Genomic DNA, 56294 nt, shown 5'->3' with positions numbered 1-56294 from the left:
GGCGGCGTTGTCCACATACATGTGATCGAGCTGCACATCGGGGTACTGTTTGCCCACTTCGGTCATCACGTCCTTCCACAGCTGGAAGGTTTCGAGCACGTTGGCCTTGTCCACGCTGGTCACGCGCTTGCCGCGTTTTTGGGCGGCCTGGAAGGCCACATGGCCGATGCGCTCGATTTCAGGGCGGGTGTAGCGCATGGTGTCGAAGGCTTCTTCGGCGCCGGGGAAGTGGCCATCGGGCGAGACGCGGCGGCCGCGTGGCTGGCCAAAGTAGATGTCACCGGTCAGCTCGCGGATGATGAGGATGTCCAGGCCCGCAACCAGCTCGGGCTTGAGGCTGGAGGCGTGGGTCAGTTCCTTGTAGCAGATGGCGGGGCGGAAGTTGGCGAACAGGCCCAGCGCCTTGCGCAGGCCCAGAATGGCCTGCTCGGGGCGCAGCGCACGCTCGAGCGTGTCGTACTTCCAGTCGCCCACGGCGCCAAACAGGATAGCGTCTGATTCCTGCGCCAGCTTCAGGGTGGACGGTGGCAGCGGGTGGCCTGCGGCCTCGTACGCGGCTCCACCCACGGGGGCGGATTCCATCTGCAGATCGAGCTTCAGCGCATCCAGCACCTTGACGGCTTCTGCAACGATTTCTGGGCCAATGCCGTCTCCGGGCAATACTGCAATTTTCATAATTGACTCACTTCTTGATAGCTGGTTGCGCTTGACGATCAAGCATCGGATGGGTTTTATCGACTAAAGGGCGCGGCCCTGCACTCAGGCTTTTGCCTGCATGAGGCTGTGCGCCAGCCAGGGCTTGGTGGCCAGGCGGTTGGCTTCAAAGGCCTGGATCTTGTCTTTCTGTCGCAGGGTGAGGCCGATGTCGTCAAACCCGTTGAGCAGGCAGTACTTGCGGAAGGCGATCACGTCGAACGGAATTTCCTCGCCCTGCGGGCGCACGATCACCTGGCGCTCCAGGTCGATGGTCAGTTCGTAGCCAGGAAAGGCCTGCACTTCGTGGAACAGCTGGTCGATGGTGGTCTCGGGCAGCACGATGGGCAGCAGGCCATTCTTGAAGCAGTTGTTGAAGAAGATGTCGGCAAAGCTGGGGGCCAGGATGGCGCGAAAGCCGAACTGATCAAGCGCCCAGGGCGCGTGCTCGCGGCTGGAGCCGCAGCCAAAGTTCTTGCGCGCGAGCAGCACGCTGGCGCCTTTGTAGCGTGGCTGGTTCAGCACGAAATCGGGGTTGGGCTTGCGGGCGCTTTCGGGCACACCGGGCTGGCCGGGCTGGTCCAGGTAGCGCCACTCGTCAAACGCGTTCACGCCAAAGCCGGTCTTCTTGATGGACTTGAGGAACTGCTTGGGGATGATGGCGTCGGTGTCGACGTTCTCGCGGTCCATGGGCGCCACGAGGCCTTTGTGGATGGTGAATTGTTGCATGTTCAAGCCTTTGGGACTGCCAGCGCTCATTTATCAAGCGCTGATAGCTATATATTTGATAGTGTTAGCGTGCTGCGCGCGAGATCGCGTTGCCCGCGCCCTGCACATCCTGGCCGATGCCGTGGACGGTGTTGCAGCCCGATAGCAGCGCGGCAAGCGCGATGGTGATGAATGCAAAACGGGTTTTCATCGCAATAGCTCCTTGGCGTGTTTCTGGGATCAGGCAAAACGGCGGATATCCACAAAGTGCCCGTGCACGGCAGCGGCAGCGGCCATGGCGGGGCTGACGAGGTGGGTACGGCCACCGGCGCCCTGGCGGCCTTCGAAGTTGCGGTTGCTGGTAGATGCGCAGCGCTCGCCGGGCTCCAGGCGGTCGGCGTTCATGGCCAGGCACATGCTGCAGCCGGGCTCGCGCCACTCAAAGCCTGCGGCGGTAAAGATTTTGTCCAGGCCTTCGGCCTCGGCCTGCGCCTTCACCAGGCCAGAGCCGGGCACCACCATGGCCAGCTTCACGTTCTTGGCCACTTTCTGGCCCAGTTTCTTGACCACTGCCGCCGCTTCGCGCATGTCTTCGATGCGGCTGTTGGTGCAGCTGCCGATGAACACCTTGTCGATAAAGATGTCGTTGATCGGCTTGCCGGGCTCCAGATTCATATAGGTGAGTGCGCGCTCAATGGCGCCGCGCTTGTTCGGGTCCTTTTCCTTGTCAGGGTCTGGCACGATGGCGTCCACGCCCAGCACCATCTCAGGGCTGGTACCCCAGGTGACCTGCGGCACGATGTCTTCGGCGCGCAGGGTGACGACGGTGTCGAATTTGGCATCGGTGTCGGAATGCAAGGTTTTCCAGTACGCCACAGCCTGGTCCCATTCCACACCAGTCGGGGCGAGCGGGCGGCCTTTGATGTACTCAATGGTCTTGTTGTCCACGGCTACCAGACCGGCGCGCGCGCCACCCTCGATGGCCATGTTGCACACCGTCATGCGGCCTTCGATGGACAGGTCACGGATGGCGGAGCCCGCGAACTCGATCGTGTAGCCCGTGCCGCCAGCGGTGCCGATCTTGCCGATGATGGCAAGCACGATGTCCTTGGCGGTGACGCCCGGTGCCACCTTGCCGTCCACCTTGATCAGCATGTTCTTGGCTTTCTTGGCCAGCAGGGTCTGCGTGGCCATCACGTGCTCGACTTCGCTGGTGCCGATACCGTGCGCCAGCGCACCGAATGCGCCGTGCGTGCTGGTGTGGCTGTCGCCGCAGACCACGGTCATGCCGGGCAGGGTGGCGCCTTGTTCGGGGCCCATCACGTGGACGATGCCCTGGCCCTTGTCCATGAAGGGGAAGAATGCGGCAGCGCCGAATTCGCCGATGTTGTCGTTCAGCGTGGTGATCTGTTCCTTGCTGATCGGGTCTTCAATGCCGTCATAGCCACGCTCCCAGCCTGTGGTGGGCGTGTTGTGGTCGGCGGTGGCTACTACGGAGCTCACGCGCCACAGCTTGCGGCCGGCCATGCGCAGGCCTTCGAAGGCCTGCGGGCTGGTCACTTCGTGCACCAGATGGCGGTCGATATAGAGGATGGTGGTTCCATCTTCCTCGGTATGGATGGCGTGCTCGTCAAAAATCTTGTCGTAGAGGGTGCGTCCGGTCATCGTGGTCTCTTTCGGTCAAGTGTTTGTAATGGTGGATTTCAGAACTTATATCGCACCAAGCCCAATGGATGAGTGCAGGGCGCGGATTGTAGGGTCGGCATCATCACCGGGCGCAGGCGCGTCGGCAACAGGCCGGGGGCTGAGGTGTTCGACCAGCAGCCTGGCGGTCACCGGCAGCGCGTCAAAATCGCGCGCCATCAGCCGCAGCTCGCGGTGCGCCCAGTCGTCGGTCAGTTGGATGCCGCGCAGGTTACCCACGCCGTGCATCAAGGTGAAGGCACGGTCCGGCACCAGTCCGACGCCCAGGCCGTTGTCGATCATGCGGCACATGGCGTCCAGGCTTGTTACCTGGATGCGCTGGCGCAGCGGGCGGCGCAGTTGGGCAGATGCCGAGCGCATGGCCTGGCTGATGCTGCTGCCCGATTGCAGGCCGACAATGTCCCATTCCAGCGCTTCTTCAAAGCTGATCGCGTCGCGTTTGGCCAGCGCGTGCGAGAGTGGCACTACCAGCATCAGGTGGTCAGACCGGTAGGGGCGCGACTGCAGTTCCATCTCGGCGGCGCCCGGCACGGCCTCGGGGTTGCAGATGCCAAGGTCTGCCGTGCCTTCGTGCACGGCCTGGATGACGTCTGCGCTCAGGTGTTCCTGCAGATCGATCTTGATCTGGCTGTGCTCGCGCGCAAAGCTGCCCAGGTCCTCGGGCAGGAACTGCACGATGGCCGAGATGTTGGCGTGCACCCGCACATGGCCGCGCACGCCATCCGCGTATTCCGACAGCTCGCCCTGCATGCGCTCCAGCCCGAACAGCACATTGCGGGCATGGTGCAGCAGGCTCTCGCCCGCAGGCGTCAAGGTCACGCCGCGGCTGTGGCGGTAGAGCAGCTGGGTGTCGACCGCGGTTTCCAGATCTGACAGGCGCTTGCTGACAGCCGATGCAGCAATGAACTCGCGCTCCGCCGCACGGCCGATGCTGCCTAGCTCGCACACGGCCACAAACAGCTGGAGCGAGGTCAGGTCAATACGGCGCGCAAAACTGCGCTCGGAGCTTTTCATGGTGGGGAGATATCGTGGTTTTAGAAAGCGAAGGCCATTTTACGCAATAAAAGGCATTTCGGCATCGCCATTTGCGATGGCTTACGTGTTTGAAATTTGACGGCGCGGTGACAGCACTGGGGGCGATGCATGCCCAGAGGTGGACGAAGTCGGGTTGCCGCTGTGTGCCGGTAATTTGTTTGCTTGTGTAACGGCTTCACCCCACAACGCCTCCGGCTCCGATTCAGTCGGTGTCTCAGATATTCACCGGAGAAAACTGCCATGTCCCACCACCCATTGCATTCAGATCGGCCAAGCCTGTCTGTGCTTCCTCAATCTGTCCGCCTGCTGGCTCTGGCGCTGGCTGCATCCACCCTGGTGGCCTGTTCACCGGATGCCTCCACCGCTGTCTCGGAGGCGAAGAGTGAGGGGGCGGACGCTGCGGCATTCACATCAGGCGCGGGCCAGGCCGATGGCGTGGCGCTGGAGAGGCGTGCTCGTCCGCGTACCATGCTGGAGGAGGCCTCGCCCGCGAAGGCTGTTGCTGCCAAGCTGATGTCTGCGCCCATGCCTGCACCAGCTCCCATGGCCCCCGTGGCTGCAGGCGCAGGCATGGATACTGCAGCCTCTGTCAGCACCGCGCCCAGCCAGCGCTTTCTGGCCGTCAGCCACCGCATGCAGATCGAAAGCCCGGCCGCCGAGCTGGCTGGCCTGTGGGAGACAGTCAAATCCACCTGCGAGCGGCTTGACTGCTATGTGGAGGGCTCTGCGCTGCAGCGGGAAACCGCGCAATCGGCCGCCAGTGCGTATCTGACCATGCGCATCAACCCGCGCGACTTCGCCATGCTGACGGCCACCCTGGGCGGCAACGCGAAAATCCTCAACCACCAGACTTCTACCGAAGACAAGACCAGCCAGGTGATTGACGTAGAGGCGCAGATCAAGAACCGCAGCGAGTACCGCGACAGCCTGCGCGAACTGCTGCGCGAGAAAAACGTGAAACGCACCTTGCAGGACCTGATCGAAATCCGCGACACCATGTCGCAGGTACAGGCAGAAATCGATGCAGCAGCCACCCAGCGTGCCCTGCTGGAGCGTGAAACGGCCAAGCAACTGGTGCAGATGCAGTTCCAACCCCAGCGGGTCATCGTCAGCGGTACCTACAGCCCCTGGCGGCAGACCTGGCAGCGCAGCTGGGATACCCTGGCCTTCAGTGCGCAAAACCTGGTCGTTACGGCTGCGGGGCTCATTCCCTGGCTCGTGGTGCTGGCGGTGGTTGGCGTGCCGCTGTGGCTGGGTGTGCGCAGGCGCCTTGGCAGTAGGTCGAAGGCTGCATCTCCAGCTGCAGCCAATGCGCCCGCTCACACCGAATGAGCATAGTGCCGATGTACTTGCAGGTTGCCGATGCTATTGGCGGGCCACGCGCTGGCGGGAGGGGCGCTCCGCCACGCTGATGGCGATGGTGAGTACCGCAATGCCGATCAGTTGCGCGGTGCTCAGGGTCTGGCGGAAGTAGAGCCAGTCGATCACGATGGCCACGGCCGGATAGACAAACTGGAAAATGGCGATGCGCGATGTAGGCAGGCGGAGTGTGCCGGCATAGATCAGGGTATAGGCCAGTGCGGTGTGCACGAGACCCAGGCCCGCCAGCCAGAGCCAGGCGCCTCCCCAGGCGGGCCATCCATACTGCGCGGGCCAGATCCACAGTGTCAGCGTACCAAGAAGGCATTGCCACCACGCCAGAGCGCTGGCGCTGGTTTGCGCCTTCTTGGCGCAGAGCGTGACACCGGCCATGCACACCGCACCCACCATGCACAGCGAAACGCCCAGCCAGTAGCCATTCTGGCTGGCATCCTCTGTGCCAAATACCGCCAGGTGCTGCAGCACGCCGGTGGCCAGAGCGAGGCCGAAAAGGGCTGCCAGCACGGCAGCCAGGCGTTGCCTGCCCACCCTCTCGCCCAGCCACAGCGCGCCAAACAGCAGCAGCCATAGCGGCTGCACATGGAAGAGCACAATCGCCATTCCCGCCGAGGTGTAGGTCATCGCCTGAAAGAAGAGGGCCCAGGAAGCGATCATGAGTACCCCCGATGCCAGCACCCATGGCGCGGTGCTGCGCGACAGGCGCAATTGTGGCCATTGCCGCTGCCAGGCCATCCATGCCGTCAACCCCAAAAGGCCGAATGCGCAGCGAAACCAGGTAGCGGTAATGGGGGCGGCATGCGCCTCTTGCACAAACACGCCGACCGTGCCAAGCAGCATGCAGCCCAGCAGGAACGGCAGGGCGCCATTGTTGACGGCATGGTGCCGGGGCGAGGGAGTGGATGCCGCCATGACGGCGCTGGATGGGGTATGCATGCACGCAGTGTGTCGTTGTCCATAAAAAACGAAAAGCGCATAATTTGGCATTCAATATTTCGATAATCGAATAGATGAGGGCCCATGGACAACCCGCGCGACATGCAGCTCGATTGGCTCAAATGCTTTGTGGCGGTAGTGGATACGGGAACGCTGTCGAGTGCGGCCAGTGAAGTGTTCCGCTCGCAATCGGCGGTCAGCATGCAGATCAAGAAGCTCGAAGACGCCATGGGCCATCGCCTGCTGGACCGCAGCAGCCGCAGGCTGCAGCTCACCCCTGAAGGCCAGACCCTGCTGGGCTATGCGCGCCGCATGCTCGATCTGCAGGCCGAGGCGCAGCAGGCGTTGCACAACCAGCCCCTGACCGGGCGCGTGCGCCTGGGGGTGCCGGATGACTATGCGCAAAAATACCTGACGCCCGTGCTGCGCCGCTTTGCGCTGCGCCACAGCAGCGTGGAGATCGAGCTCAATTGCGAGCAGTCGACGTCGCTGATTCCGCGTGTGGCGCAGGGCGATCTGGATCTGGCGCTCGTGTCGCGCGACCATGCCCGGCGCGGTATTCTGCTGTTTCACGAGCCGATGGTCTGGGTGGGCTCGCCGCAGTTTGAGCTGTGGCGACGCGATCCGCTGCCCATTGCTGTCTACGAGGAGGCCAGCCTCGCGCGGAGGGGGGCCATGCACGCGCTGGCCCAGCAGGGGCGGCGCTACAAGGTGGTCTACAACAGCTCCAGCCTGGCCGGGCAGATTGCTGCCGTGGAAAGCGGCCTGGCCGTTGCTGCGCTCACCCAGTGCAGTGCGCCCGCGCATTTGCAGCAGCTGGGCATCGAGCACGGCCTGGGGCCCCTGGCTCCCATGGAGGTTGCCGCCTACCGCAGCCGTGCATCGCGTGGCAATGCAGCGGTCGATGGGCTGCAGCAGCTCCTGGTGCAGACCTTGCGGCAGGCCAGTCGCCCGGCGGGTTAGCAGCGCGGCCAGCCCGCGCCATCTGCGTTTTTGTTGACCGGGTGCCGCAGCACGCCTCACCACCTGAGCGGGGCGTCCTTGTTGTGTGACATCGGCTTTGCACCAGAGGCTGCTGCTCTGCTGCTCCCTACCACATTTGTGTGATGGCGCAATACCTGTTTGCAGTAGGCGATCACTCTCTTGCTACAAGTGCCGGAAATTGGAAATAATGGGCGCGCAAAATATGTTTCTATTTGTGCTTTTATAGAGAAAATTGTTTTACCACGAGGCCCCCCATGAACAACGACCCTTCGCCCAAGACGCCAGCGCCGCCAATACGGATGATTTCTGGCGGGTGGCGAAGCCGTTCGATAGGCGCATTGGTGGTTGCGGGGGCATGGCTGATGGCCAGCACGGCTTACGCACAGAGCTGCCTGCAGGGCGAGACGCCGCTGTCATTTGCTTTCACCGGGGGGGAGCAGACCGCCACCGTGCCGCCGGGCGTTCATTCGTTGACCGTGTACCTCAGTGGCGCGCAGGGCGGGGCTGGCAGAAGCGGGGCGGGAACCATTGGCGGCAGCCCCAATTCGCCCGGAGGTGCGGGTGGCCTGGGCGGGCGGGTCAAGGGTACGCTGGCGGTAACCCCTGGTGCGCCATTGTCCATATGGGTAGGAGGGCAAGGTTCGCAAGCGGTCAACCCAGGGGGCATTGGGCAGGGCGTTGATGGCATCGGCGGGGGTGGTACGGACCTGCGCATCAATGGCAACGCCATCGGCAATCGCGTGGCGATCGCTGGCGGCGGCGGAGGAGGTGGAAACGCGGGGTGGAGCACTACCGTAGTCATCGCAGGCGGAGATGGTGGAGTGGGTGGCGGTGGCACGGGCACCGCAGGAGCCAATGTGCCGGGCGGCCCGGGGCCGTTTGGGGGCGGTGGCGGGGCTGTCGGAACTGGCGGGGCCGGTGGTGGGGGTTGCGGAACCTTTCCCGCCACGGCTGGCAATCCGGCCAATGGCGATGGCGGTGATACCTTCAATTTTTCGGGCTCGTTCAGCGGTGCTGGCTATGGCGGCGGCGGTGGCGGCGGCGCTACCGTGGGCGCCGGGGGTGGAGGGGCCGGCGTAGGAACCACGGCCTGCCAGCAGAACTGGAATGGCGGTGGTGGTGGCGGTGCTGGTGGAAGCTCTGCTGCTTCTGGACTGACGGCGGTGACTTTCTCCAATGGCGTGCAATCGGGCAATGGGGCGGCGCTGATCTGTTTCGCGCCGACCGAGTTTTCGGTGGGTGGAACGGTGTCGGGCCAGACGGGCCCCGTGAGCCTGGAGCTCTCTGCTACCAATCCGAGCAGTACTCAAAGTCTGGTGATTGGACAGGCAGCTTCCAGCTTCAATTTCTCCACGCTGCTGCCGCAGGGCGCGAACTGGGCCATCAATGTTTCTGGTGCGCCTGCGGGGCAGCTGTGCAGTGCCAGCCCGGCCAGTGGGTCGGCGATCAGCGCGAACGTGACGAATGTGGTGGTGAGCTGCACCACTGTGGCTGTTGATGTGACCCCCGTCTCTTTGCCTGGGGGCACGTTTGGCACCAGCTATTCGCAGAGCTTGGCGGCGTCGAGTTCCAATGGCGCGGTGGGGCCGTACAGTTTTGCAGTCTCGGCGGGCACCCTTCCAGCCGGTATTGCCTTGTCGCCCGCGGGCGCACTGTCTGGTGTGCTCGGCGCAGCCGGTACCTTTAATTTCACGATTGGGGCGACTTCGGCCAATGGGTTTACCGGGCAGAGGGCGTACATGCTGAGCGTGCTCCAGGCCGGCCAGGCGATCACCAATATGGCGGCTTCGCCTGCAAGCCCGGTTTTCAGCCAGGGTGGGTCGTTCACGGTATCCGCCAGTGGCGGGGGATCGAGTGCGCCGGTCACTTTTGGCGTGGCATCAGGCAGTACCAGCGTGTGCTCGGCGGGCGGCACCAACGGCTCTCTCATCAGCATGCTCTCGACAGGTACCTGTACGGTGCAGGCCAACCAGGCGGGTGATGCGAACTACCTGGCTGCGGCGCAGCAGGTGTTGGATGTCGTGATCGGCAAGGGGCCGCAGACGATTTCCATCAGCTCTGTGCCACCTGCCAATCCGCGTGTCGGTGGCAATTACGAGCTGGTGACTGTGGCTGGCCCATCGACCGAGCCGCTCACCTTGGCCGTCAGCGGCACATGCAGCCGGGCTGGCAACACTGTCAGCTTTGATACCGTGGGTACTTGCACCATCACGGCGAGCCAGAAGGGCGATGCCAATTATCTGGACGCAGCGGATGTGACGCAGACCATGGTAGTCGCCCAAGGCGGCTCGGGTGTCGATATCGGCTCCAGTTCGAATCCCTCGTTGTCGGGGCAGAGTGTGACGTTCACCGTGACGGTGGCCTTCGATGCCACCAAGAATGCAGCTTTGCAGGCCAAGGCCGCGCCGATTCCTTCGGGGACGGTCGAAATCACCGATGGCGCGACCGTGCTGGGCTCGGCCACGCTGAATGCTGGCGTGGCGACCATTACCACGCAGCAATTGGTTCTGATTGGCGATCACCAGATCGTGGCGAGCTACAGCGGCGATGCGAACTACCCAGCCACGCAAAGCAGTGCCTTTGTGCAGACGGTGACTGCCCGCGCTGTGGAGCAGGTGCCGGGTCTGCAGCCGCTGGCGATTGCATTGCTCGGCCTGGTGGCAGCGGGCATTGGCGCCCTGAGCTTGCACCGCAGGGGTGCCACACGTTCTTAAGCTCAGCCGCCTGACGGCCTGAAATGAAAATAGCTGCCAGTTCTTTACAGATAAGCACTAGCAGCTATGAATTCAATAGTGACTTGCCGCCAAGGCAAGCCCGTGGCGATCAGGTGAACAGATTCTTGAGGCGATCTGCCCACGACTGGTTGTTGGGCGTGTGCTTGGCGCCGCCTTTTTTCAGCGACTCGTCCAGCTCCTTGAGCAGCTTGCGCTGGTGTTCGGTCAGCTTGACGGGGGTTTCGACCACGATGTGCACATACAGATCGCCCGGATAGCTGGCGCGCACGCCCTTGATGCCTTTGCCGCGCAGGCGGAACTGCTTGCCCGTCTGCGTGCCCTCGGGAATGTCGATGGCTGCCTTGCCGCCCAGCGTAGGCACTTCGATCTCTCCGCCCAGAGCGGCGGTGACCATGCTGACTGGTACTTCGCAGTGCAGATCGTCGCCATCGCGCTCGAACACCTCATGCTTGCGCACCCGGATCTCGATGTACAGGTCGCCGGGCGGGCCGCCATTCTGGCCGGGCTCGCCGTTGCCGACGGAGCGAATGCGCATGCCGTCGTCGATACCTGCTGGAATGTTCACTTCCAGCGTCTTTTGCGTCTTGGTGCGGCCCTGGCCGTGGCACGCGGTGCAGGGCTCGGGAATCACCTTGCCGGTGCCCCGGCAGTGCGGGCAGGTTTGCTGCACGGCAAAAAAACCCTGGCGCATCTGCACCGTGCCGCTGCCGTGGCAGGTAGAGCAGGTCTTGACCTGGGTGCCGGGCTTGGCGCCGCTGCCGTGGCAGGTGTCGCACTCATCCCACGAAGGAATCTTGATCTGTGCGTTCTTGCCGTTGGCCGCTTCTTCCAGCGTGATGTCCATTGCATACGACAGGTCGTTGCCGCGGTAGACCTGGGGGCCGCCGCCGCGCCTGCCGCCGCCACCGAACATATCGCCAAAGATATCGCCAAACGCTTCGGCAAAACCGCCAAAGCCTTCACCACCCATGCCGCCGCGCATGCTGGGGTCCACGCCAGCGTGGCCGTACTGGTCGTAGGCGGCACGCTTTTGGCTGTCGGAGAGCATTTCGTAGGCTTCTTTGCACTCCTTGAACTTCTCTTCCGCTTCCCGGGCCTTTTCGCCCTGGTTGCGGTCGGGGTGGTATTTCATGGCCAGCTTGCGGTAGGCCGTTTTGATCTCGACTTCCGTGGAGGTCTTGGTGACGCCGAGGACTTCGTAATAATCGCGTTTGGACATGGTGTTCTTGAATTCTGTGGGTGATTAACCAGCGCCGTGCAGGTACGCCCGGGCATGGATGCCCACAAAGCTGCGGCCGGGATTGTCGCCGTCAATCCATTGCTGCGGCGGAAAAAGCTCAAACAACCCCACCTTGAACAGCGTAGGGATCGCCAGCTTCAGCTCTTCTTCGACTGCGCCGCGCTCGCCGGCGTTGTAGAGCGCGATGTTGTAGAGCATGGTGGCCACGGTGCCGGTCTGCACCCGGCTGCCGTCCTTGAGCGTGACGGCAGGCAATGGGGCCGCGCCATCGGTGATCTTCTGGTTGACACGGTAGAGCTCTGCAACATGCAGTGCGTCGGTCGCAGGTGCTGTAGAAGATGTCATCGTGTACCTTGGATTCCTGAATAAAACGGGCTTTACTCCAAGCCAATAAAGCGCTATCAGTTATAAAAACAATAGCGTTTCCGTAGAAAAGCCATGCCGGAGTGCGGCGATGCGGACTCCGGCATGGGGTTCATTGGCGGTTGGCGCGAGGCCCGGTTATGAGAAGGACTTAGTCCTTCTTCACTTCCTTGACTTCCGCATCCACGACGTTGTCGTCAGCAGCAGCGGCGCTGGATCCGCCGGCAGCGCCCGCTGCGCCTGCGGCCTGAGCAGCCTGGGCGTCGGCATACACCTTCTCGCCCAGCTTCTGGCTAACGGTCATCAGGGCCGTGGTCTTGGCTTCGATGGCGTCCTTGTCTTCGCCCTTCAAGGCCTCTTCCAGTTCCTTCACGGCAGCTTCGATCGCGGTCTTGTCGGCAGCGTCGATCTTGTCACCGTGTTCGCCCAGGCTCTTGTTCACGCTGTGGACAGCGGCTTCGCCCTGGTTCTTGGCCTGCACCAGCTCCAGCTTCTTTTTGTCGTCGGCGGCGTTCAGCTCGGCATCCTTCACCATCTTCTGGATTTCTTCCTCGGACAGGCCGGAGCTTGCCTTGATGGTGATCTTGTTTTCCTTGCCCGTGCCCTTGTCCTTGGCGCCCACGTGCAGGATACCGTTGGCGTCGATGTCGAAGGTCACTTCGATCTGTGGCGTGCCACGGGGTGCGGCAGGAATGCCTTCGAGGTTGAACTCGCCCAGCAGCTTGTTGGCGCTGGCGATTTCACGCTCACCCTGGAACACCTTGATCGTCACGGCAGGCTGGTTGTCTTCCGCGGTCGAATAGGTCTGCGCAAACTTGGTCGGGATGGTCGTGTTCTTGGCGATCATCTTGGTCATCACGCCGCCCAGGGTTTCGATACCCAGTGACAGAGGCGTCACGTCCAGCAGCAGAACGTCGGAGCGGTCACCGCCCAGCACCTGGCCTTGGACGGCAGCGCCCACGGCCACGGCTTCGTCAGGGTTCACGTCCTTGCGTGGATCCTTGCCGAAGAATTCCTTGACCTTTTCCTGCACCTTGGGCATCCGGCTCATGCCGCCGACCAGGATCACGTCGTCGATGTCCGACACGGAGATGCCTGCATCCTTGATGGCGGTGCGGCAAGGAGCGATGGTGCGCTCGATCAGGTCGTCCACCAGCGATTCCAGCTTGGCGCGGGTCAGCTTGATGTTCAGGTGCTTGGGGCCCGTGGCATCAGCGGTGATGTATGGCAGGTTGATGTCGGTGGCAGCCGAGCTCGACAGTTCGATCTTGGCCTTTTCGGCAGCTTCCTTCAGGCGCTGCAGGGCCAGCACATCCTTGGACAGATCAACGCCTTGTTCCTTCTTGAACTCGGCAATGATGTATTCGATGATGCGCTGGTCAAAGTCTTCACCGCCCAGGAAGGTGTCGCCATTGGTCGACAGCACTTCGAACTGCTTTTCGCCGTCCACATCGGCGATTTCGATGATGGACACGTCGAACGTGCCGCCACCCAGGTCATACACGGCAATCTTGCGGTCGCCCTTGCCGCCCTTGTCCAGGCCAAAAGCCAGGGCTGCAGCGGTAGGCTCGTTGATGATGCGCTTGACATCCAGGCCTGCAATGCGGCCTGCATCCTTGGTCGCCTGGCGCTGCGCGTCATTGAAGTACGCGGGCACGGTGATGACGGCCTCGGTCACGGCCTCGCCCAGGAAGTCCTCGGCGGTCTTCTTCATCTTGCGCAGCACTTCTGCGGAAATTTGTGGCGGGGCGAGCTTCTGGTCGCGCACCTGCACCCAGGCGTCACCGTTGTCGGCCTTGATGATCTGGAAGGGCATCAGGTCGATGTCCTTTTGCACTTCCTTGTCTTCGAACTTGCGGCCGATCAGGCGCTTGGCAGCGTAGATGGTGTTCTTGGGGTTGGTGACCGCCTGGCGCTTGGCCGAGGCGCCGACGAGGATTTCGCCGTCGTCCTGGTAGGCCACGATGGACGGGGTGGTGCGTGCGCCTTCGCTGTTTTCGATCACCCGGGTGTTATTACCTTCCATCACAGCCACGCAGCTGTTGGTCGTTCCCAGGTCAATACCAATGATCTTTCCCATTTCTCTAACTCCTTTTATTCCGTTGGACGGTATCCCCGCCCGAATTGACTGTTATCTGTGGCGCTTTTTGAACCCTTCAAGAGGCGGGTTGCAAAAAACGCCAGGAGGTGCGTTATTTCGGTGCAGTCACCGTGACCAGGGCAGGGCGCAGAATGCGGTCCGCGATCATGTAGCCCTTTTGCAGCACACCAACCACCGTGTTGGCAGGCTGGTCGGCAGGCACCATCGAGATGGCCTGGTGGTGGTGGGGGTCGAACTTCTCTCCGGCAGGCGGGTTGATTGCGATGACCTTGTTGCGCTCCAGCGCGGCATTGAGCTGGCGCAGGGTGGCATCGGAGCCTTCGCGCAACTGCTCGGGCGTGGCGTTCTGGATGGACAGAGCGGCATCCAGGCTATCGATCACTGGAAGCAGGCTTTCGGCAAAGCCTTCGATACCGAACTTGCGGGCCTTGGCCACATCTTCTTCAGCGCGGCGACGGGCGTTTTCCACATCGGCCTTGGCGCGCATGTACTGGTCGGCCAGCTCGGCGTTCTTGGCTTGCAGTTCGGCCAATTGGGCTTGCAGATCATTCTGGGCATCGGCCGCGTTGGCTGCAGCCGCCGCTTCGATCTCTTCCGGAGACAGGGGTTGACCGTCCATGGGGTTGAGGTTGTCTGACATTGTTCTTTCTCGTATTCCCTAAAAACAAAAACTCTGGAGTGCATGTGGGTATGCACGCCCGCTTTTCAAGGGGGAATGGCGGCGTGGCGCGGAAAAATGGCGCCTGCCCTGCCATTGCCCCTGTTACCGCCCGGCTTTTACCCGGGTGGTGGGTTCAAACCTGTGCACATTGACAGGGTTTACCAGGCTTTTTATAATGCACGGTTTCCCCTTGCCACACCGCAACAAGACGCGCTTGAAAAAGAATTCTATTTTGAGTGAGATGCGGGTGGCGCAATCCATAAGGAGTTTGCATGCGTCACTATGAGATCGTGCTGCTGATCCACCCCGATCAGAGCGAACAGGTTCCAGCAATGCTGGAGCGTTACAAGGGCATGATTACGGCCGGCGGCGGTAAGATTCACCGCGTTGAAGACTGGGGCCGTCGTCAACTGGCCTATCTGATCAACAAGCTGGCCAAGGCCCACTATCTGTGCCTGAATATCGAAGCCGACCAGGCTGTGATGGCTGAACTGGAACACGCGTTCAAGTTCAACGATGCCGTGCTGCGCCAACTGACTGTGCAGAAGAAGAAGGCTGAGACCACTCCTTCGGCCATGATGAAGACCGTGGAGCGCGAAGAAGCACGCAAGGCCAACCAGGCTGAGCACGCTGCCGCCGAGCGTTAATTCACAGTAGGAGGTGGAGAACCGCGTACTTGTGACAGCCGCCCTCGCAGAGATCAAGATTCTGCGATTTACCCCGGCGGGATTGCCTGCGATCGATGTTGTGCTGGAGCACCGCTCCACCCAGACCGAAGCCGGGCAAGCAAGACAAGTGAACGCGCTGCTCAAAGCCGTGGCCTTCGGGGCACTGGCAGAGCGGATTGCCCGGCAGGCAGTAGGAAGCAGCTGGATATTCCAGGGGTTTCTCGCCACACCGCGCAACAGCAAATCGCTGGTTCTGCACATCCAGGATATTCAACCAGATACATATTGAGAGGTCCGAAATGGCCACGTTCAAGAAATTCAACAAAGACAAGCGCCCCAAGCGCAACACCCAGTCGCTGCTGTTCAAGCGCAAGCGCTTCTGCCGCTTCACCGTGACCGGCGTCGAAGAAATCGACTACAAGGATGTCGACACCCTGCGTGACTTCATCGCCGAAAACGGCAAGATCATCCCCGCACGCCTGACCGGCACGCGCGCCATCTACCAACGTCAGCTGAACACTGCCATCAAGCGCGCTCGCTTCCTGGCCATGGTTCCTTACTCTGACCAGCACAAGATCTAAGGAGCACGAAACATGCAAATCATTCTGCTCGACAAGGTTGTGAACCTGGGTAACCTGGGTGAGATCGTCAAGGTCAAGGACGGTTACGCACGTAACTTCCTGATCCCTTCGGGCCGCGCACGCCGCGCTACCGAAGCTGCCAAGGCTGAATTCGAAGCCAAGCGCGCTGAGCTGGAAAAGGCTGCTGCTGAAAAGCTGGCCGCTGCTCAAGTGCAAGGCGAGAAGCTGGCTGGCCAGACCGTGAAGCTGACCCAGAAGGCTGGCGTTGACGGCCGTCTGTTCGGCTCGGTGACCAACCACGACATCGCTGACGAACTGAACAAGATGGGTTTCCAGGTTGTGAAGTCGCAAGTGCGTATGCCTAACGGTCCTATCAAGACCGTGAGCGAAAACACCGTGGAAGTGGCTCTGCACACCGACGTGGTGGTGGAAGTCAACGTGTCCGTCTACGGCGAGCACGTCTAAGCATCCGTGCGGCTGGCAGCCACGGCTGCCGGCATGCGCTGCAAAGGCAATGGGTCTTCGGGCCCATTGCCTTTTTCTTTGGGCCTGCTGGCGCCCACCTCCAAGGGGTTGTCCAAGGAGGCGCTGAAATTCTATAAAGGCAGCGACTTGCGCTTGCCAGTATTGGACTTGAGCGATTTTTGTATTTGATTTCACGCCATGGTCTACGCAGCCTGCTATGGTTTTTGCATCAGCCTTTGTGCCGTTGCCGCCGGTTGCTAATGCCTCGAGCGCCACGGTTTTCCTGGTTCCATTAATGTTCTGGGTTGGCAATTCCTTTTCGCCACCTGACTGCAATGCTGTATGGCGCTTCTGGCAGTGCCATGCGTGCGAGGAATTTCCAGTTTGGAAGAAGGCCCATCACATGGATTTCATCATCGTCCTGATCCGCGAATACGGCGTGGGGATCGTCTTTCTCAATGTGCTGATTGAGCAGTTGGGTGCGCCCATTCCTGCGTACCCGGTTCTGATGGTGACGGCAGCCATCCACGGCGGCGCGCTGGCAGACCAGTTGCAACTGGTGGCCGTTGCGGTGTTTGCGGCGCTGGTGGCCGACTATATCTGGTTCGTACTGGGCCGCCGCTATGGCCGCCGTGTGCTCTCGCGCATCTGCAGGATTTCTCTCTCGCCCGATTCCTGCGTGCAGAACACCGAATCGGTGTATGGCCGCTGGGGCGCCAAATCGCTGCTGGTTGCCAAGTTTGTACCGGGGTTTGCATCCATTGCCAGTGCCCTGGCGGGGGCGGTGGGCACTACGCCAGGCCGCTTTGTGCTGTTTGATGGCCTGGGGGCGTTGCTGTGGGTGGGCTCTGCGGTGTTTCTGGGAGGGCTGTTCAGCTCTACAGTGGCCGATTTGTTGGCCGTGCTCGCGCAACTGGGCCAATGGGGCTTGTTGCTGCTGGCGCTGGCGTTTACCGTGTTCATCGCCCGGCGCTGGTGGAGCCGCCGCCAGGTGATACGCTCGCTGCGCATGGAGCGGCTGACGGTGGCCGAGCTGAGCGATATGCTCCAAGGCGGCGAGCAGCCCGTCATTCTGGATGTGCGGCCCAGCATGGCGTTTGATGCCTCGCACATTCCCGGCGCGCATTCCTACGATCCACTGCACAAGGGGGCGGTGCTGCCCGCCATCGATCCGCAGGCGCAGGTGGTGGTGTACTGTGCCTGTCCCAACGAGGTATCGGCTGCGCGCGTGGCCCAGCTGTTGCGAAAGGCGGGCATACCCAGAGTGCGCCCTCTGTTGGGGGGCATTGATGCCTGGGTGGATGCGGGTTACGGCGTGCACGGGGCCGCCGCCACGCGCCAGGCTGCGCCCTCGGCTTGATGGGTTTAAAACCAGCCGATGGCGCTTGCCGGGCTTTCGTTAAAACATCAAAAACAATAGCGAGGCGATGGCCGTGGGCAGCAGGGCGCCCAGCAGCAGGCCGCCAATGCTGATGGAGGCATTGCTGAAGCCCTGTTTGAGCAGCGCAACCCCTGCCGGGTTGGGCGCATTGGCGATCACGGTGAGGCCACCGCCCGCCACGGCGCCTGCCATCAGCATGTACTTGGCAGCATCGCTCATGCCGCTGATCTGCGAGCCCAGGTAGGTCAGGGCGGCGTTGTCGGTGATGGCTGTGAGCCCCAGCGCGCCGAAGAACAGGGTGAGCGGGTCCATGCTGGCCACCAGTGGCTGCAGCCACCAGCTCTGCAGGCCCCCCAGCACCACGAGGCCCGCCAGGAAGAATCCCACGAGCAGCGCTTCTTTCAGGATCAATGGGCTCTGGTAGCGTGCATAGGCATGTGTATAGCCCAGAAACAGCAGAAAAATACCCAGAAACAGCACCGCATGGTGCGCCAGCATCACCACGGCAGCCAGCAGGACGAGATGGATGGCCACGACGGACCAGGGAATGGCATGCGCCGCGCTGTCTGGCTGTGCTGTGCTCGCCACCAGGCGCTTGCGAATCACCCAGGTGGCAAGGCTGGCGTTGATGAGCACGGCAATCGTGGCCTTCCAGCCAAAATGCTGCACCATGAAGGCGCTGTCCCAGCCCCAGGCGCTGGCCACCATCAGCACCGGTGGCGCTGCGTACGATGTGAGCGTGCCACCAATCGACACGTTGACGAACAGCACGCCCAGGGCCAGGTATTTGTAGCGGGAAGGCATGGCGGGCGTGAACACCAGTGGCGCCAGGGTGAGGGCGGCGATCGTCATGGCGGCAGGCTCGGTGATGAGTGAGCCCATCAGCGGCACCACGGCCAGCCCAAGCCACGCCAGCGCCAGCGGCGTAGGCAGCGGTACTGCCTTGGCAATGCCTGCCAGCAGATTCTGCACCGTTGCCACGATGGGACGTGAGGCCGCCATCACCATGACGACGAATACAAAGAGCGGCTCGGTGTAATTGCGCGATTCGGCGTAGCCAATGGCTTGCTGCGGGCCTGCGACGACAGCCATGGCGGCGATCAGCACCATGGCCCAGAAGCCGAAGACGATTTCTACCTCTCCCAGCAGATGGAAGACGCCAGCATGGCGGGGATAGCGGTGCGAGAGCCGCTCAAACTGTGCGGCAAGGAATGTGTGGACGAGGGCAATGGCAAAGATGCCTGCCGCGAGAATTTCGATCGAGGGCATGGAAGGTGTTTTTCCCATGCAAGGCTGGTGAAGAGCGGCTCATCTCGGCGCACTTCTGTCGGATGCGCGGAGGCTCCGGCAAGGCTCTACCTGCATTGCACAAACCGCGAGGCGGCCCGACCTTCGCTACACCTGCCGCTGCACCCTATGTGACGACACCCTGCCTCTATTTTACGCGAGTGGCGTATCCGGCCCGCTTCGGCTTCAAATATCCCTAGGCCCGCGCCGCTTGCGGATGGCCCAGATGGCCAGCAGTATGGAGAACGCCACCACCACGCCCATGACAATCCAGAACCCCAGCGGGTCCTGGCTCAACGGAATGCCGCCCACGTTCATGCCGAAAAGGCCCGCCATCAAGTTCACCGGCAGGGCTAGAACCGTGATCATCGTCAAGGTATAGAGCGAGCGGTTGGTGTCTTCGTTGATGCTGGCAGCCATCTCTTCCTGCAGCAGTTTGATGCGCTCTTCCAGCGATTGCATGTCGCGCAGAAAAACCGAGAACTCCTCGCTGGCCGCGCGCAACGCCTGCCGGTCGTCATTGCCCATCCAGCGCGGCGGTGTCTGCAAAAGGCGCAGCAGCGCCGATGGCTCCGGTGCCAGCAGGCGCTTGAAGCGTACCAGCAGGCGGCGCAGCGCTCCGAGCTGGCGCGGGCGCATGGGCACGCGCCCGCCCAGCATCTGGTCTTCGATCTGGTCTACGCGCTGGGTCACGTTGCGCACAATGCGCACCAGCACATCGGCCTGGGCACGCAACAGGCGTTCGAGCAGCTGGGTGCTCGACTCCGGGATGTCGCCCTGGCGGATCTGCTGGCGCAGCGTATCGACGGAGCGCAGCGGATGTGCGCGCGCCGAGATCACCATCCGTGGCGAAACCTGGATCCACATGGTATGGATGTCGCCAGACTCGAAGTTGAAATCGAAGTCGATGTCGTTGATGACCGCCAGCAGCGAATCGTCCAGCCGCTCGATGCGGGTGGAGGCGACGCCGTCGCGCAGCGCCTCAAAATACTGCTCATCGAGCTGGCCGTACTGCTCCAGCCAGCGCAGGCAGTGGGCATTCGACAGGTTGAAATGCAGCCAGATGAAACCATCGGCAGCTTGCGGGGCGGCCAGCCATTCCTGCGCCTGGTCGGCGGTCAGCGGCTCGGCTGCCGCCGTGCCCGCGAAGGCATAGCCCCAGATGAGGCCGCTGTTGTCGGGAGGGGTGAAGAAGGGAGGCGTCCCTGCGGTCGCCGTGGGCTCGGAAGTCAAGGCTGCTGCACTCCGGCGCAATCAGAGCAGGCGGCCGTGCAGCCTGCACGCCCTTTGTGGGTTGCCTGAAGTGATGGTTGCTGTTGTTGGCATGGCGGAGTCGGTGAGGACATGGAGCCCGATTGTTCGCTCGTCATATGACAGAAATTTGACAGATTTTCGACAACGAGATGCGTCTGCCTATGCGGCGGGCCTGCCAAGGCGTAAAAAAACCATGTGGGCGAAAAGCCGCACATGGTTGTGGGTGGTCGTGGCGGAGAGGCGTGCCGGGGTCTTCAGTCCGGCATCGAGCAGTGCCCGCCGCTGGCATGTTGGCCGGAGCCAGCGGCGATCAGGGGCGCCTCAAAGCGCAGATCCACCGGCTTGCTGTGGCTGTAGTCCCAGGCAATGAATGCGACCAGCACGATCCAGAAAGCGCTGCGTAAAAGGGGGATGTTCATGGCGGTTTTCCTTGTGCTCAGAATCCAAAATGGCGGCGGACGCGCAGCCCGAAAATCGTCCCGGCAAAGGCCAGCGGCACCCAGATCCAGCCGTGGATGCTGCCAGTGCTGATGCCCGAGAGCATGGCGCCCACATTGCAGCCAAAGGCCAGGCGCGAGCTGTAGCCCAGCACCAGCCCTGCAGCAAGCGCCACCAGCCATTGCGTGCCGGTCAGCGCCTTGGCCGCAGCCGGTTTGCCTGCGGCAATCCACAGGGCGCCGGCCAGGATGCCGATGTTGGTGATGCTGGTGATGTCGAGCAGCACTGTTTCCTGCAGACGCTGGGCGTTGCCGGGCTGGCTCCAGAACCAGTTGGTGCCGAGGTCAACGAGGCCCGCGCCGTTGGCCACCTTGGCCGCCCACAGGCCAAAACCGTACACCACGCCCCAGGGCTGGCCTGCAATGACGAGGTTGAGCGTGGCAAAAATGGCAAGGCCGATGGCCCCCATGACCCATTTGCGCTGCCACACCGGCGGCGTACTGCGCTGCTGCGTAGCATTGGCCTTGGCGCAGTAGGCCTGCACGCCCAGGCCAATCACCAGCAGCGCCGCCAGCGTGGCGCCCAGCGCAGGCGCCCAGCCCCAGGTGCTGACCAGGCCCACGGCGGGCATGCGGCCCAGGTCAAGCCACCAGCCCAGGTGTATCGATCCGAGAAAGCTGCCCAGCGCGAACATTGGCAGGATGGCCGTGTTCATGGGAATGCCCATGCCTGCCTTGTACAGCGTGCCGCTGCCGCAGCCGTCGGCAATCTGCATGCACAGGCCGAACACGAAGGCGCCCACCAGCAGGCTCACGCTGGGCGGGCCGAGGGCAGCCGTCAGCTCGGGGTAGTGGCCCAGCAGCGGCATGGCCATGGCAGCGGCCAGGGCCAGCAGCAGCAACTGGCCGAACACGCCGCGTGGGTCCTTTTCTTCCACCAGCATGCGCCAGCCGGTGGTAAAGCCAAAGCGCTGGCCTGCCAGGATGGCGCCCAGGCCGATGCCAACCAGGAAGAGCGCCGCCTGGCGCGCAGAAACGCTCCACAGCAGCCAGCCAAAGAAGGCAGCCATCAGGATCGACAGGGGAAATCGCTTCATATCCATGCGCGGTAATACTATAAAAATAATAGCTGCTGGCACATCACAGGATTGCGCCAGCAGCCACAATGAATTGGATTATTTGAACTTGCGCTGCCACCACTGCTGGGCGTCGTAGGCGAGCGACTGTGCGCGGCCTGGCTGGTTCTGCATCGCGGGCGCATCGGGCTGCTGCGTCCAGTCAACCATCGAGCCCGCGTAGAGCTTGACGTGGGGCAAGCCAGCCATTTCACTCAGGCCAAACCAGTCGGTGGCGGCCCAATGGCCGGTGTTGCAGAAGGCAACCGTGTCCTGGCCGTCCTGGCGGGTGATCTTCTGCGCGATCTGCCGGGCCGTGTCGCGGTCCACGAATTGCGCCGTGCCTTTGACGAACCACTGGTTGAAATCCAGCTGCTGCGCGCCGGGCAAGGTTCCCGAGAGCTTGGCTGCCGGTGCGCGTGTTTCGCCCTTGTAGAAGGCGTCGGGACGCGAATCGACCAGCGCTGCATTGCTCAGGTCCACATGCTGACGCACCTGGTCGCGTGTGGCGATCAGGCTTTCGTCCAGGGTGGGCTGGTAGCTGCTGGCTGCCACCTGTGGCACTTCGGTGCTCACAGGCTTGCCACCGGCCACCCAGCTCTTCATGCCGCCGTTGACGATGGACAGCTCTTTGAGGCCCAGCACCTTCAGGCTCCAGTACACGCGCGCCATGGCGCCAAAATCGGTGGCATCGGCGCCTGTGGACACGACCACGGCGTGGCTGGCAGGCGTCAGGCCCAGCGATTGCACCAGTGCCGTCAGCTTGGCGGTGTCGGGCAGCTCGCCCGGATTGGTGGCCGGGCCACGCCATTTGCCATACGGTGCATTGAGCGCGCCGGGAATATGGCCCTGCGCATACAGCTTGGGTTCGCGGATATCGATGACCACCGGCGCAGGCGATGCCTGCTGGGCAGTGGCGAGCTCGGCCGGGGTGAGCAGGGGCTGGGCTGCATGGGCAGCGGAGGCGAGCCACGAGGTGGCTGCCAGCGCGCCGGCCACGCTCAGCAGGCGAATGGTTTTCATGGCGATACCGTTTGGTTTTCTGACAGCCGGTATTGTCCCGCCATCTGTGGCGCCGCGAATCTATTCTTAAGGATTGAATATATGGCGATAAGGTTATATGCAATCCAGGAATATCAACTGATTGGTCGCCACCACAGCCGAGGCGCCAAGCCTGGTCACACCTCGATGCAGGCCCGAAAGCCGCGTGCGGCGTAGTAAGACTGCACGCCGTTGTGGTAGGTGAACACGCGGCCATAGCGCCGGTCGCCAAACAGGGCGCCTCCCAGGGCGCGCAGGGCCTCGGGCGTGGCCAGCCAGCTCGATGTCTTCAGGTCGAACTCCCCCAGAGTCTGCAGATGGTGGTACTGGGCTTCGTCCAGCATCTGCACGCCCATCGCTGCGGCCATGCCGGTGGCGCTGCCTGCGGGCTTGTTTTCCTTGCGCGCGGCAAGCGCTGCGTCGTCAAAGCACAGGCTGCGCCGACTTGTGGGGCTTTCGGCAGCGCAGTCGCAGAACAGCACACTCCCGCCTGCGGCGCCTGCGCCGATCACGTCGGGCTCGCCGCCCGAGGCCTCCATCTGCTGCAGAGAAGACAGCGCATCGGGCGCGGCTTCCAGGCGGCTCTCGACGCTGGCCCAGGTGATGCCCGGATGCCGCTGGGGATGGGCGTCAAAGCGCGCCTTCAGGGTGGTGATGAGTTGCTGTCGTTGCGTTTTGTTCATGGTTGGCAAACCCTTGTCAAGCGGCTGCTACTGTCGCGCACTTCTACAATTGCTGCAACCTGTTATTGATTTGGACAACGGCGGCGCCAAGCCGCCGTATTGCGTGATGGATATTGTTGTCAACGAAGAACTCAAAGCCTATATCGACCCCTTGACCCCTGACGAGCATGCCGCGCTGGAGCGCAGCATTCTGGCCGAAGGCTGCCGCGATGCGCTGGTACTGTGGGGCAATGTGCTGGTGGACGGCCATAACCGCTATGGCATCTGCCAGAAGCATGGCCTGCCGTTCAACACCGTGCAGAACACGCATTTCCAGTCGATGGAAGATGTGTACCTGTGGATGATCGACCAGCACCTGGGTCGCCGCAGCGTGTCTGACTTCCAGCGTGGCGTGCTGGCGCTGCGCAAGCGCGAGATTCTGGAGCACCGCAAGCTGGAAAAGGCCCACCCGGTGGCGGCAGCGCCTTCGGCAGAGGGCGAGGCGACGGCCGTTGCCAATGCCGATGAGGCGTTCTCGCCCGTGGACGCGGCCGAGCTGGAGAAAGTGGCCACGCGCGAAGCCATTGCCAAGGCCGCGCGTCTGTCCAGCAGCCAGGTGGCGCAGATCGAGAAAATCCAGAAAAGCGCCGCGCCCGAGCTGGTGGAGGCGCTCAAGGCTGGCGATATTTCGATCAACGCCGCAGCCGTGGTAGCTACCTTGCCGCGCGAAGAGCAGCAGGCTGCCGCGCAGGGCGGCAAGGACGAGCTCAAGCAGGTCGTCAAGCGCGTGCGCGAAGCCAAGCGCAAACCCAAGGAAGACAAGCCAGAGGGCGCTGCAGAACCCGCGCCCAGCGCCGCCCACGGCGCCGAGGCGGTGGACGCGGCACTCGACAAGGCGCAGCAGCAGATCAGCGACCTGCGCGCCCGGGTGCAGGAGCTGGAAACCGAAAACGCCCAACTGCGTTTGCAACTGGCCGCTGCGGCTTCGAGCGACCTGCCGGTGCCGGACGAATCTCCGTTCTAACTCAAGATCGGCTCTGCTGCGCCAGATTACGCATCTGGCGCTGGCGGGCCCGTTGCGCACGCGGGCGGGCCGCTTCGGCCTTCTGGCAGGCCAGGCGGTATTGCAGCAGGGTGGCTTCGGCGCCCTGCATCACGGCGGCGGGCAGGCGGCGCGGCGCTACATGGGTGTCGGCCGGTACATCGCACTGGCCCATCATCAGCGCAATGCCCTGGCTCACATGCTCGGCGGTATGCACATGGAAGAGCCCCGCCTGCACGGCGTCCACCACGCGCTGGGCCAGCATCAGGTGGCGCTGGTTGCGTGCGGGGATGAGTACGCCATGACTGCCGTCAAGACCTTGCTGGGCGCACAGGTCAAACCAGCCTTCGATCTTTTCGTTCAGGCCGCCCACGGGCAGCACCTCGCCATGCTGGTTGAGCGCCCCGGTCACGGCAATGTTCTGCAGCAGCGGCAGGCCCGACAGCGATGACAGCAGCGCATACAGCTCGGCGCAGCTGGCCGAATCGCCTTCGACGCCGCTGTATTCCTGCTCGAACACCACCGAGGCATTGAGCGCCAGTGGCGCCAGATGGCCAAAGAGCGCCGTCAGGTAGCTTTGCAGGATCAGCACGCCCTTGTCGTGGATGGGGCCGGAGAGGGCGACTTCGCGCTCGATGTTCAGCACCCCTTCCTGGCCCGCGTAGGTGCGTGCGGTGATGCGGGCGGGCAGGCCGAAGCGGTGGTCGCCGGTATCGATCTGCGACAGGCCGTTGAGCTGGCCCACGGCACTGCCGGCAAACGAGATGACGTGTTCGCCCTCGGCGATGGCGTCGTGCAGCGCTTCTTCCATCGCGTTGTGGCGCATGCGGTGTGCGGTGAGCGCAGCTTCCACATCGGCGGCCTGCACCAGGCGGCCCGTGCCCGATTGGCGGGCGCGCTGCGCGCTTTCGATCAGCAGGGCTTCGAGCTGGTTCAACTGGCCGCTCTGGCGCTGCTGGTCATCGGCCTCGCGGTGCGATTGCTCCAGCAGCCGCGCCACGGCGCTGGCGTCGCAGTGCGGCAGCTGGTAGAGCGCGCAGCGCTGCGCCATCAAGGCGGCAGTGGCGCGGTAGGTGGCAGCCGTGGCCTTGAAGTGTTCGGCAAAATCGACCTTCACGCGAAAGCGCCGCGCCATGTCCGGGTCGTGCTCCTGCATCTGGTAATAGCTCTCTTCCGAGCCTACCAGCACGAGCTTGAAGTGCAGCGGCAGCAGCTCAGGCTGCATGCCGCCGCTGTTGCTGGGCCCCTGGGCGGCGTGCACGTCGTCGATGCGCAGCTGGCGGGTGCGCAGCACGCGGCGCAGCGCTTGCCAGCAGGCTTCGTCGCCGACCATGTCGCGCAGGTGCAGCAGCAAAAAGCCACCATCGGCGCGCAGTACGCTGCCCGCGCGGATGCATGAGAAATCGCTGCGGTGTTCGTCGTCTTCGGGCGGGTCGATGGTGCCAAACAGGTTGCGCAGGCTGGGCTGGTCTTCGGTGATGACAGGCGCTCGCGTCTCGCCATGGTGATCGACCACCAGGTTGAGCTGGCTGAGCTGGCGCAGCGCCTGGCGCCGGGCTTCGAGGCGGGCGCGGGCGTCGTCGCGCGCATCCTGCGATTCGCCTTCGCCTTCGATGCTGTCTGTGGTGTCGAGCAGGGCATCGGCATCCTGCGCGATGCTGCGCGGCACCCACAGCGCCATGTTCTTGAGCCATTCGGCCTGCATCTGCGACAGCCAGCGCTGCAAGGTGGCGGCGTGTTCGGGCGCGGGGCTCAGGCCCTCAAGCGCCTGGGCAGCACCAGCCTGCCACAGCGGTGTGGCCAGCGACTGGTAGAACAGGTGGAGCGCCGCATCGCGCGCGCTGTGTGCCTGGCGCAACTGGCCGCGAAACTGGGCCAGCTGCAGCCGCAACTGGTATTCCAGATCGATGGCCGGGGGCGCTGGCTCGACTGCAGCAGAAGCGCTGGCAGACGCCTCTGCGCCTGCAGTGGCGTGCGGCGCGCTGTCGCTGTCTGCAACCGGCAGGTTGAGCTGCACTACCACGGCGCCTTCAGCGGGTGCCGTGGCGCTGAAGGCTTCTGTGCCAAAAGCTTCTGTACTGATAGCTGATGGCGCTTGTCCATACTGCGCCAACGCCTCATTTTCTTCAAAAATCTCGTTGCTGTCCTCGGCGCCGGGCTCGGCCTGGGCGTTGGGGTCTGCTGGGCTGGGACTGTCGGTGTTCTCGGCAGGGTCGGCCGCCGATTCCACCACCAACTGGCCTTCCTCGCGGCGAATGCGCAGGCCTACGCTGCTTGCCCAGTCGCGCAGGCTGGCAAAGCCCGCCTCTTCGGCCTGGCGTGCCTGGTTGTAGAGCTGCTCGATCTGGCGACGGTGCTGCGCTTCGTTGACGGCCTTGTCCAGCTGCTCGGGCAGCTTGTCGATCAGCCCTTCGATGCGCTTTTTCAACACGCGGCCCTGGCCCGCAGGCAGGCGCACCGCCAGCGGCCGCTCGGGCACGGCAAAGTTGTGGACAAAAGCGATGTCTGGCGCTGCAGGGCGGCGCGCGGCCTCGGCCTGCATGGCCTGCCGCAGCAAGGAGGTGCGGCCGCTGCCTTCTTCGCCCAGCACAAACAGGTGGTAATCGGGCTGGTCGAGCCCCAGGCCAAACTCGGCAGCCGCCTGGGCACGCTGCTGGCCGATCCAGGAAAACGGCTCGTTCACCAGCTCGGCGGTGCTGGCAAAGCCCAGGCTGGCGGGGTCGATGGTCAGGCGCAGCTGGCGCGCATGCAGCAGCTCGGCGCAGACGGAGGAAGAAGCGGCAGGAATGCGGGAATCAGACAATGGGGAGTATTCCTTGGTCATTGGGGAGCTGGGGCTGGCACAGCCAGCGCCAGGTACATGATGTGCTGTGGCCCGTAGCTGCCGCCCAGGTACAGTTCGCCGGTTGCCACGAATCCGCTGCGCTGGTAGAGCTGGTAGGCCGCATCGTTTTTGCAGTTCACCGTCAGGTACAACTGGCTGGCGGGCAGGCCCAGGTGATGAATGTAGGCGGGCATGGCCTGCAGTGCCTGCCGTGCCAGGCCCTGGCCCTGGTAATTGCTGCCGACAAAGAAGGAGCGCAGGCCCAGGGCACCTTCCGGTGCAAACGGATGGCTTGCGGAAAACTGCGCGTCGAGCCGGAAAAAGCCAACGGTCTGGCCGTCCTGCACCATTACGTGGCGGCTCACGCCCGGCTGCTGCGATTGCAGGAGGGCATCCAGATCACCGATGAACGGCTGCTGGTGAGGGTGGATGGTCAGCTGGCGTACCTGAACTGCCCAGGAGGTATCAGCTTCAAGAGGGCAAAGCTGCATCATGCGGGCCTCTGCGCAGGGCTGGCGCCTTGGGTTGACCAGCCCTGCAGATGCTGCTGGGCCAGCTCGGACAGTGCGGTGATCCACGCGGGCTGGTCGTTCAGGCAGGGAATGTAGTCGAACCGCTCGCCGCCAGCGTGCATGAAGGCTTCGCGCACCTCCTGGTTGATCTCTTCCAGGGTTTCCAGGCAATCGGCGGCAAAGCCGGGGCACATGACCTGCACATGCCGGGTGCCTTGCTGCGCGAGGGCGATCAGGCTGGGTTCGGTGTAGGGCTCCAGCCACTTGGCCTTGCCAAAGCGCGACTGGAAGGTGACCATGTACTCGCCCTCACGCAGCCCCAGCGCTGCGGCCAGCAGCGTGGCAGTTTCCCGCGATTGGTGCTCGTACGGATCGCCCAGGCGCACATTGCGCTGGGGAATGCCGTGAAAGCTCAGCACCAGCTTTTCGGCGCGTCCCTCCTGCTGCCAGTGTTTGCGTACCGATGCGGCCAGCGCGGCAATGTAGCCGGGGTGGCGGTGGTAATCGTTTACGAAGCGCAGCTCGGGGAGGGCGCGCACGCCACGGCTCCAGGCGCCCACGGCGTCGACCACGCTTGCCGTGGTGGTGGCCGAGTACTGCGGATACAGCGGCAGCACCAGTACCCGGCTCACGCCTTCGGCCACAAAAGCGTCGAGCTGGCTCGCAATGGAAGGGTTGCCATAGCGCATGGCAGGCCGCACCCGTACGCGATGGCCGGCTTCGCCCAGCCAGCCGCGCAGCAGCTTGGCTTGCTTTTCGGTCCAGACGGCGAGCGGAGAGCCTTCGGGCATCCACACGGTCTGGTACTTGGCGGCCGATTTGGCAGGGCGGGTACGCAGGATGACACCGTGCAGCAGAGGCTTCCAGACTATGGGCGGAATCTCGACCACGCGGGGGTCGCTCAGAAATTCGGCCAGATAGCGGCGGGTGGCGGCGGCGGTGGGAGCGTCGGGCGTGCCCAGGTTGCACAGCAGGATGCCGGTGGTGATCTGGGGTTCGGTGCCGGAGAGGGGGCTGGGGCTTGAAACCATGCGGCCATTGTCGCAGCTTGGCCGTGGGGGTGAGGGCCAAGGACTTGCTCAAAGTAGGCAAAATACATGCCATGCTTGATATTGACCGTATCCGTGCCATCAGCCTCGACCTGGACGACACCTTGTGGCCCGTGCTGCCCACCCTCAAGGCAGCAGAAGCGGCGCAACACCGCTTTCTGAGTGAACATGCTCCTGCCACGGCTGCCCTGCTGCAGGACAAGGTGGTGGCCGGGGCCATTCGCCAGTCGGTGCGCGACGATTTTGTGCACAAGGCCCATGACATGACGCATTTCCGCCAGCAGTTCATTCGCCGCGCGCTGCTGCAGGCTGGCGAGGACGAGGCGCTGGTCGAACCCACGTTTGCGCAGTTTTACGCGGCGCGCAATCAGGTGACATGGTTTGCCGAGGTGGAGGATTCGCTGGCGTGGCTGTCGGCGCGCTACCCCCTGGTCGCCGTCTCCAACGGCAATGCGCGGCTGGACTGGGTGGGGCTGGCGCCCTGGTTTGCAGCCTGTGCCAGCGCCCATGAAGTAGGCGTGGCCAAGCCTCATGTGGGTATTTTCACGGCGGCATCGCAGGCGATTGCCGTGCCGCTGGCAGCCTTTCTGCACGTGGGAGACGATGCCGCGCTGGATGTGGAAGGCGCACTGGCCTGCGGCATGCAGGCAGCCTGGGTGCAACGCCAGGAGCTGGATTACCACCAGGCTGCCGCAAGCGCCACCCATCTGCAGTGGCCGCTTGCCAGCCAGGCGCCTCAGGCCATGGTGCGTGATCTGGCCGAGCTGTGCCTGTTGCTGGGGCGGCCAGATCGATGAACCGCTGTTGAAAGCAGAGAAATCGGCTTGCCGCGATTGTCAATACTGCGCAATATGCTCTTGATAGGATAGCGCTAAAAATGGGCCAGCGCACGTGCCGCCGCAACGCCGCTGCGCACGGCGCCTTCCAGCGTGGCGGGGTAGGGGCCATCGATGTAGTCGCCGCAGGCCACCAGTGCTGGCGCCACCTGCATATCGGGCCGGGCAAGGCCCGGCGTGCAGGCAAAGGTGGCGCGCTTTTCCACCACGGTCTGCAGCGGCTGCAGGGCCAGGCCCAGCTGGGCTTGCCCCTGGGCGATGACCTGCTGCTCGATCTGTGCCCGGCCACCAACGCTGGTGCTGATGACGAAAGCCAGCAAGCCCGCCGGACCACCCAGCTGGCCCCGGTCAAACACGAACTGCGCAGGATGCTCGGCGGTATTGCGCAGCGCAAGCAGTGGCGCAGGCAGGCTGTGGCCTGATGGTAGCGTGGCCGGGTTCCAGGCGTAGACGGTGGCGATGGCCGTATGCTCCAGCGCGCAGGCAGCCTGCAACCAGTCGGCTGCGGGTATCTGTGCGCCAGCCACCAGGCGCGCTGCTTGCCAGGGCGACGCTGCCAGCACCACTGCATCGAACGGAATGCCCTGAACCAGCCAGCCGCCCTGGGGCGCGGCGCTGAGGTGCTGCACTCGGCGGCTGGTATAGCCGCTGTGGCCGCGCGCTGCCAGCCACTGTGCGGCTGTTCCGGGAAAGAGGTTGCCCAGGTCGATCTGCGGCAGCCAGAATTGCGAGCCTTTGCGGGTGGCAAACAGGCTGTCTTGCAGCACGCGCAGGAAAACGCGGCCGCTCGCCTGGCTGATGGGCGTGTTCAGTGCTGATATGCACAGCGGATCAAAGAACTCGGCCAGCAGGCGCTCTGGCAATCCTGCGCACAGGTCGGCCACAGTCGCCTTCGGGGCGCAATCAAAGCCCTGAAGCCGCCAGCGTGTGGCTCGGGCCAGTAGCTGCGCCCGCTCGGCCAGCGACCAACCTCGGGCGCTGGCGATGCCCCACAGCGCGTCCCAGGGCGTGGGCCAGTCTGGAAACCGGATGCCGCTGCCATCGGGGTAGCGCATGGACAGCGGTACCTGCGTGAAAGCTGCCTCGGCGTGGATGCCGACGCGCTCCATCAGGGTGCGGCAGGTGGTGTAGGCACCAATCAGGATGTGCTGGCCGTTGTCGGCGGTACATGTCTCCCCGCCGGGCAGTTGCAATGCCAGGCCACGCGCACGCCCACCCCACTGGGCAGCAGCTTCGTACACAGTGATCTGGTGCGGTGTGGAGAAGGCCAGCTCCACCGCTGCGGCCATGCCAGCCCAGCCGCCGCCGATGATGGCAATGCGCTTGTGTGTCGCCATGCCAGCTTACATGCGCCCTAGCGCCTGCACGCGCCAGGCCAGCCACAGCTTGCGCAGCGGCGTGAGGCTCACCCGCTGGTGCAGCACCTGAAACTGATCGGCCTCGATCTCGCGCAGCAGCGTGCGGTAGATGCTGGCCATCATCAGGCCGGGTTTTTGCGTGCGCCGGTCCTGCGGGGGCAGCAGCGCAAGCGCCTCGTCATACAGCCGGTGCGCACGCTCGGCCTGAAAACGCATCAGCGCGGCAAAGCGGTCAGAGTACTTGCGGTTCAGTATCTCGTGCGCCTTCACATCGAACCGCTGCAGCTCCTCCACCGGCAGGTAGATGCGGCCCCGGATGGCGTCTTCGCCCACATCACGGATGATGTTGGTCAGTTGAAACGCCAGCCCCAGCTTGTGGGCGTATTGCGTGGTCTGCTCGCTGGTCTGGCCAAAAATGCGCGCGGCAACTTCGCCTACGACCCCTGCCACCAGATGGCAATAGCGCTGCAGGCCTGCAAAATCGAGGTAGCGCGTCTGCTCCAGATCCATCTGGCAGCCTTCGATCACCGCCAGCAGATGTTCGGCCTTGATCTCGAACGGCGCGGCGTACGGCATCAGTGCCTGCATCACCGGATGGCTGGGCTGGCCGGCAAAGCTCTTTCTGACTTCGGACTGCCACCAGGCCAGTTTGGTGGCGGCAACGCCCGGGTCGCTCACTTCGTCAACGACATCATCCACTTCGCGGCAAAAGGCATAAAAGGCCGTGATGGCGGCCCGGCGATCCTTGGGAAGAAAGAGGAAGGCGTAGTAGAAGCTGCTGCCGGATGCGGCGGCCTTGTCTTGAACGTACTGCTGGGGCGTGGTCATAGGGGGCGTATTGTCCCATGGCACAGGCGACTGTCGGGAGTTGCAGAGCTGGCTGGAAGGGCGTTGCCAACCACCGATCTATGAACCCGCCAGTGCAAGCCTTTCATAGATGCAACCGAATGGCGCAAACTTTGTGCGGAAAATACTCTGAAAGTTGTTGACAGTTGGATAAAACCATCAATTTTCATGAGAAATTTTTGAAATTTTCTTTTAAAAACAAAAACTAAGTATTTCTATCTATTGGTGCTCAGGAGGGGGCCGTGTACCCCATAAATTGCAATTTTGTTGCTAAACGGATTCGGTGTTCGATAGTTTACATATATCTAAAAGTTTATTTCAATACAATGAAGCTCTCCAAGGAGGGGGAAGAGGAGAGCACATCTGCCTCATGAGGGTGAGAACAAGCAGATGCTGCCTTTGGTATTGGCCAACCAATACCTTTGCGTGATGATCAGCTGCAGGCGGTGTGATTGGCACACTGTTTGCAGCTGATTTTTTTACGCTTCTGTTCTGGAATCGGGCTGGCGGCCATTGCGGCGGCCAGCCCTTTTTCCTTCTGGGCGCCATAATTCACGCATGCGCATATTGCTGGTAGAAGATGATCAGATGATTGGCGAAGTGGTGCTGGACGCGCTGCGCGCCGAATCCTGGGCGGTGGACTGGGTCAAGGATGGCGCCATGGCGGAGACGGCGCTCGCCACCGGCGGCTATGACCTGGTTCTGCTGGACCTGGGGCTGCCCCGGCTGGACGGACTGCAGGTGCTGCGCGGCATGCGTGCCCGCAGGATGCGCACACCCGTGCTGATTGCCACCGCGCGCGACGCCATCGCCGACCGTGTGGCAGGTCTGGACGCAGGGGCAGACGATTACATCATCAAACCCTACGATCTTGACGAGTTGTTTGCGCGGATTCGTGCATTGGTGCGCCGTGCCAACGGCCGGGCCGAGCCCGAGTACGTCTGGGGCAAGGTGCGCATTGTGCCCGCCACGCACGAGGCTTTTGTCGATGGCAGCCCGGTCAACCTTTCTGCCCGTGAGTGGGCGGTGCTGGAACCCTTGATCGCCCGGCCGGGCCGGGTGCTCTCTCGCCCCCAGCTGGAGGAAAAACTGTACTCCTGGCGGGATGATGTCAGCAGCAATGCCGTCGAGGTCTACATCCATGGCGTGCGCAAGAAGCTGGGGGCGGATCTGATCCAGAACGTGCGGGGCCTGGGCTATCTGGTGCCAGCAGAGCAGCCAGAGATAGGAAGCGCGCCGTGATGCCGCAGGTGAATGCATCCGGCCAGCGCGCTTCCAATGCCGCCGGCGTGCATGCGGCCAAGCCTTTCTCGCTTCGCGCCAGGCTGACCTGGGCCTTGCTCGCTGTGGTGGCCGTGGCCGCTTGCCTGCAGGCGTTCAGCATCTACCGTACGGCGCGGGCGGAGACCGAAGCACTGTTTGATGGCCAGATGCAGCGCATCGCGCTGGCACTGTCGGCGGGGCTGGCGTCCGAGGTGGCATCCGATGCGCTGGCCGACCCGCAGGCCAAGGCTCAGGACATGATCGTGCAGATCTGGCGTGCCGACGGCATCATGCTCTATCGCTCCAGCAATGCGCGCCTGCTGCCGCAGGTGGCTGTGCTGGGCTTCAGCGATGCCCGGGCGCATGGCACGGCGTTTCGCATCTATGCGCTGCAGACGCCCACGCAGGTGATTCAGGTGGCGCAGGAGATCGCCTCCCGTCGTCAGATGGCGGGCGATGTGGCGCTGCGCTCCATCGTGCCAGTGCTGCTGCTTGCGCCGCTCATCATGCTGGTGGTGTGGTGGGTGGTGACACGCACCCTGGCGCCGTTGCAGCGCACGCGCAGCCAGCTGGCAGCGCGCAGGGCCGATGACCTTTCACCTCTGCCCGATGCCGACCTGCCGCTGGAAGTGCAGCCCCTGGTGCAAGAGATGAACCTGTTGCTCGCCCGGCTTCAGGCTGCATTTGATGCGCTGCAGCGCTTTGTGGGTGATGCCGCGCATGAACTGCGTTCGCCACTGGCAGCCCTGCGCCTGCAGGTGCAGAGCCTGGCCCGCGCCCCGGATGACGCAGCCCGCCGTGTTGCGGGCGAACGTGTCACTGCCGGTATCGACCGGGCCACCCGCATGGTGGAGCAGCTGCTGTCCCTGGCGCGGCAGGAAGCGGGGCAGATACAGGCTGCTACGCTCCAGGCGGTGGACATGGCCTTGCTGTGCCAGCGCTCGGTCGATGAGCTGCAGCCGCTGGCGCAGCAGGCGGGTTTGCACCTGGCGTTTGCGGCAGATGCGGCGCAACCGGCCATCACCGGCCAGCCCGATGCGCTGGCGCTGCTGCTGCGCAACCTGCTGGAAAATGCGCTGCGCTATACACCGGAAGGCGGCCAGGTGCAGTGCAGCTGGGGCAGGGCAGCTGACGAGGCCAGCAGCTCCAGTGTTGCCGGGCGCAGCTCTGCAGTCCTCACTGTGGAAGACAGCGGCCCCGGCATTGCTGCTGCAGAACGTGAGCGCGTGCTCGACAGGTTCTACCGCGTACCCGGTACGGTGGCCCATGGCAGCGGCCTGGGCCTGGCCATCGTGAATGCGGTGGCCCGCCAGCATGGCGCTCGCCTGGCGCTGGACGATTCGCCGCTTCTCGGTGGACTGCGGATTCGGGTGTTTTTTGATGCGATTTCTGCATCTGGCGCATGACCAGTGCATGACCGGTATCTGCATTTAGCTACTTTTTTTGATCGCTTTATGCCTGGCCGATTCGCCTGTCTGCATCCATGCCGGGGCATTGCTGCAGGCCGGGCAACCGCCACTGCCATCCTCTGCACTGCAAAGCCAGCCTAAGCTTCCTCTAAGTCTGCGCTGGCACAGTAGCGCCATCGACAGACTGAATGCGTCAGAGGAGTTCAAAAAATGTCCACCCCTTCTTTTCAACTGGGTTCCAAAAGGCTGGTTGCCGCCTTGCTGGCGGCAGGTGTTCTGGGCGGCGTGGGCGCTACGGCCGTACAGCATATGCAGTGGAGTGCGAATGCGCAGGCAGTGCCTGCAGTCGTGGCACAGGCTGCAGGCACCATGGCGCCCGCGGTCAGTGTGCCCAATTTCGCTGCCATTACGGCACAGGCGGGGCCATCCGTGGTCAATATCAGTGTGCGAGGTACGCGCAAGGTCGGCAACGACGAGGATGATGGAGATGACAGCGACACGGCCCCTTCGGCCAATCGTGGCCAGCAGATGGACCCGGGCGATCCGATGCAGCAGTTCTTCAGGCAGTTTGGCTTTGCGGTTCCGCAGCAAGGCATGCGTGGCTTTGGCCGCCAGATTCCGCAGGAAGTGCCAACGGCAGGCGAAGGCTCGGGCTTCATCATCAGCCCCGATGGCACGATCCTGACCAACGCGCACGTGGTCAAGGGTGCCAAAACAGTGACTGTCAAGCTCACCGACCGCCGTGAATTCAAGGCCAAGGTGCTGGGCACCGATCCCAAGACCGACATCGCCGTCATCAAGATCGATGCCAAGGACTTGCCGGTGGCGCGGCTGGGTGACTCCAAGGCTGTTCAGCAGGGCGAATGGGTACTGGCCATTGGTTCGCCCTTCGGTTTCGAGAATTCGGTGACGGCCGGAGTGGTCAGCGCCAAGGGACGCGCCTTGCCCGATGACAGCGCTGTTCCCTTCATCCAGACCGATGTGGCCGTCAATCCCGGAAATTCGGGAGGCCCGCTTTTGAACACCCGAGGCGAGGTGGTGGGTATCAATTCGCAGATCTACAGCAAGAGCGGCGGCTACCAGGGCCTGTCGTTTGCGATCCCGATCGACCTGGCGGTCAACATCAAGGACCAGATTGTGGAGCACGGCAAGGTGAACCACGCGCGGTTGGGCGTCGTGATTCAGGAGGTGAACCAGGCCTTTGCCGATTCCTTCAAGCTGCCCAAGCCCGAAGGTGCGCTGGTGGCCAGCGTGGAAAAGGACGGCCCCGCAGACAAGGCTGGCTTGCAGCCTGGCGATGTGATCACCGGCTACAACGGCCAGGCCATCGTCTCTTCCAATGATCTGCCTGCTGCCATAGCCACTGCACGGCCGGGCGCGGAGGCCCGCCTGCAGGTATGGCGCCAGGGCAAGCAGACCACGGTGCAGGCGACCCTGGGTGGCAACACAGGCAAGGGCGAGCAGGTGGCCAGCAATGACAAGGTGGGCAAAGGCAAGCTGGGCCTGGCGCTGCGCGAGCTCACGCCGCAGGAAAAGCAGGCGAGCGGCAGCAAGAACGGTCTGATCGTGGAGCAGGCCGCTGGCCCCGCGGCCCTGGCAGGGGTGCAGCCTGGGGACGTGGTGCTGTCCGTCAATGGCGCAGCGGTGACGGGAATTGACGAACTGCGTAAACAAGTGGCGCAATCCGACAAATCGGTGGCCTTGTTGATCGAGCGCAACGGGCAGAAGATTTTCGTGCCGGTACAGTTGGGCTGAAGCGTTTCTTGCTGCACCACATTTTGTAGGCACTCTCCTCGGGGGTTCTGAACCCCTTTTCAGGCCGAACCTTTGCGGGTTCGGCCTCTTTTATGGGCTGCAGGGCAAAGGTCTACATCCACAGGCTGCGCCAGAGCATGCGCGGCACATCTGCCTTGCCGATGGTGCGCCTCTCCCACAGGCTGCGTCCTTGCAAGGCCTCGACCTTGTCCAGAATGCGCAGGCCGCCTTGCACCACCAGGCGCAACTCCCAGCCAGCGCGCCCGGGGATGCGGTGCACCAGTGGAGCGCCGCTGTTCATCAGTTCGCGGGCCCAGCTTGCCTGCTGCATGACCAGCTGGCGCAGTGCCAGGCTGTCCTGGCGTTGCTGCATGGCGACCAGGCTGACACCGTGTTGTGCGCGGTCAGCGTCGGTGAGGTAGTAACGCCCGCGCGGAATGTCCACGCTCAGGTCCTGCCAGAAATTGATCAGTTGCAGTGCGCTGCAGATGGCGTCGCTCTGCGCCAGCGATGTGGCGTCCTGCACGCCATACAGATGCAGCAGCAGGCGCCCTACCGGATTGGCCGAGCGGCGGCAGTAATCCAGCAGCTCCGCCCGGTTTGCATAGGTGTGGGTGTTCTCGGTTTTGCCGATGTCCTGCATGAAGGCGTCGAGCAGATCGTCCAGCAGTTGCACCGGCAGCTGCCACTGGGCGATGGCAGCTTGCAACGGCGCAAATACGCCTTGCCACTGCGGTGCTGGCGCGTGGCCTTGGGCAATGTGGGCCAGTTCTTCGCGGTAGGCCTGCAATTGAGCAATGCGTTGGGCGGCGTTGGCATCGCCTTCGTCGGCAATGTCATCCGCAGTGCGGGCAAAGTGGTAGATGGCTGCAATGGGGGCGCGCAGGGCAGGCGGGCACAGCCACGAGGCAACCGGAAAGTTCTCGTAGTGCGTGACGGCGGGCGCCGCAGCGGCAATGGGCCGGGGGGCGGCAGGGCTGGATGGAGAGGGAGATTCGTTCACAGCCGGGATGCTAGCCGATTGACAGCAGAGGATGAAAACCCTAGATTAATGACCCATTGGTCATTAAATGACTGCCGGGCGAGTCTGTGAAATCAACATGGGCGGCTGCGGCGATCTGTCTTCCTCTTTCTGGCTCACCACCATGTCTCAAGCTCTTTTCAAGCGCCCTGCGCGCGCTGCTATTGCACTGGCAGCTGTCATTTTGATAGCGGCCTGCTCCAAGAAGGAACCTCCGCCGGAGCCGATCCGTGCCGTCAAGCTGCAGACGGTGGGCGCTGCACCTTTGGTGGCCAAGCCCGAATTTGCGGGCGATATCCGTGCGCGGACCGAAGCGCAGCTCGGTTTTCGGGTGGCGGGCAAGGTACTCAGCCGCAACGTGGAGCTGGGCCAGGCGGTGAAGCCCGGCCAGTTGCTGGCACAGCTTGATGGCGCGGATTACGCACTGGCTGCGCAGGGCGCCCAGGCGCAGGTGCAGGCGGCGGTGACGCAGCGCGATCTGGCCGCTGCCAATTACCACCGTTTCAAGGAGCTGCGCGACAAGAATTTCATCAGCGCGGCCGAGATGGAGCGCCATGCGGCATCGCTCAAATCGGCGCAGGCCCAGCTGGACCAGGCCAAGGCCAATGCCGCTGCGCAGGGCAATCAGACCGGCTATACGCGGCTGGTATCCGATGTGGCAGGCGTCGTGACGGCGGTCAATGTAGAGCCTGGCCAAGTGGTGGCCGCAGGCAGCCCGGTGCTGCGCATTGCCAAGGACGGCGCACGCGACGCTGTATTTGCCGTACCTGAAGACCGCATTGCCCAGTTCAAAGTGGGGCAGCCGGCGCAGGTTCTGGTGTGGCCCGATGGACAGACGCTGGGCGCGCACATCCGCGAAGTGGCGGCCAGCGCCGATGCCGCCACGCGCACTTACCAGATCAAGGCATCGCTCGACGCGGCGGACACCGATGTGCTCCCCAAGCTGGGAGCAACCGTCACCGTCATTCCGCAGGGCGCTCAGGCGGGTGCAACGCAGGATGCAGGCGTCATCAAGCTGCCGTTGGCGGCGCTGTGGGACAAGGCAGGTGTCAGCAACGTCTGGGTGTTTGACCCGGCGACTTCGGCCGTGCAGCCGCAGCCGGTGAAGGTGGCACGCATGGACGGCAACGATGCCGTCATCCAAAGCGGCCTGCAGCCGGGCCAGCAGGTGGTGATTGCCGGTGTGCATGTGCTCAATGCCGGGCAAAAAGTGACCGTGTTTCAATCAAAATACGCTCCCGCGCAAGACAGCAAGGCGCCAGATGCTACTAATTCTGTAGTTTCCGGTGCTTCTGGTGACGCATCGCCTGCGGCGGCCAAGTAAGAGGTGGCCATGCAAGACAACGCAACACCAGGCACGCCGCTGCAGGGCGACCAGGAAAAGCACCTGGACACCAAAGGCTTCAACCTGTCGCGCTGGGCGCTACAGCATATTCCGCTCACACGCTACCTGCTCATCGTGTTGCTGGTGCTGGGCCTGGGTGCCTATTTCCAGCTGGGGCAGGACGAAGACCCACCGTTCACCTTCCGCGCCATGGTGGTGTCCGCCGCATGGCCGGGCGCCACGGCGCAGCAGGTGGCCGAGCAGGTGACCGACAAGATCGAGCGCACCCTGCAGGACGTCCCCAACGCCGACAAGATCGTCAGCTACTCCAAACCGGGTGAGATGCTGATCATCCTGAACCTGCGCGAAGACACCAAGCCGGGCGACGTGCTGCAAACCTGGCTCACGGTGCGAAAAAAAGTGGGTGACATGCGAGCCACCCTGCCGCAAGGCGTGCTGGGGCCGTTCTTCAACGACGATTTTGGCGATGTGTATGGCGTGATCTATGCGCTGCAGGGCGACGGCTACAGCTACGCCGAGCTCAAGGAGTACGCCGACAGCGTGCGCCAGAGCTTGCTGCGCGTCAAGGACGTGGCCAAGGTGGAATTGTTTGGCGTGCAGGATGAGAAGCTGTTCATCGAAATCTCGCGCACCAAGCTGGCCCAGCTGGGCCTCGACATGAACCAGGTGATTGGCCAGCTCGGCCAGCAGAACGCCGTGCAAAGCGGCGGAGAGGTGCAGGCCAGTTCAGACCGCGTGCAGGTTGAAGTGACGGGCGAATTCACGCGGCTGGAAGACGTCAAGGCCATGCCCATCCGGGGGCCTGCGGGCGTGCAGCTCAAGCTGGGCGATATTGCTGATATCTACCGCGGCTACATCGATCCGGCCAAAACCAAGGTGCACTACCAGGGGCGGCCCACGGTGGCGCTGGGTATCTCGATGCGCAGGGGCGGCGACGTGATTGCGCTGGGCAAGAACCTGCGTGCGGCCGTGGACAAAATCGCTCCCACCCTGCCAGCTGGCATGAGCCTCGCAAATGTGCAGGACCAGCCTAAGGCCGTGGCCACCTCGGTCAATGAATTTGTGCAGACCCTGATCGAGGCGGTGGTCATCGTGCTGGCGGTGAGCTTTTTGAGCCTGGGGCTTCACATCCGCAAGGGCAAGGAACCACTGTGGCGCCGTGTCTCCGTCGATCCGCGCCCGGGGCTGGTGGTGGGCATCACCATTCCGCTGGTGCTGGCGGCCACCTTCCTGGCCATGTGGTACTGGGGCATTGGCTTGCACAAGGTATCGCTGGGGTCGCTGATCATTGCGCTGGGCCTGCTGGTGGATGACGCCATCATTGCCGTGGAGATGATGGTGCGCAAGCTGGAAGAAGGCTACGACAAGGTGAGCGCAGCCACGGCGGCTTATGACATCACGGCCAAACCGATGCTGACCGGCACCCTGATCACCGCTGCGGGCTTCATGCCCATTGGTATCGCCAAATCCACCACCGGTGAATACACCTTCGCCATCTTTGCGGTAACGGTGATTGCGCTGGTCATCAGCTGGGTGGCATCGGTGTACTTCGTGCCGTACCTGGGGACGGTGTTTCTCAAAAAGCCCAGGCATGCACCCGAGAGCGGAGACGCTGGTCACCACGAAATGTTTGACACGCCTTTCTACAACCGCTTTCGCCGTACCGTGGGCTGGTGCGTGGAGCACCGCTGGCTGACCATTGGCGCGACATTGCTGGTGTTCGCGCTGGGCCTGTTTGGCATGTCGAAAGTACAGCAGCAGTTCTTCCCCGATTCGAACCGCACCGAAATCCTGCTGGACGTGTGGTTGCCCGAGGGTGCCAGCGTAGCTGCGAATGAACAGGTGACCCAGCGCATCGAAAAGCGCATGCAGGAGCAGCCGGGCATGGAGTCCGTCACCTCCTGGATCGGCTCGGGCGTGCCGCGTTTTTATCTGCCGCTCGACCAGATCTTCCCGCAGTCCAACGTATCGCAGTTGATACTGCTGCCCACCAATCTGGCCGAGCGCGACCGGTTGATGAAACAACTGCCTACTTTGCTGGCGCAGGAGTTTCCTGAGGTGCGGGCGCGCGTGAAGCTGCTGCCCAGCGGGCCGCCTGTGCCGTATCCCGTGCAGTTCCGCGTCATGGGGCAAGACCCCAAGCTGCTGCGTGAGCTGGCCAACGAAGTGCGCGCGAAGCTGGAAGCATCGCCAGACATGCGTGGCGTGAACGACAACTGGAATGAGGCCATCAAGGTGCTGCGGCTGGAGGTAGACCAGAGCAAGGCCCGCGCCCTGGGCGTGAGCAATCAGGACATTGCCCAGGCCACGCGGACCCAGCTGTCGGGCAACACCATCGGCCAGTACCGCGAAGGCGACAAGCTGATCGACATGGTGCTGCGCCAGCCCGTAGACGAGCGCAAGGCGGTCACCGACGTGGGCAATGCCTACGTGACGTCCAGCAGCGGCCGGGCGATTCCGCTCTCGCAGATCGCCAAACCCACCTTCGTATGGGAGCCGGGCATTCTGTGGCGGCAGGGGCGCGAGTACTCCATCACGGTGCAGGGCGATGTGGTGGCCGGACTGCAGGGGCCGACGGTGACGCAGAAGCTCTGGCCCGATCTGCAGAAGCTGCAGGAAGGCTGGACAGCCAAGGGGCTGAACCAATACCGCATCGAAATCGCAGGAGCGGTGGAGGAGAGCGCCAAGGGTTCGGACTCGATCATGGCGGGTATGCCGATCATGGTGTTCATCGTCTTTACCCTGCTGATGCTGCAGCTGCACAGCTTCAGCCGCTCGGTGCTGGTCTACCTCACCGGTTTTCTGGGCATCTCGGGGGTCACGGCAGCGCTGCTGCTGCTCAATCGCCCCTTCGGCTTTGTTGCGCTTTTGGGCGTGATTGCGCTCATGGGCATGATCCAGCGCAACTCCGTCATCCTGATCGACCAGATCGAGGCCAACCATGCAGCGGGGCTGTCCACCTTTGATGCCATCGTCGAAGCCGCTACGCACCGCCTGCGCCCGATTGCGCTGACGGCAGCTGCCGCGGTGCTGGCGATGATTCCGCTCTCGCGCAGCATCTTCTGGGGCCCCATGGCGGTTGCCATCATGGGCGGCCTGATTGTTGCCACGGTGCTGACACTGCTGGCGCTGCCTGCCATGTATGCCGCATGGTTCCGCGTGAAGAAGGAGCACAGCAGCACCCCGCTGTCCGCGGCGGTCTAGTCACCAGGTTACGGGCAGATGCAGCGCTTTTTTGCACAGAACGGGCCAGAAGGCACAGGTCTTGCATGTAGAATCACGGATTGACCTGAACGGGATATGGCGCCTGCCATGACCCGGACCGCGCGGGTGGCGAAATTGGTAGACGCACCAGGTTTAGGTCCTGACGGTGGCAACACTGTGGGGGTTCGAGTCCCCCCCCGCGCACCAATTTGATAGCAGTCCTTCCAGAGGAAGGGCGCATGCATTGTTTGAAGGCCGGCTTTCACTGGAAGTCGGCTTTTTGTTTTCTGATTGCATCCGCGTATGAGCGATGAATGGCAGAAAAAAGCCTTTCAGAAATCGGGCTTTCCTGTGTGTCTCTGGATTGACAAGCGCCAACTTGCTGGCATGATTTGTTACTGGTTCCGTCCTCAGAATCTGTTCAAACATCGTAAACAGGTTCTCCATGCAGCAATAGATATCTGTAATGACAAAAATCCTGCAAGCGGCGCTCTATGGGGTATTGCTGGCGGCGCTGCAAACCCATGCGCAAACGCTGGATGCCTTGCTGTCCCCTGAACCGGTCAGCTCCAGTCCAGAAAGCCAGGAGGCCTCGGCGCGCACCCTGCGTGATCTGACGGAGCGCTTTCAAGAATCCCGTACAGTGACCGAGAAACTCATGTTGCTGCAACAGATGCGCGATCTGCTGGATGAGGTGCGCGATTCCGGCACCCTGTTGTCCTTGCGTGCCGAAATGCAGAAAACAGTGGAGGGCGCAGACGAGGTATTGAAGCCTGATGCCATCCGGGTCTTGATGGGCACAGGGAGTGCCGACCAGAATGTGCCGGTGCTGGTGCATGCCTGGGAAAAGAAACAGCTGGCCGAGCCTTTGTTCCACCGCAGTCTGGCGCTGCTGTACCCGCGTGCCAGCAAGCCCTGGCGGATGGAGATCATGAAGCTGCTGCTGCAGGGCGAGATGGTGCCCAGCCGGGTCAAGCTTGTGGAAATATGGGGCAGGCCTTCCATTCTGCAGAAGCTGGATGCAGAGGAACTCCAGGCCGTGCATGGCTTTCTGGACAGGTGGCAGGGGGTTGTGCTGCGCTTGCAGCCCGGCCTTGGGAGCCTGGTGGTTCGCAACCTGCAACTGTGGCTGTCGGCGAAGGCCAATCTGATGCTGGCCGAGAGCGGTACGGCGCGGGCCGACGCGATGCTATCCATCGTGCTTGACCCCCAGACAGCCCCGCGCCTTTTGGTGGCATGGATTCTCTCACCCGATTTCAAATCCCAGGCCTATGGCTCCCAGATCAGTCAGCCCACCTGGAAGAAGTGCTACGAGCGCCTGCATGCATTGCAGGCCAGCGCGCCGGATGACGAATTCATCCGTGCTGCCTGGCTGGTGCTGGAGCAGACCGGCCCCATGCGTTGAGGTGCCTGCCCGCTGGCAGATGCATGCATGCAGGCATGCTGCAGTGCGTTTGCCAGTGTGGTTCGCACTTTCCTGTAAATTGCGGCTACGGGACGGCAGTTATATATAATGCTCGGTTTCGGCTTACTGCGCCAGGCGTTGCCATACCCAGGGTATTTGTGCTGCTTGCGCTATAAGCCATTGATTTTTGGCGTGTTGATGGCAAATTTGCCGCTCGGGCGCCGCTTCGATGGAACCCAGGTACGAGACAGCGTCGGTGCACTGCACCGGTGTTGTTGCCAGCAGGGTTCGTGCCCAACTAGGAATTACCATGGCAGTGAATGTTGAAACCCTTGAGAAGCTCGAGCGCAAGATCTCGCTGAGCTTGCCCCTGGCTTCGGTGCAGACCGAAGTGGACAGCCGCTTGAAGCGCCTGGCTCGTACCGTGAAGATGGACGGCTTCCGCCCAGGCAAGGTGCCAATGAATGTGGTGGCGCAGCGCTATGGCTATTCCGTCCAGTACGAAGTGCTGAACGAAAAGGTAGGCGAGGCGTTTGCCAAGGCTGCCAACGAAGCAGAACTGCGCGTGGCGGGTCAGCCCAAGATCACCGAAAAGGAAGGTGCTCCCGAGGGCGAACTGGCATTCGACGCCGTGTTTGAAGTGTTCCCTGAAGTCAAGATCGGTGACCTGGCCACTGCAGAAGTGGAAAAGCTGACCGCCGATGTGGACGATGCTGCCATCGACAAGACCATCGATATCCTGCGTAAGCAGCGTCGCACGTTTGCTCAGCGCCCCGCTGACGCAGCCGCTGTGGACGGCGACCGCGTGACCGTGGACTTCGAAGGCAAGATCGACGGCGAACCCTTTGCCGGCGGCAAGGCTGAAGGCTTCCAGTTCCTGATCGGCGAAGGCCAGATGCTCAAGGAATTCGAAGACGCAGTGCGTGGCATGAAGACGGGTGAGTCCAAGACTTTCCCTCTGGCGTTCCCTGAGGACTACCACGGCAAGGAAGTGGCAGGCAAGACCGCCGATTTCCTGGTGACCGTCAAGAAGGTGGAAGCTGCGAACCTGCCTGAAGTGACCGAAGCCTTTGCCAAGACCCTGGGCATTGCTGACGGCTCCGTCGAAGGCCTGCGTGCCGACATCAAGAAGAACCTGGAGCGTGAAGTGAAGTTCCGCGTTCAGTCGCGCAACAAGCAAGCCGTGATGGAAGCCCTGGTGTCCAAGGCTGAACTGGATCTGCCAAAGGCCAGCATCGACGCCGAAGTCGGCCGTCTGCTCGAAGGCGCCCGTGCCGAGCTCAAGCAGCGCGGCATCAAGGATGCTGACAAGGCAGAAATCCCTGCAGATGTGTTCCTGCCGCAAGCCGAGCGCCGCGTGCGCCTGGGCCTGGTGGTGGCTGAGTTGGTCAAGGCCAACAAGCTGGAAGCCACCCCCGAGCAGATCAAGGCCCATGTGGACGATCTGGCTTCGAGCTACGAAAAGCCTGAAGACGTGGTGCGTTGGTACTTTGGTGATCGCCAGCGTCTGGCCGAAGTCGAAGCCGTTGTGATTGAAAACAATGTGACGGATTTCGTGCTGGGCAAGGCCAAGGTCACCGACAAGAAGGTGTCGTTCGACGAATTGATGGGCCAGCAGGCCTGATAGGTTGTCGCACACAGGGCATTGCCGCGCTGGCTCACCCTGTTTGTCTGCCTACCAATGCAGGGGCTTGTGCTTTTGGGCACAGGCCCCATTTTCTTGGGGTACAGTTAGCCCATTCATATGGAATTTGAAGCTAGCTTCCACCTATCCTCAATGGAGATTCAATGAGCGCACAAGATATTCAGAACTTGGGTTTGATCCCGATGGTGATCGAGCAATCGGGCCGTGGAGAGCGCTCGTTTGATATTTATTCGCGTCTGCTCAAGGATCGCGTGATTTTCCTGGTCGGTGAAGTGAATGACCAGACGGCCAACCTCGTGGTTGCCCAGCTGCTGTTTCTGGAGAGTGAGAATCCTGACAAGGACATCTCGCTTTACATCAATTCGCCAGGCGGCAGCGTGACGGCCGGCATGGCCATCTATGACACCATGCAGTTCATCAAGCCGCAGGTCTCTACCATGTGCCTGGGCTTTGCTGCCAGCATGGGTGCGTTCCTGCTGGCTGCGGGTGAGAAGGGCAAGCGCTATTCATTGCCCAATTCCAAGATCATGATCCACCAGGTGCTGGGCGGCGCGCGTGGCCAGGCAACGGATATCGAAATTCATGCCCGTGACATCATCCGCACCAAGGAGCAGATGAACCGCATCCTGGCCGACCGCACGGGTCAGAGCTACGAGAAGGTCAAGAACGACACCGAGCGCGACTATTTCATGACTGCGAACGAAGCGCATGAGTACGGTCTGATTGATACTGTGGTAGAAAAGCGCCCATAAGCAGGATCAAACCGGTGAAGGCGGCCTCAACCCTACCCGGTTGAGGCCGCTTTGTAGTTGGTTATCATTGTTTCCATATAGATTTGATCGAAGGCATTGCCCCCATGGCCGAGAAAAAAGGCTCATCCAGCGAAAAAACCCTGTACTGCTCGTTCTGCGGAAAAAGCCAGCATGAGGTCAAAAAACTCATTGCAGGCCCTTCCGTGTTCATCTGCGATGAGTGCATCAACCTGTGCAACGACATCGTGCGTGACGAAGTGGCTGCAGAAGGCAAGGAGGGGGAAAAGCTCAAGGGCAATGACCTGCCAACGCCAGCGGACATCAAGGCCAATCTGGACAATTATGTGATCGGGCAAGACGCGGCAAAGCGCACCTTGGCCGTGGCCGTGTACAACCACTACAAGCGTCTGCTCCACAAGGACAAGGCTGGCAAGGACGAGGTGGAGCTGGCCAAGAGCAATATCCTCTTGATCGGCCCGACCGGCTCTGGCAAGACCCTGCTTGCCCAGACGCTGGCGCGCCAGTTGAACGTTCCATTTGTGATGGCCGATGCCACCACGTTGACCGAAGCCGGTTATGTGGGCGAGGATGTGGAAAACATCGTGCAGAAGCTGCTGCAAAGCTGCAACTACGATGTGGAACGTGCCCAGCGCGGCATCGTCTATATCGACGAAATCGACAAGATCACCCGCAAGGCTGACAACCCGTCGATCACCCGTGACGTGTCCGGCGAAGGTGTGCAGCAGGCGCTGCTCAAGCTGATCGAAGGCACGATGGCCTCGATTCCTCCGCAAGGCGGTCGCAAGCACCCGAACCAGGATTTTCTGCAGGTAGACACTACCAATATCCTGTTCATCTGCGGCGGTGCGTTCGCGGGCCTGGAGAAGGTGATCGAGAACCGTTCCGAAGCATCCGGCATCGGTTTCAGCGCCACGGTCAAGAGCAAGCAGCAGCGCTCCATCTCGGAGGCTTTCCGCGACATCGAGCCTGAGGACCTGATCAAGTTCGGAATCATCCCCGAGCTGGTGGGCCGCCTGCCGGTGGTGACGGCTCTCGCCGAGCTGTCGGAAGACGCTCTGGTGCAGATCCTGACCCAGCCCAAGAACGCCTTGGTCAAGCAATACAACAAGCTTCTGGGCATGGAAGGGGTGGAGCTGGAAGTGCGCCCCGACGCGCTGACGGCCATCGCCAAGAAGGCGCTGGCGCGCAAGACGGGCGCCCGTGGCCTGCGCTCCATTCTGGAGCAATCGCTGATGACCACCATGTTCGATCTGCCAACGACCGACAATGTCGCCAAGGTTGTTGTTGAGGAAGCAACCATCAACGAAGGAAAGCCGCCCCTGCTGGTTTATCGGGAAGCGGCCAAGAAGGCCTGATGGCACTTGCGCACATCTGGTGCCCGCCAGTAGCTATTGTTTTTGATGAGCCTGCGTTTGCAGGCTCTGCCCTTTGGCAGGCTGTGGGTGCTTGTGCGGGGCCCTCTCAGCTCCTACCCGTGGTTTTTCGAAAGCCGCAGGGTTGAAAAATTGCTTTTGCGAAGCATCTTCGTAAAAGTTTTAAAAGGATTTTCATGTCCGATACCCAATCCCTCACCACTTTCCCCTCGGAATTGCCCATGCTCCCGCTTCGGGATGTTGTGGTGTTTCCGCACATGGTGATCCCGCTTTTCGTGGGCCGCCCCAAGAGCATCAAGGCGCTGGAGACGGCCATGGAGGCCGACCGCAAGATCATGCTGGTGGCGCAGAAGACGGCCGCCAAGGATGATCCTTCGGTCGCAGACATGTTCGATGTGGGCTGCGTCTCCACCATCTTGCAGATGCTCAAGCTGCCCGACGGTACGGTCAAGGTGCTGGTCGAAGGCGTGCAGCGTGCCCAGGTGGTTGAAATCGCAGAAGGCGAAGAATATTTCACCGCCAAGGTCGCTCCCGTGGAGCCTGGCGATGCGGCCGAGAAGGCCAGCGAGATCGAGGCATTGCGCCGCGCCGTGATGCAGCAGTTTGATCAGTACGTCAAGCTCAACAAGAAGATTCCCTCCGAGATCCTGACCTCGATTGCCGGTCTGGAGGACGCGGGGCGTCTGGCCGACACCATTGCAGCGCACCTGCCGCTCAAGCTGGAAAACAAGCAGGCCGTGCTGGAGCTGCAGAACGTGCAGGACCGGCTGGAAAACCTGTATGACCAGCTGGAGCGCGAAGTCGACATCCTCAATGTCGACAAGAAGATCCGTGGGCGGGTCAAAAAGCAGATGGAAAAGAGCCAGCGCGATTTCTATCTGAATGAACAGGTCAAGGCCATCCAGAAGGAACTGGGCGAGGGCGAGGACGGTGCTGATCTGGAAGAGCTGGAAAAGAAGATCCAGCTGGCCAAGATGCCGCAGGAAGCGCGCAAGAAGGCTGAGGCGGAGCTGAAGAAGCTCAAGCTGATGTCGCCCATGTCGGCAGAGGCTTCGGTGGTGCGCAACTTCCTCGAAACCTTGACAAACCTGCCTTGGAGCAAGAAAACCAAGGTCAAAAAGGACCTGGTGGCCGCCGAAGAAGTGCTCAATGCCGACCACTATGGCCTCGAAAAGGTCAAGGACCGCATTCTTGAGTATCTTGCTGTGCAGCAGCGCGTGGACAAGGTCAAGGCGCCCATCCTGTGCCTGGTGGGGCCCCCTGGCGTGGGCAAGACCTCGCTGGGCCAGTCGATTGCCAAGGCCACGGGCCGCAAGTATGTGCGCATGGCGCTGGGCGGCATGCGTGACGAGGCCGAGATCCGCGGCCACCGCCGCACCTACATCGGCGCCATGCCGGGCAAGGTGCTGCAGAGCCTGACCAAGGTCGGTACCCGCAACCCGCTGTTCCTGCTGGATGAAATCGACAAGCTGGGCATGGATTTCCGAGGCGACCCATCGAGTGCCTTGCTGGAGGTGCTGGATCCTGAGCAGAACAGCAAGTTCGGCGATCACTATGTCGAAGTCGACTTCGATCTGAGCGATGTGATGTTCGTGGCGACCTCCAACTCCATGAACATTCCACCGGCTCTGCTGGACCGCATGGAAGTGATTCGTCTGTCGGGTTATACCGAAGACGAGAAAACCAATATCGCCATGCGCTACCTGCTGCCCAAGCAGATCGAGAACAACGGCGTCAAGGATGGCGAGCTGGAACTGCGCGAAGATGCCGTGCGCGACATCGTGCGCTACTACACCCGCGAAGCCGGTGTACGCTCGCTGGAGCGTGAACTCTCCAAGATCTGCCGCAAGGTGGTCAAGAACATCCAGCTGGGCAAAGTGCAGGCCCCGGTGCTGGTGACGGCCGATAATCTGCCCGATTATCTGGGCGTGCGCAAGTTCACCTATGGCCACGCCGAGCAGAAGAACCAGGTCGGTCAGGTGGTGGGCCTTGCCTGGACGGAAGTGGGCGGCGATCTGCTGACCATTGAAGCTGCAGCCATGCCCGGCAAGGGCGTCATCAATCGTACTGGTTCGCTGGGCGATGTGATGAAGGAATCGGTGGAGGCTGCCCGCACCGTGGTGCGCAGCCGTGCCCGTTCACTGGGTATCCGTGATGACGTGTTTGAAAAGCGCGATATCCACATCCACGTGCCGGATGGCGCCACTCCCAAGGATGGCCCGAGCGCAGGTGCGGCGATGACGACGGCGCTGGTATCGGCCCTCAGCGGCATTCCTGTGCGCGCCGATGTGGCCATGACGGGCGAAATCACGCTGCGTGGCGAAGTGACGGCGATTGGCGGCCTGAAAGAAAAGCTGCTGGCGGCGCTGCGCGGCGGCATCAAGACGGTGCTGATCCCCGAAGAGAACGTCAAAGACCTTGCCGAGATTCCCGACAACGTCAAGAGCGCGTTGGAAATCGTGCCCGTGCGCTGGATCGACAAGGTGCTTGACATTGCCCTGGAGGCCAAGCCCGCGCCGCTGACCGATGAGGCCGCAGCAGATACGCCTGTTGTGCCTGCTGTAGCAGTGGCCGCGACCGCCGCGAAGGCAGAGCCCGCTCGCCGCAGCCGGGCAGTGAAGCACTGATGGAAAAGCGAACAGCCCCGTGCGAATAAAACGGGGCTGTTTCGCCAAAACGCCAAAAAAAGTGCGATACAATGCATTCCATTGCGAAGACGGTATATAATCGCTGTCTTCCGATAAAACGGATACACGCGGGAATAGCTCAGTTGGTAGAGCGCAACCTTGCCAAGGTTGAGGTCGACGGTTCGAGACCGTTTTCCCGCTCCAGATTCGCAGTGCTGGTATGCCAGCGGTGCAAACAATCCAAGGCGCGATAGCAAAGCGGTTATGCCCCGGATTGCAAATCCGGTTAGACCAGTTCGACTCTGGTTCGCGCCTCCAGAAGATGCTTGTCAGTATGTTTTGGGTTCGTGGAAAACGAACATTTTTGCGGGAATAGCTCAGTTGGTAGAGCGCAACCTTGCCAAGGTTGAGGTCGACGGTTCGAGACCGTTTTCCCGCTCCAGTTTCAAAGCTGGTGTGATGCAGATCATGCCGGCAATGCGGGAATAGCTCAGTTGGTAGAGCGCAACCTTGCCAAGGTTGAGGTCGACGGTTCGAGACCGTTTTCCCGCTCCAGTTTTCAATGCTGGCGTGATGCAGATCATGCTGGCAATGCGGGAATAGCTCAGTTGGTAGAGCGCAACCTTGCCAAGGTTGAGGTCGACGGTTCGAGACCGTTTTCCCGCTCCAACACGACAAGAAGGAAGCCTCGGCTTCCTTTTTTGTTGTCGGCCCACAAATCGCCAAACTGCAGGGTTTGCCCCGCTAGAATAAGCGGATGTGCTGCCTCGGTGGTGAAATTGGTAGACACCCGGGACTTAAAATCCCGTGCCGCGAAAGTGGCGTGCCGGTTCGATCCCGGCCCGAGGCACCAGTCAAGCGAAGCCAACAGGCCTGCCCTGTTGGCTTTTTCTTCGGCTGTCATCGACAAAACGGGCACAATGCCTGATAGTGTGGATGCAGTGCCGCTCGGGTGGGCGGCTTGCGCAACGGCGATGCGGCGTGCCGTGTCATCTAGTGTGGAGCAGCAGGCGCAAGCGGCGGCTCCGATTGAGGAAGGTACAGAACATGCCCAGTTACAACCCACCCTTTGAGATTCATGTCCACGGCCAGGTGTTGCTGCGGGCCGATGTCGGCTTCGACCAGTTGCAGGAGGCCTTGAAGCCCCTGTGGCAGTATGCGGGTGCCAAGTCACTGGTCGATGGCGCTGAAAGCGCCTATGAGGAAGAGCCAGGCATTCTGTTCGAGCCCAAGGACCACATCCTGCAGATGTGCTGGACGGTGCGCGGCGACGACGATTTTCGCCAGGCGCTCGATGACATGTGCATGAACCTCAATGAGCTGGCCGAGCAGGGTGCGGCCATCGAGGTCACGTTCTACGACGCCGAGTTTGATGACGAAGACCAGGACCGCAGTGCAGAGTCGCGCGATGACTTCATGATGCTGTTCGTCGGCCCGACGCCCGCGGCCATCATGCAGGTGCAGCGCGACATGCTGGTGCAGGACGTGGTGAACATGATGGAGCGCCACTTTGATGCGAGCGAGCTGCAAGGCGTTGTGGGCGAGATCGACAAGCTGTTCAGCCAGCGGTTTGATGCCCTGGTCGATTCGCTGGAGATCGGCAAGCCTCCGCGCGGTGCAGGTGGCTCGGGCGGGCACGGCGGTGGCCGCCGTCCACGTCATCTGCATTGAATAGGGTGTTGGCGTCTGATGGATGGGCGCTGACAGCTATCCATCTTGTAGTTTTATTTCTCTGACCAAGGCAGCCATGTGCTGCCTTGGCTGCTTTCCAGCCATGACTGCTTCTGTTCCATTGCCCTATCTGCAAGCCTATCCGCCCAGTCTGCAGCAGCAGGCGATGGGCCTGGTGCAATCGGGCAGGCTGGGCGATTGGTTGTTGCAGCGCCACCCAGAGGCGCACCAGATGCGCTCGGACAAGGCCTTGCATGGCTATGTGACCGGCTTGAAGACCGAGTACATGCGCAATGCCGCGCCGCTGGCCAAGGTGGTCTACGACAGCAAACTGCAGCTGGTGTACCAGGCGCTGGGTATCCATATGCGCAGCGGAAAGAACCATGGCGGCAAAACCCAGTCGCGGCATGAGATTCGCATTGGCAGCCTGTTCAAGCACGCGCCTGAGCCGTTCCTGCGGATGATTGCCGTGCACGAGCTGGCTCATCTGCGCGAAACCGATCACAACAAGGCGTTCTACCAACTGTGCGAGTACATGGAGCCGGCCTACCACCAACTGGAGCTGGAGACGCGACTGTATCTGACCTGGCTGGATGCTGGTGGCAAGCGGTTGTGGAAAGATGCCAGGGACAGCGACGATTCAGTCAATGGCCGCTGAACGGGCGCATGTTGCCGGTAAACCCAGCCATTGACTGGCTGCATGGCGCAGAGCGGAGACATCGCCCGTTGTGAAGAGGTGGCAGGCCTCCTTAGCCGCGCCCGCGCTCTGCTTGCGCAGCATGCCGGTGGCATGCAGCAGGCTGTATGTGCGCCGCGCCACGGGGGTGCCCGTATCGATCAGGGCGATGCCGGGGCCGACGAGACTGCGCAGGGTATCGGCTGCGAATATGTAATGCGTGCAGCCCAGCACCAGGGTATCGATCTGGTCAGGTTCGGTGCCAAACGCGCCCATGGCGTTTGTGTATTGGGTGCAAAGCGCTCTTATTTGTGCAGCGTTTTTGGGGGCTGAAATGCCGGGCAGGGTACTGTCTTCAATGGCCCGTGCAAGGCCTGCACAAGCCTGTACCACGAATTGCGTATTCGCCGAATGGGCAGCCTGCAGCGCAGCAAAGCGGGCGCTGCCTACCGTGCCGTGCGTGGCGATCACCCCCACCTTATGGGTTTTGCTGTGCTGGGCTGCGGGTTTGAGCGCAGGTTCTACACCGATGATGGGCAGGCCGGGATTGCCGTCGCGCAGGCCGTCAATGGCCGCTGCCGTGGCAGTGTTGCAGGCGATGACCAAAGCCTTCACATCGTGCTGGCTGCGCATCCAATCGGTGATGCGGGCGCTGCGCGCCTGCACAAAGGCATCTCCACGCTCGCCGTACGGGGCATTGCCGCTGTCGGCCAGGTACACAAAGCGCTCGCCGGGCAGCACTTCACGCAGGGCCTGCAGCACGCTCAGGCCGCCGATGCCGCTGTCAAAAACGCCAATGGGAGAGGTGGGGGTAGGCATGGCCGTGCGTGCTGTCCGTCTACAAGGTGCCGCAGATTGTAGGCACGCCCGGGTACCTATGCATCAACCTGGGCCAACAGCATCACCGATGTGGCGACAATGCTGACCGCGAGCACCAGCAAGGCTGTGGCTGCCACATGCAAGGTGGGCGGCAAAGCAGGCTGCCAGCGGCGCAGCAGACAGTGGACGGGGGTGATCAGCAGTGCCTGCAGGAAGCTGGCCGAGATGAGCACCGGCCACAGCTTGTCGCCCTGGATGCGATCGAGCAGGGCTGCATCGCCCGCAAGGCGGAACAGCTGTTCCGCCGGCCAATAGCTGGCAAAACCGGGCAGGCCCAGAAAAACAAAAGACAGCACCAGCCCCGCTACCGAGCACAGCAAGGGCGCGCGCTGTTGTCTGATCCACCCCCACAGATTTTGCAAGACAGCCATGCCTGCATTGTGCCTTGGGATATGAATATCAAAAATGATAGCTATAAGTCTATTAATTTATAGCACTGTAGTGCAAAAATCCTAAAATGATTCGATGCAGAATAGCTGTTGCTTTGACCCATAATCCTGACTCAGCCTCTGGCTGTTGTGCAAGCAGGACAATGGGCGCGGGTGTATAAATTTGCCTTCGTCAAATGGGAGCGTCTTCGGCTGGAAGGCGCGCCATCCGCAGCTCTCGCGCTGCCAAACCAACAACAAGGAACTCGCAGCCATGGGCGCGCAATGGAAAGCAAAGGGCAAGGCGCTGGTCGCTGATGCCAAAGGCAAACTCTTCGGCAAACTGGTCAAGGAAATCACCGTGGCGGCACGCCTGGGAGGTGGAGACCCGGCCAGCAACTCGCGTCTGCGCATGGCAGTGGAAGCGGCTCGCAAGGCCTCCATGCCCAAGGATACGCTGGAGCGTGCCATCAAAAAGGGTTCGGGCGCCGGGGCGGACGCGGTCAATTACTCGACCGTGCTGTTCGAAGGATACGCACCGCATCGCGTGCCGGTAATGGTCGAATGCCTGACAGACAACCCCAATCGCACCGCACCCAATATGCGTGTGTGCTTCCGCAAGGGGCAGCTGACGGCCGTCGCCTGGGATTTTGACCATGTCGGCATGATTGAAGGCGAAGCCGAGAACGGCGCTGACGTGGAGCTGGCTGCCATTGAAGCGGGCGCGCAGGATTTCGAGGCGGGCGAGGAAGAGGGCGTAACCCTGTTCATCACCGAGCCGACCGACCTGGACACCGTGAGCAAGGCGCTGCCTGAGCAGGGCATCAAGGTACTGTCCGCCAAGCTGGGCTACAAGGCCAAGAACCCTGTCAGCATGGGTGGCCTGTCTGCCGAGGCGCAGGAGGAAGTGCAGGCCTTCCTGGCTGGCCTCGAAAACGATGATGATGTGCAGCACGTCTACGTGGGCCTGGTTGACTGAGCCAAGGGCAGCACATTCATGGAGCAAGCAGCCTGCGTGGCTGCTTTTTTATGTCTGTGGCGAAAAAATTCTCGCAAAATGTAGTTCTTGGTGAATGCCATGCTTGCGGCCCATTGACAGGGCGTGCAACTTGTGCCGAAATGCGCCTGCGCTGGTCTTCGGCGTAGTTTTTAAAAGAGCGTATTCCATGAAAAAACTCATCGTTCTCGCCGGTATCGCGCTGGCATCCCAGTTTGCCTTGGCGGCCGACAAGGCGCCTACTGCGCAGCAGCAGCTGATGGGCACTTGCAACACCGAAGCCAAGACCAAGGAACTCAAGGGCGACGACCGCAAGAAGTTCATGTCCAGCTGCCTGTCTGACGGCCGCAAGCGCCAGCAGGAACGCATGAAGGCCTGCAATGTGGACGCCACCGGCAAGAAGGGTGACGAGCGCAAGGCTTTCATGAGCGAGTGCCTGAAGAAGTAAGCGCCGCTGCCTGATGAAGAAAGGCCTGCACGGTGATGCAGGCCTTTTGCTTTTCAGGCGATGGACGACGGGCTGGTGCTTTGGCGCGCAGATCAGCTTTGTGCCTGGGCGATTGGTGCTGCGTTCCATTGCTGCACGAATGCCTGGCGAAAATCGGTAATCCACTGCGCGCGCCGCTCTGCCTCCTGCCTGCCCGCTTCGGTCTGCATGGTGGGAGGTAACTGCAGCAGCTTGGCGGCGATATGGTCCAGCGTGAACTGTTGGTCGTCAAGGGTGCGCTCTGTGGCAAGCGGATCTGTTGCATGCGCCAGCGTGCGGCCCAATTGGCCTCCGATATGGAACATGCGCGCCAGGCCCACGGGCCCCAGGGCATCGAGCCGGTCGGCATCCTGCACGATTCGGGCTTCCAGGGTGCGTGGTGCGATGCGGGCAGAAAAGCTGTGGGCCGCAATGGCATGGGCCACGAGCTCCAGCTTCTGTGCGGGAAAGCCCTGGGCGAGCAGCAGGGTGGTAGCCCGCTCAGCGGCCATGCATGATGCCTGCGGGCGGTCTGGATGGTTCTTGGGGAGGTTCACCACGTCATGCAAATAGCAGGCTGTCAGTACCACCAAGGCATCGGCCTGCGGATAGTGTTGCAGCAGCAGCTGTGCATTTCCCCACACGCGCTGCAGGTGCGAGGTGTCATGGGCGGCATCCTGGCCCGTCTCCTGCGCAGCCAGTTGCTGGCAGAGCGCTTGCCAGCGCTGCAGATCGTCTGGTATGGTCATCATTCGCCCTGACGCTGAAACACCAGCGTGCGGTTGTTGGCTGGCATTGCATGGTCTTGCAGCAACTGCAGGCCGTGGTGTTGAGCGAGCGCCAGCACATCCTCAAAATGGCGGATGCCGCTTTGCGCATCGCGTTGGCGTAACCAGGCGTCGAAGGCACGGTTGCTGGCGCTGGTGAACTGGCCTGCGTAGTTGAAGGGGCCGTAGACGGCAAAGATTCCACCACCTGGCAGGTGCGCGCCCACGAGTGCCACCAGCCGCTCCACCAGGGGCCATGCCATGATGTGCAAGGTGTTGGCCGTGAACACCGCGTCAAAGGCGCCGTCTGCTGTCTGGGGCCACTGTGCGTTGTTCAGATCCAGTGGCAGCGGCGCGCGCAGATTGGGAGCCGGATGCGCGGCATGCCAGGCCTGGATACCGGCATGGTGTGCGGGCAGATCGCTGGTTTGCCATACCAGCTGCGGCAACTGGGGCGCAAAGTACACGCTGTGCTGGCCCGTACCGGAGCCGATCTCCAATACATGGCGCCGTTCCGCCATTGCATCGCGCAGCACGGCCAGGATCGGCTCTCGGTTGTTTTCACAGGCTTGGGAGAAGGGCAAGTCGGTCATGCTGCGGAGGGCGAAAAGCGAGCTGCCGAGTATGCCGCAGGCAGCCCGGGCATGAACGCGTAGGTATTTAGAGCCGCTTGTATGTTTACAGGTGTCGGGGTGAGGGACCAGAGCCGCTATCGGCTGTTGGCGCAGACCGACCGTGTTAGACCCCTCTCAACC

General features: G+C 62.2%; 50 protein-coding genes and 7 tRNA genes (1 of these 57 running past the window's edge). 31 read left to right on the top strand and 26 right to left on the bottom strand.

Annotated features, from left to right (window positions below; translation table 11 throughout):
• The 5 genes from leuB to HNP33_RS09140 form a co-directional block, all read right to left on the bottom strand.
• Positions 1-675: the 5' portion of a 3-isopropylmalate dehydrogenase gene (leuB, locus tag HNP33_RS09160; RefSeq protein WP_184707571.1), read on the bottom strand. It extends 393 nt beyond the left edge of the window; 675 of the gene's 1068 nt are visible here — the first part of the coding sequence; its start codon is at positions 673-675; the stop codon falls past the left edge of the window.
• Positions 676-759: 84 nt separating this feature from the next.
• Positions 760-1422, bottom strand: a complete 663-nt coding sequence (leuD, locus tag HNP33_RS09155; protein WP_184707569.1) for a 3-isopropylmalate dehydratase small subunit — start codon at positions 1420-1422, stop codon at positions 760-762.
• A gap of 64 nt (positions 1423-1486) precedes the next feature.
• Positions 1487-1612 carry an entericidin A/B family lipoprotein gene (locus HNP33_RS09150; protein ID WP_133855415.1) on the bottom strand — a complete coding sequence of 42 codons (126 nt, stop codon included), beginning with the start codon at positions 1610-1612 and terminating at the stop codon, positions 1487-1489.
• A 29-nt stretch (positions 1613-1641) separates the two neighbouring features.
• Positions 1642-3066, bottom strand: a complete 1425-nt coding sequence (gene leuC, locus HNP33_RS09145) for a 3-isopropylmalate dehydratase large subunit (RefSeq protein ID WP_184707567.1) — start codon at positions 3064-3066, stop codon at positions 1642-1644.
• Between the two features lie 45 nt (positions 3067-3111).
• On the bottom strand, positions 3112-4119 hold the full coding sequence (locus HNP33_RS09140; RefSeq protein WP_184707565.1) for a LysR family transcriptional regulator: 1008 nt from the start codon (positions 4117-4119) through the stop codon (positions 3112-3114).
• Between the two features lie 261 nt (positions 4120-4380).
• On the opposite strand from HNP33_RS09140, the gene HNP33_RS09135 reads away from it, so the two are divergent.
• A complete protein-coding gene (locus HNP33_RS09135) occupies positions 4381-5472 on the top strand; it encodes a DUF4349 domain-containing protein (RefSeq protein ID WP_184707563.1) in 1092 nt (363 codons plus the stop codon).
• 33 nt (positions 5473-5505) lie between these two features.
• Here HNP33_RS09135 and HNP33_RS09130 read toward each other — a convergent pair whose 3' ends face one another.
• Entirely contained in the window at positions 5506-6453 is a 948-nt protein-coding gene (locus tag HNP33_RS09130) for a DMT family transporter (RefSeq protein ID WP_233464453.1), read from the bottom strand.
• 84 nt (positions 6454-6537) lie between these two features.
• Between HNP33_RS09130 and HNP33_RS09125 the strand changes: the two genes are divergently transcribed.
• Positions 6538-7416: a LysR family transcriptional regulator gene (locus HNP33_RS09125; RefSeq protein ID WP_184707561.1), complete on the top strand. Its 879-nt coding sequence runs from the start codon at positions 6538-6540 to the stop codon at positions 7414-7416.
• Between the two features lie 275 nt (positions 7417-7691).
• Positions 7692-10151, top strand: coding sequence for an Ig-like domain repeat protein (locus HNP33_RS21185; RefSeq protein ID WP_184707559.1), 2460 nt, complete (start codon positions 7692-7694; stop codon positions 10149-10151).
• Positions 10152-10260: 109 nt separating this feature from the next.
• On the opposite strand, the gene dnaJ is transcribed toward HNP33_RS21185, so the two are convergent.
• The 4 genes from dnaJ to grpE form a co-directional block, all read right to left on the bottom strand.
• Positions 10261-11391 (bottom strand): molecular chaperone DnaJ, encoded by a 1131-nt coding sequence (gene dnaJ, locus HNP33_RS09115; RefSeq protein ID WP_184707557.1) that lies wholly within the window; start codon positions 11389-11391, stop codon positions 10261-10263.
• Positions 11392-11415: 24 nt separating this feature from the next.
• Complete coding sequence (locus tag HNP33_RS09110; protein WP_184707555.1) at positions 11416-11757, bottom strand: DUF7709 family protein; 342 nt, start codon at positions 11755-11757, stop codon at positions 11416-11418.
• A 169-nt stretch (positions 11758-11926) separates the two neighbouring features.
• Positions 11927-13855, bottom strand: a complete 1929-nt coding sequence (dnaK, locus tag HNP33_RS09105) for a molecular chaperone DnaK (protein ID WP_184707553.1) — start codon at positions 13853-13855, stop codon at positions 11927-11929.
• A gap of 112 nt (positions 13856-13967) precedes the next feature.
• A complete protein-coding gene (grpE, locus tag HNP33_RS09100) occupies positions 13968-14516 on the bottom strand; it encodes a nucleotide exchange factor GrpE (RefSeq protein WP_184707551.1) in 549 nt (182 codons plus the stop codon).
• A gap of 293 nt (positions 14517-14809) precedes the next feature.
• Here grpE and rpsF point away from each other — a divergent pair, with 293 nt between their 5' ends.
• From rpsF to HNP33_RS09075, 5 genes are all read left to right on the top strand, one after another.
• Positions 14810-15184 carry a 30S ribosomal protein S6 gene (gene rpsF, locus HNP33_RS09095; protein ID WP_184707549.1) on the top strand — a complete coding sequence of 125 codons (375 nt, stop codon included), beginning with the start codon at positions 14810-14812 and terminating at the stop codon, positions 15182-15184.
• Positions 15185-15197: 13 nt separating this feature from the next.
• Entirely contained in the window at positions 15198-15494 is a 297-nt protein-coding gene (gene priB, locus HNP33_RS09090) for a primosomal replication protein N (protein ID WP_184707547.1), read from the top strand.
• A 10-nt stretch (positions 15495-15504) separates the two neighbouring features.
• Complete coding sequence (rpsR, locus tag HNP33_RS09085; protein ID WP_184707545.1) at positions 15505-15786, top strand: 30S ribosomal protein S18; 282 nt, start codon at positions 15505-15507, stop codon at positions 15784-15786.
• A 12-nt stretch (positions 15787-15798) separates the two neighbouring features.
• Entirely contained in the window at positions 15799-16251 is a 453-nt protein-coding gene (gene rplI / locus HNP33_RS09080) for a 50S ribosomal protein L9 (RefSeq protein WP_184707542.1), read from the top strand.
• Positions 16252-16654: 403 nt separating this feature from the next.
• Positions 16655-17611 carry a DedA family protein/thiosulfate sulfurtransferase GlpE gene (locus HNP33_RS09075; RefSeq protein ID WP_184707540.1) on the top strand — a complete coding sequence of 319 codons (957 nt, stop codon included), beginning with the start codon at positions 16655-16657 and terminating at the stop codon, positions 17609-17611.
• Between the two features lie 39 nt (positions 17612-17650).
• Here HNP33_RS09075 and HNP33_RS09070 read toward each other — a convergent pair whose 3' ends face one another.
• The 6 genes from HNP33_RS09070 to HNP33_RS09045 form a co-directional block, all read right to left on the bottom strand.
• Positions 17651-18901, bottom strand: a complete 1251-nt coding sequence (locus HNP33_RS09070; protein WP_184707538.1) for a putative Na+/H+ antiporter — start codon at positions 18899-18901, stop codon at positions 17651-17653.
• A gap of 204 nt (positions 18902-19105) precedes the next feature.
• Positions 19106-20152, bottom strand: coding sequence for a transporter (locus HNP33_RS09065; protein ID WP_184707536.1), 1047 nt, complete (start codon positions 20150-20152; stop codon positions 19106-19108).
• Between the two features lie 275 nt (positions 20153-20427).
• Positions 20428-20592: a hypothetical protein gene (locus HNP33_RS09060; protein ID WP_184707534.1), complete on the bottom strand. Its 165-nt coding sequence runs from the start codon at positions 20590-20592 to the stop codon at positions 20428-20430.
• A 17-nt stretch (positions 20593-20609) separates the two neighbouring features.
• Complete coding sequence (locus HNP33_RS09055; protein WP_184707532.1) at positions 20610-21707, bottom strand: YeeE/YedE thiosulfate transporter family protein; 1098 nt, start codon at positions 21705-21707, stop codon at positions 20610-20612.
• Positions 21708-21785: 78 nt separating this feature from the next.
• Complete coding sequence (locus HNP33_RS09050; RefSeq protein ID WP_184707530.1) at positions 21786-22748, bottom strand: sulfurtransferase; 963 nt, start codon at positions 22746-22748, stop codon at positions 21786-21788.
• A 155-nt stretch (positions 22749-22903) separates the two neighbouring features.
• The gene (locus tag HNP33_RS09045) at positions 22904-23449 is read right to left on the bottom strand and encodes a DUF4256 domain-containing protein (protein WP_184707528.1); all 546 of its coding nucleotides are present in this window, start codon (positions 23447-23449) and stop codon (positions 22904-22906) included.
• A gap of 106 nt (positions 23450-23555) precedes the next feature.
• On the opposite strand from HNP33_RS09045, the gene HNP33_RS09040 reads away from it, so the two are divergent.
• Positions 23556-24452, top strand: a complete 897-nt coding sequence (locus HNP33_RS09040; RefSeq protein WP_184707526.1) for a plasmid replication/partition related protein — start codon at positions 23556-23558, stop codon at positions 24450-24452.
• 1 nt (position 24453) lies between these two features.
• Here HNP33_RS09040 and HNP33_RS09035 read toward each other — a convergent pair whose 3' ends face one another.
• From HNP33_RS09035 to hemH, 3 genes are read right to left on the bottom strand one after another with little or no spacing between them, the layout of a single operon-like run.
• Positions 24454-27273, bottom strand: coding sequence for an ATP-binding protein (locus tag HNP33_RS09035; RefSeq protein ID WP_184707524.1), 2820 nt, complete (start codon positions 27271-27273; stop codon positions 24454-24456).
• 17 nt (positions 27274-27290) lie between these two features.
• On the bottom strand, positions 27291-27788 hold the full coding sequence (locus tag HNP33_RS09030; protein ID WP_184749451.1) for a GNAT family N-acetyltransferase: 498 nt from the start codon (positions 27786-27788) through the stop codon (positions 27291-27293).
• Complete coding sequence (hemH, locus tag HNP33_RS09025) at positions 27785-28837, bottom strand: ferrochelatase (RefSeq protein ID WP_184707520.1); 1053 nt, start codon at positions 28835-28837, stop codon at positions 27785-27787. The genes HNP33_RS09030 and hemH overlap by 4 nt, the downstream gene beginning before the upstream one ends.
• A 71-nt stretch (positions 28838-28908) precedes the next feature.
• On the opposite strand from hemH, the gene HNP33_RS09020 reads away from it, so the two are divergent.
• Positions 28909-29652 carry an HAD family hydrolase gene (locus tag HNP33_RS09020; RefSeq protein ID WP_184707518.1) on the top strand — a complete coding sequence of 248 codons (744 nt, stop codon included), beginning with the start codon at positions 28909-28911 and terminating at the stop codon, positions 29650-29652.
• Positions 29653-29726: 74 nt separating this feature from the next.
• Here the strand turns inward: HNP33_RS09020 and hpnE are convergent, their stop codons facing one another.
• Together hpnE and hpnD are read right to left on the bottom strand one after the other, a co-directional pair.
• Entirely contained in the window at positions 29727-31028 is a 1302-nt protein-coding gene (gene hpnE, locus HNP33_RS09015) for a hydroxysqualene dehydroxylase HpnE (RefSeq protein WP_184707516.1), read from the bottom strand.
• Between the two features lie 6 nt (positions 31029-31034).
• The gene (gene hpnD / locus HNP33_RS09010) at positions 31035-31877 is read right to left on the bottom strand and encodes a presqualene diphosphate synthase HpnD (protein ID WP_184707514.1); all 843 of its coding nucleotides are present in this window, start codon (positions 31875-31877) and stop codon (positions 31035-31037) included.
• Between the two features lie 576 nt (positions 31878-32453).
• On the opposite strand from hpnD, the gene HNP33_RS09005 reads away from it, so the two are divergent.
• From HNP33_RS09005 to HNP33_RS08995, 3 genes are all read left to right on the top strand, one after another.
• The gene (locus tag HNP33_RS09005) at positions 32454-33137 is read left to right on the top strand and encodes a response regulator (RefSeq protein ID WP_184707512.1); all 684 of its coding nucleotides are present in this window, start codon (positions 32454-32456) and stop codon (positions 33135-33137) included.
• Positions 33137-34564 (top strand): ATP-binding protein, encoded by a 1428-nt coding sequence (locus tag HNP33_RS09000; protein ID WP_184707510.1) that lies wholly within the window; start codon positions 33137-33139, stop codon positions 34562-34564. The genes HNP33_RS09005 and HNP33_RS09000 overlap by 1 nt, the downstream gene beginning before the upstream one ends.
• Before the next feature lie 213 nt (positions 34565-34777).
• Positions 34778-36322: a DegQ family serine endoprotease gene (locus HNP33_RS08995; protein ID WP_184707508.1), complete on the top strand. Its 1545-nt coding sequence runs from the start codon at positions 34778-34780 to the stop codon at positions 36320-36322.
• Between the two features lie 112 nt (positions 36323-36434).
• Here HNP33_RS08995 and hpnC read toward each other — a convergent pair whose 3' ends face one another.
• The gene (gene hpnC, locus HNP33_RS08990; RefSeq protein WP_184707506.1) at positions 36435-37325 is read right to left on the bottom strand and encodes a squalene synthase HpnC; all 891 of its coding nucleotides are present in this window, start codon (positions 37323-37325) and stop codon (positions 36435-36437) included.
• Positions 37326-37467: 142 nt separating this feature from the next.
• Between hpnC and HNP33_RS08985 the strand changes: the two genes are divergently transcribed.
• The 16 genes from HNP33_RS08985 (at position 37468) to HNP33_RS08910 (ending at position 52044) form a co-directional block, all read left to right on the top strand.
• Positions 37468-38667: an efflux RND transporter periplasmic adaptor subunit gene (locus HNP33_RS08985; RefSeq protein ID WP_184707504.1), complete on the top strand. Its 1200-nt coding sequence runs from the start codon at positions 37468-37470 to the stop codon at positions 38665-38667.
• A 9-nt stretch (positions 38668-38676) separates the two neighbouring features.
• Entirely contained in the window at positions 38677-41892 is a 3216-nt protein-coding gene (locus HNP33_RS08980) for an efflux RND transporter permease subunit (RefSeq protein WP_184707502.1), read from the top strand.
• A gap of 120 nt (positions 41893-42012) precedes the next feature.
• Positions 42013-42099 (top strand) — tRNA-Leu (locus HNP33_RS08975).
• A gap of 259 nt (positions 42100-42358) precedes the next feature.
• Positions 42359-43297: a hypothetical protein gene (locus HNP33_RS08970; RefSeq protein WP_184707500.1), complete on the top strand. Its 939-nt coding sequence runs from the start codon at positions 42359-42361 to the stop codon at positions 43295-43297.
• Between the two features lie 310 nt (positions 43298-43607).
• Complete coding sequence (gene tig / locus HNP33_RS08965) at positions 43608-44921, top strand: trigger factor (protein WP_184707498.1); 1314 nt, start codon at positions 43608-43610, stop codon at positions 44919-44921.
• A gap of 164 nt (positions 44922-45085) precedes the next feature.
• Entirely contained in the window at positions 45086-45694 is a 609-nt protein-coding gene (gene clpP, locus HNP33_RS08960) for an ATP-dependent Clp endopeptidase proteolytic subunit ClpP (protein ID WP_184707496.1), read from the top strand.
• Between the two features lie 104 nt (positions 45695-45798).
• Entirely contained in the window at positions 45799-47070 is a 1272-nt protein-coding gene (gene clpX / locus HNP33_RS08955; protein WP_184707494.1) for an ATP-dependent Clp protease ATP-binding subunit ClpX, read from the top strand.
• Positions 47071-47264: 194 nt separating this feature from the next.
• Complete coding sequence (gene lon, locus HNP33_RS08950) at positions 47265-49715, top strand: endopeptidase La (protein ID WP_184707492.1); 2451 nt, start codon at positions 47265-47267, stop codon at positions 49713-49715.
• A gap of 128 nt (positions 49716-49843) precedes the next feature.
• Positions 49844-49919, top strand: a tRNA-Gly gene (locus HNP33_RS08945).
• 40 nt (positions 49920-49959) lie between these two features.
• Positions 49960-50033, top strand: a tRNA-Cys gene (locus HNP33_RS08940).
• Positions 50034-50081: 48 nt separating this feature from the next.
• Positions 50082-50157: transfer RNA gene (locus tag HNP33_RS08935), tRNA-Gly, on the top strand.
• 37 nt (positions 50158-50194) lie between these two features.
• Positions 50195-50270 (top strand) — tRNA-Gly (locus HNP33_RS08930).
• Between the two features lie 38 nt (positions 50271-50308).
• Positions 50309-50384: transfer RNA gene (locus tag HNP33_RS08925), tRNA-Gly, on the top strand.
• A 95-nt stretch (positions 50385-50479) separates the two neighbouring features.
• Positions 50480-50568, top strand: a tRNA-Leu gene (locus tag HNP33_RS08920).
• 194 nt (positions 50569-50762) lie between these two features.
• Positions 50763-51386 (top strand): DUF6806 family protein, encoded by a 624-nt coding sequence (locus tag HNP33_RS08915; RefSeq protein ID WP_184707490.1) that lies wholly within the window; start codon positions 50763-50765, stop codon positions 51384-51386.
• A 103-nt stretch (positions 51387-51489) separates the two neighbouring features.
• Positions 51490-52044, top strand: coding sequence for a YgjP-like metallopeptidase domain-containing protein (locus HNP33_RS08910; protein WP_184707488.1), 555 nt, complete (start codon positions 51490-51492; stop codon positions 52042-52044).
• Here the strand turns inward: HNP33_RS08910 and murI are convergent.
• Both murI and HNP33_RS08900 read right to left on the bottom strand, forming a co-directional pair.
• Positions 52027-52881 (bottom strand): glutamate racemase, encoded by an 855-nt coding sequence (gene murI / locus HNP33_RS08905; protein WP_184707486.1) that lies wholly within the window; start codon positions 52879-52881, stop codon positions 52027-52029. The genes HNP33_RS08910 and murI overlap by 18 nt on opposite strands.
• A 56-nt stretch (positions 52882-52937) precedes the next feature.
• Positions 52938-53312, bottom strand: coding sequence for a hypothetical protein (locus HNP33_RS08900; protein WP_184707484.1), 375 nt, complete (start codon positions 53310-53312; stop codon positions 52938-52940).
• Positions 53313-53583: 271 nt separating this feature from the next.
• Here HNP33_RS08900 and HNP33_RS08895 point away from each other — a divergent pair, with 271 nt between their 5' ends.
• Both HNP33_RS08895 and HNP33_RS08890 read left to right on the top strand, forming a co-directional pair.
• Positions 53584-54288 (top strand): YebC/PmpR family DNA-binding transcriptional regulator, encoded by a 705-nt coding sequence (locus tag HNP33_RS08895; protein ID WP_184707718.1) that lies wholly within the window; start codon positions 53584-53586, stop codon positions 54286-54288.
• Between the two features lie 187 nt (positions 54289-54475).
• Entirely contained in the window at positions 54476-54754 is a 279-nt protein-coding gene (locus HNP33_RS08890) for a PsiF family protein (protein ID WP_184707482.1), read from the top strand.
• A 92-nt stretch (positions 54755-54846) separates the two neighbouring features.
• Here the strand turns inward: HNP33_RS08890 and HNP33_RS08885 are convergent, their stop codons facing one another.
• Complete coding sequence (locus tag HNP33_RS08885) at positions 54847-55521, bottom strand: HD domain-containing protein (protein WP_184707480.1); 675 nt, start codon at positions 55519-55521, stop codon at positions 54847-54849.
• The gene (locus tag HNP33_RS08880; protein WP_184707477.1) at positions 55521-56132 is read right to left on the bottom strand and encodes a DUF938 domain-containing protein; all 612 of its coding nucleotides are present in this window, start codon (positions 56130-56132) and stop codon (positions 55521-55523) included. The genes HNP33_RS08885 and HNP33_RS08880 overlap by 1 nt, the downstream gene beginning before the upstream one ends.
• Positions 56133-56294: the final 162 nt, after the last annotated feature.

This window comes from Comamonas odontotermitis (genome assembly GCF_014207855.1).
Taxonomy (GTDB): Bacteria; Pseudomonadota; Gammaproteobacteria; order Burkholderiales; family Burkholderiaceae_C; genus Comamonas; species Comamonas odontotermitis_A.
Note: the sequence above shows the minus strand (reverse complement) of the source record. Positions and strands in the feature narration are given on the sequence as shown.

Coding starts and splice junctions, on each gene's coding strand:
- HNP33_RS09070 (WP_184707538.1), bottom strand. CDS start 18,901: ATGCCCTCGATCGAAATTCTCGCGGCAGGCATCTTTGCCATTGCCCTC.
- HNP33_RS09005 (WP_184707512.1), top strand. CDS start 32,454: ATGCGCATATTGCTGGTAGAAGATGATCAGATGATTGGCGAAGTGGTG.
- HNP33_RS09040 (WP_184707526.1), top strand. CDS start 23,556: ATGGATATTGTTGTCAACGAAGAACTCAAAGCCTATATCGACCCCTTG.
- HNP33_RS08910 (WP_184707488.1), top strand. CDS start 51,490: ATGACTGCTTCTGTTCCATTGCCCTATCTGCAAGCCTATCCGCCCAGT.
- HNP33_RS09045 (WP_184707528.1), bottom strand. CDS start 23,449: ATGAACAAAACGCAACGACAGCAACTCATCACCACCCTGAAGGCGCGC.
- HNP33_RS09000 (WP_184707510.1), top strand. CDS start 33,137: ATGCCGCAGGTGAATGCATCCGGCCAGCGCGCTTCCAATGCCGCCGGC.
- hpnD (WP_184707514.1), bottom strand. CDS start 31,877: ATGACCACGCCCCAGCAGTACGTTCAAGACAAGGCCGCCGCATCCGGC.
- HNP33_RS08890 (WP_184707482.1), top strand. CDS start 54,476: ATGAAAAAACTCATCGTTCTCGCCGGTATCGCGCTGGCATCCCAGTTT.
- HNP33_RS09140 (WP_184707565.1), bottom strand. CDS start 4,119: ATGAAAAGCTCCGAGCGCAGTTTTGCGCGCCGTATTGACCTGACCTCG.
- rpsF (WP_184707549.1), top strand. CDS start 14,810: ATGCGTCACTATGAGATCGTGCTGCTGATCCACCCCGATCAGAGCGAA.
- HNP33_RS09060 (WP_184707534.1), bottom strand. CDS start 20,592: ATGAACATCCCCCTTTTACGCAGCGCTTTCTGGATCGTGCTGGTCGCA.
- grpE (WP_184707551.1), bottom strand. CDS start 14,516: ATGTCAGACAACCTCAACCCCATGGACGGTCAACCCCTGTCTCCGGAA.
- HNP33_RS21185 (WP_184707559.1), top strand. CDS start 7,692: ATGAACAACGACCCTTCGCCCAAGACGCCAGCGCCGCCAATACGGATG.
- hpnE (WP_184707516.1), bottom strand. CDS start 31,028: ATGGCGACACACAAGCGCATTGCCATCATCGGCGGCGGCTGGGCTGGC.
- HNP33_RS09075 (WP_184707540.1), top strand. CDS start 16,655: ATGGATTTCATCATCGTCCTGATCCGCGAATACGGCGTGGGGATCGTC.
- HNP33_RS08880 (WP_184707477.1), bottom strand. CDS start 56,132: ATGACCGACTTGCCCTTCTCCCAAGCCTGTGAAAACAACCGAGAGCCG.
- HNP33_RS08885 (WP_184707480.1), bottom strand. CDS start 55,521: ATGACCATACCAGACGATCTGCAGCGCTGGCAAGCGCTCTGCCAGCAA.
- clpP (WP_184707496.1), top strand. CDS start 45,086: ATGAGCGCACAAGATATTCAGAACTTGGGTTTGATCCCGATGGTGATC.
- HNP33_RS09135 (WP_184707563.1), top strand. CDS start 4,381: ATGTCCCACCACCCATTGCATTCAGATCGGCCAAGCCTGTCTGTGCTT.
- murI (WP_184707486.1), bottom strand. CDS start 52,881: ATGCCTACCCCCACCTCTCCCATTGGCGTTTTTGACAGCGGCATCGGC.
- HNP33_RS08985 (WP_184707504.1), top strand. CDS start 37,468: ATGTCTCAAGCTCTTTTCAAGCGCCCTGCGCGCGCTGCTATTGCACTG.
- tig (WP_184707498.1), top strand. CDS start 43,608: ATGGCAGTGAATGTTGAAACCCTTGAGAAGCTCGAGCGCAAGATCTCG.
- HNP33_RS08980 (WP_184707502.1), top strand. CDS start 38,677: ATGCAAGACAACGCAACACCAGGCACGCCGCTGCAGGGCGACCAGGAA.
- HNP33_RS08915 (WP_184707490.1), top strand. CDS start 50,763: ATGCCCAGTTACAACCCACCCTTTGAGATTCATGTCCACGGCCAGGTG.
- lon (WP_184707492.1), top strand. CDS start 47,265: ATGTCCGATACCCAATCCCTCACCACTTTCCCCTCGGAATTGCCCATG.
- HNP33_RS08970 (WP_184707500.1), top strand. CDS start 42,359: ATGACAAAAATCCTGCAAGCGGCGCTCTATGGGGTATTGCTGGCGGCG.
- rpsR (WP_184707545.1), top strand. CDS start 15,505: ATGGCCACGTTCAAGAAATTCAACAAAGACAAGCGCCCCAAGCGCAAC.
- HNP33_RS09030 (WP_184749451.1), bottom strand. CDS start 27,788: ATGATGCAGCTTTGCCCTCTTGAAGCTGATACCTCCTGGGCAGTTCAG.
- HNP33_RS09050 (WP_184707530.1), bottom strand. CDS start 22,748: ATGAAAACCATTCGCCTGCTGAGCGTGGCCGGCGCGCTGGCAGCCACC.
- leuC (WP_184707567.1), bottom strand. CDS start 3,066: ATGACCGGACGCACCCTCTACGACAAGATTTTTGACGAGCACGCCATC.
- dnaK (WP_184707553.1), bottom strand. CDS start 13,855: ATGGGAAAGATCATTGGTATTGACCTGGGAACGACCAACAGCTGCGTG.
- dnaJ (WP_184707557.1), bottom strand. CDS start 11,391: ATGTCCAAACGCGATTATTACGAAGTCCTCGGCGTCACCAAGACCTCC.
- rplI (WP_184707542.1), top strand. CDS start 15,799: ATGCAAATCATTCTGCTCGACAAGGTTGTGAACCTGGGTAACCTGGGT.
- HNP33_RS09130 (WP_233464453.1), bottom strand. CDS start 6,453: ATGCATACCCCATCCAGCGCCGTCATGGCGGCATCCACTCCCTCGCCC.
- leuD (WP_184707569.1), bottom strand. CDS start 1,422: ATGCAACAATTCACCATCCACAAAGGCCTCGTGGCGCCCATGGACCGC.
- HNP33_RS08895 (WP_184707718.1), top strand. CDS start 53,584: ATGGGCGCGCAATGGAAAGCAAAGGGCAAGGCGCTGGTCGCTGATGCC.
- HNP33_RS08900 (WP_184707484.1), bottom strand. CDS start 53,312: ATGGCTGTCTTGCAAAATCTGTGGGGGTGGATCAGACAACAGCGCGCG.
- clpX (WP_184707494.1), top strand. CDS start 45,799: ATGGCCGAGAAAAAAGGCTCATCCAGCGAAAAAACCCTGTACTGCTCG.
- HNP33_RS09110 (WP_184707555.1), bottom strand. CDS start 11,757: ATGACATCTTCTACAGCACCTGCGACCGACGCACTGCATGTTGCAGAG.
- HNP33_RS09055 (WP_184707532.1), bottom strand. CDS start 21,707: ATGAAGCGATTTCCCCTGTCGATCCTGATGGCTGCCTTCTTTGGCTGG.
- HNP33_RS09125 (WP_184707561.1), top strand. CDS start 6,538: ATGGACAACCCGCGCGACATGCAGCTCGATTGGCTCAAATGCTTTGTG.
- HNP33_RS08995 (WP_184707508.1), top strand. CDS start 34,778: ATGTCCACCCCTTCTTTTCAACTGGGTTCCAAAAGGCTGGTTGCCGCC.
- HNP33_RS09150 (WP_133855415.1), bottom strand. CDS start 1,612: ATGAAAACCCGTTTTGCATTCATCACCATCGCGCTTGCCGCGCTGCTA.
- hemH (WP_184707520.1), bottom strand. CDS start 28,837: ATGGTTTCAAGCCCCAGCCCCCTCTCCGGCACCGAACCCCAGATCACC.
- HNP33_RS09020 (WP_184707518.1), top strand. CDS start 28,909: ATGCTTGATATTGACCGTATCCGTGCCATCAGCCTCGACCTGGACGAC.